Origin of the sequence: Kribbella sp. NPDC049174, assembly GCF_043197365.1 — a bacterium.
In the GTDB taxonomy this organism is placed as follows: domain Bacteria; phylum Actinomycetota; class Actinomycetes; order Propionibacteriales; family Kribbellaceae; genus Kribbella.
Window position 1 is genome coordinate 54,398 of sequence record NZ_JBICSZ010000005.1, and the last position, 56,345, is coordinate 110,742.

The window sequence follows — 56,345 nt, forward strand, 5'->3', positions numbered from 1 at the left end:
AGCGGGTCCTTGCTGGGCTTGTTGCTGTACAGGTGGAACTGCGCGCCCGGCCGCAACCAGACGGCGAGGTGCCGGCGGCCGGCCCCGGCGCCGGGATCCCACTCGTCGGCGAAGGTCGGGCTGCTGTCGTCACCGACGTAGTCCGGCTGTCCCCAGTGCCGGCTGGCTAGCGCGAGGTGCTCCGGCCAGTGCGCGTCCAGCCCGGCCTCGGCGGCGGCGATGTCGTCCGGCCCGATCTCGTACGCCGACCAGCCGCTGTCCGGGCAGTCGGAGAAGACCAGACCGTCGAACACGATCATCGTCGTACCGCGGGGAGTGGTGAATCCCCAGGAGACCATCTCGGCCGCGATCACCTCACCCGGCTCCAGCGGCCAGGGCCGCCACGGGGTCTGCGTCATCACCCGGTTGACGAGCGCACGGACGACCTGCGGACCGGAGTCGTCGTTGTCCGGACCGGCGATTGCGGTCCAGTCCCGAACCTCCGCGAGGTCGGCCATCGCCAGGTCGTCCTGGTCGAGCGGCCTGGCTTGTGTCTTCATCCGGTGCCGTCGTCCTTCCTTCTGCGATCCTGCGTTGACCAGGGCAACTACATGGCAACTACGAGGCAACTACCTGTGAACCACGCGGCAACTACTCCCCACCACCAGGCAACTACCCTGCGTCGGTGGCGGTAATCACTGACCGCAACCGTAGGTCGCGGTGTGGGTCAGATGCCAGCGGGTTCGACGCGTCTGTGGACAACCTGGATCCATCTCTTACATAGCCGGTTCATCTCACCTGTGGACGGCGCGCGTCAGGTCGATGAGACCAGGCCGTACGCTGGTCCGGTGAACAAGGAACACCACTACGGCTTCGAGACGCTCGCCATCCACGCCGGAAACGAGCCCGACCCCACCACCGGTGCGGTGGTGCCGCCGATCTACGCGACCAGCACCTACAAGCAGGACGGCGTCGGCGGGCTGCGCAACGGCTACGAGTACTCCCGGTCGGCGAACCCGACCCGGACCGCGCTGGAGGAGTGTCTCGCCGCGATCGAAGGCGGTAACCGCGGCTTTGCGTTCGCGAGTGGTCTGGCCGCCGAGGACACCCTGATCCGCTCGCTCTGCGTGCCGGGTGACCACGTGGTGTTCCCCGACGACGCGTACGGCGGCACGTTCCGGCTGTTCTCCAAGGTGCTCGGCGCCTGGGGCGTCGAGATGACGCCGGCCGCAGTCACGCACCCGGAGGCGATCCGCGCCGCGATCCGCCCGGGCAAGACCAAGGTGGTCTGGCTGGAGACGCCGACCAACCCGCTGCTCAACGTTGCCGACATCGCGATCATCGCGCAGGTCGCGCACGACGCCGGTGCGCTGCTGGTCGTCGACAACACGTTCGCGTCGCCGTACCTGCAGCAGCCGCTGGAGCTCGGTGCGGACGTGGTCGTCCACTCGACCACGAAGTACATGGGTGGCCACTCCGACGTCGTCGGCGGTGCGCTGATCGTCCGCGACACCGAGCTGGCCGACAAGATCGCCTTCCACCAGAACGCGATCGGCGCGGTGGCCGGCCCGTTCGACTCCTGGCTGGTGCTGCGCGGGATCAAGACCCTGGGCGTCCGGATGGACCGGCACAGCGACAACGCCGAGCGGATCGTCGAGTTCCTGCAGCGGCACAACTCCGTGACGCAGGTGCTCTACCCGGGCATCGACGGTCACCCCGGTCACGAGACCGCCGCCAAGCAGATGAAGCGGTACGGCGGCATCGTGTCGTTCCGGGTCACCGGCGGCGAGGCGCACGCGATCGACATCTGCAACAAGGCGGAGGTCTTCACCCTGGGCGAGTCGCTCGGCGGTGTCGAGTCGCTGATCGAGCACCCGGGCAAGATGACGCACGCCTCGGTCGCCGGTACGCCGCTGGAGGTGCCGGCCGACCTGATCCGGCTGAGTGTCGGCATCGAGACGATCGACGACCTGCTGCTGGACCTCGACCGCGCGCTGGCGTAACCCGTGGGCCTCGTGGTTGCGGTCGACTTCGGGTCGACGTTCACGAAGGCGATCGCGGTGGACTCCGGCTCGGGCGACCTCGTCGCCCGGGCCGAACACCGCACCACGATCGGCACCGATGTGATGGACGGCTGGCATGCCTGCCGGGCCGTGCTCGAGGAAGCGGATCATGGCGTCGCCAAGGCTGACGTGCTGGCCTGTTCGAGTGCGGGCGGCGGTCTCCGGATCGGTGTCGTGGGCAACGAAGAGCTCGTCACCGCCGAGGCCGGCCGCCGGGTCGCGTTGTCCAGCGGTGGCCGTGTCGTTGCCGTGGTCAACGGTGGGCTGACGCCGACTTCGCTGAAGGAACTGCGCAAGGACCGGCCGGACGTCGTGCTCCTGCTCGGCGGCACGGACGGTGGGAACTCGGCCGTCCTGCTCAAGGCCGCATCGACGCTGGCCACCTACCGCTGGCGTCGTCCGGTCGTTGTCGCGGGCAACGTCGAGGCGCAGGCAGAGATCCACGAGACGCTCGCGGCTGCCGGCGTACCGCATGTGCTGGCGGACAACGTCGTACCCGAGATCGGGGTGTTCGCGCCGGACAGTGCGCGAGCCGCGATCCGGGAGATGTTCCTCGCCCACGTGATCGGTGGGAAGAACCTGTCCAAGGACCCGTCCTTCGCGCGGATGGTCCGGGCTGCCACGCCGGACGTCGTACTGCGGGGAGTCGAAGTGCTGGCCGGGTTGCACGGCGACGTGGCGGTCGTGGACATCGGTGGGGCGACCACCGACGTGCATTCGGTGATCGAGCTCGATCCGGAGGACGCCAACCTCGGGCGTGAGGTGGTCGCGACTCATCCGGTGACGCGGACCGTCGAGGGTGACCTCGGCATGCGGTGGAGTGCGGTGCCGGTGATCGCGGCTGGTGTCGAGGCTGGGCTGATCCCCGACGACGACGCGGTTCGCCTGGCTGCGGTCCGCCGGCACGACGATCCGTCGTACCTGCCGGACAGTGCGATCGAGGCGTCGTACGACGAGATGCTGGCGAAGATCGCCGCGACGGTCGCGCTGAGACGGCACGCGGGCCGGCAGCGGATCGTGTTCGGGCCGGGCGGGCGGGTGATCGAGCGGTCCGGCAAGGATCTGCGCGAGGTGGACCTGCTGGTCGGGTCCGGGGGAGTACTGCGGCACAACGGGCCGGACGTGGCGGCGCGGATCCTCGGGTCGGTGGCGGCGAACGCGCAGGAGGAGGGCTGGCTGGTGCCGGAGCGGGCCGCGATCGGCGTCGACAAGGACTACGTGCTCGCCGGCGTCGGACTCCTCGCCGACCTCGATCCGCAGGCAGCACAGGGCCTGGCCACTCGAATTCATGGAACGGTCCGCGCCGGGCACTAGTCTCGACAGCACGGCAAGCTGCTCTCAGCAGCACGGCGAGCTGCGGAGGTGTGATGAGCGAGGGGCGGGAAGACGACGTGCCGGACGTCGGGAACGATGATCCGAGTCCGGTGGCGGACAACCACGTTCTGGCGGAAGCCAATGACACCGTCGAGGCCGATCCGCCGACCGACCGCGTGGCCGACGCGCGGGCCGCGGCGCTAAGCGACCGCGCGGCCGACGAGCGGCCCACGGCTTCGAGCGGCGGCGTGACCGAGCAGTCGGCGGCGTTGAGCGGTGACGTGGCCGAGCAGCCTGTGGCGTCGAGCGGTGACGCGGCCGAGCGGCCGGCGGCGCTGCGCCAGGGGCGGGTGAACACCGGGGTGACGCCGGGGATGGAGATCGCCAGTGCCTGGGCCTGGCGGTTCCTGGTGCTGGTGGCCGCGGTGCTCGTGATCGGGTACGGGATGCGCTACCTCTCGGAGGTGGTCGTTCCGGTGACGGTCGGCGTACTGCTCACCGCGCTGCTGGTGCCGGTGACCGACGGCCTGCAGCGGCTGCGGATCCCGCGCGGCCCGGCGGCCGGCATCACCGTGTTCACCACCGTCGTGCTGGTGGCCGGTCTGCTCACGCTGGTCGGTACGCAGATCGCCGGCCAGTTCGAGAGCCTGTCCACACAGGTCGGCGAAGGTGTGCAGAAGCTGCGTGAGCTGGCCCGGATCAACTTCGGCCTGGACGACCAGGACATCACCAACGCCTTCGACTCGCTGCGCGACACGATCATGTCCGGCGGTGCGCTCGGCCAGCGCGCGGCCGAGGTCGGGACCACTGCGACCCACGTCGTCGCCGGGTTGTTCATCGCCCTGTTCTGCCTGTTCTTCTTCCTCTACCAGGGTGCGCAGATCTGGGCCTGGCTGGTCCGGCTGTTCCCGCGGCAGGCGCGGGAGAAGGCCGACTCGTCCGGCCGGAAGGCGTGGGTCTCGCTGACCGCGTTCGTCCGGGCCACCATCGTCGTCGCGGCGGTGGACGCGATCGGCATCTCGCTGGGGGCCGCGATCCTCGGCCTGCCGCTGGTCAGTGCGATCGGGATCCTGGTCTTCGTCGGTGCGTTCATCCCCGTGGTCGGTGCGCTGATCAGCGGCTCCGTCGCCGTACTGGTCGCACTCGTCGCCAAGGGCCCGATCGTCGCGATCATCATGCTGGCGGTGGTGATCGGCGTCCAGCAGCTCGAGGCGCACGTGCTGCAGCCGTTCCTGCTCGGCCGCGCGGTCGCCGTCCACCCGCTGGCCATCATCCTGGCGATCGCCACCGGTGTGATCGTGGCCGGGATCGTCGGCGCGCTGATCGCCGTACCGACGGCCGCCGTCGTCAACACGATCGTCAACCATCTGGCCGGTAACGACGTCGATCCCGAACCACCCACGCGCCAGCTACCCCGCCGAAGACATCCGTCGCCCGAGGTCGTCGACGGTTAGACAGCGAAAGGCGCCGCCGAGAAGCTCTCGGCGGCGCCTTCTGCGTGTTCGTCGGTCAGCCCCCGAGGGACGGACCGCCCTTGGTGGGTGGGTTCTTGGTGAGGTTGACGGTGCTCTGCGCACCTTGCTCGGTGCCCTGATCCGTCCCCACGACCTGGCCCGGGCCGGTCGCGCGGGAAGCCGGTGCCACGCCGCCGAGTGCCACCGACATGTTCTGGGCGTTCTCCTTGGCGCCCACCTGAGCCTGGGTCGTCTGGAGCAGTTCCTTCACCGCGGCGAGTCGAGCCTCGGGGGTCGTCGCCGCCAGGACCTTGCTGAACTGCTGGCTCAGCTCCAGGCGTTCCTGCGGGCTCGCGACCTCCCGCGGCAGGGTCGGGTCCATCCGGAACGCGGCGAAGGACGCGCGAGCGGCCTCGCCGCGGATCTGGGCATGGGCCTTCTTGTCCTGGAACCACCGGGACACGTTGCCGGCCAGCTGCTGCCCGGCGGCCACGGCCTGCCGACCACCCTCGGCGACAGCTCGTCCGGTGGCCTGCGCGCCCCGCCCGATGGCCTGCCCAGCGACCTGCGCACCTTGCGCGATGGCTTGCCCGGTGGCCTGTGCGCCTTGTACGACGGCCTGGCCGGTGGCCTGTGCACCTCGTGCGATGGCCTGCCCAGTGACTTGTGCGCTTTGCGCGACGGCCTGGCCAGTCACCTGGGCGCCCTGTACGACGGCCTGGCCGGTGGCTTGGGCACCTTGCGCGACCGCGCGGCCGCCGGCGTTGATGCCCTCTCGGGCGCGCTGCGCGGCGAGGTCTGCGGCGACCACGCCACGGTCGACGAGGTCCGCCACCTGCCCGCTGGCCTGGTTGTAGGTGTCGACCGCTGCCTGCCGGTACTGCCTGGCCTGCGTGGCCAGCGTCTGAGCGGCCTCGCTCAGCCGTTCGGCCGTCTGGTCGTAGACCTCGTGAACCCGGGCGACGGCGTTGCCGATCGCGGTGTGGATCCGGGCCCGCAGCGGCTGCTTGTTCAGCATCCGCTCCAGCTTCTGCGCCTGCTCCTGGTTCATGTTCAGCACCAGCTGCAGGTTCTGCTGCTGCTGGGCGTTCAGGTTCGCCAGGTAGTCGGTGGCGGCGACCCAGTTACCCGGCTCCCACTGCCCCGGACCCTGATGAGGTGTGGACATTCGATCTCCTAGTCGATGTAGACCGCGTAGGTGACACCCACCGCGCTGATCAGCGGGTCCCGGGTCGGCTTGTTGCTGAACAGGTGGAACTGCGCGCCCGGGCGGACCCAGACCGCGAGGTGACGCCGGTCGGCGCCCGCACCCGGCGCCCACTCGTCGAGGAAGGTGGGGCTGCTGTCGTTGCCGACGTACGCCGGCTCGCCCAGGTGCTTCCGAGCGAGCTCGAGGTGCTCCGGCCAGTGGGCGTCGAGCCCGGCCTCGGCCGCGGGGATGTCGTCCGGCCCGATCTCGTACGCCGACCATCCGCTGTTGGGGCAGTCCGCGAAGGCAAGCCCGTCGAACATGATGATCGAGCTGCCGCGCTTGGTGGTGAATCCCCAGGAGGCCAGCACCGGGTTGATCTGCTCACCCGGCTTGAGCGGCCACGGCTCCCAGCCGGTCGCGGTCGTGACCCGCTGGACCAACGCACGAACCACGGCGGGTCCGGAGTCGTCGCTGTTCGGGCCGGCCACTGTGGTCCAGTCCGTGATCTCGGCGAGGTCGGCGATCGCCAGGTCGTCCTCGTCGAGCGGCCTGTCCTGCGTCTTCATCCGGGCTTGTTCCTTCCGTCCGTGACTCAAGCCATCGTCGGCAACCGTAGGACGCGATCAGGGTCACAGGACCGGGCTTGTCGCCGACTTGGCAGATCTCTAACGCCAGGCACTCGCACAGCCGACGAAAACGCGGAGGGCCTCACCGGTTTCCCGGTGAGGCCCTCCGTTCATATGGGCCGCCGTCAGTGCATCGCGGCGGCTGCGGAACTCTCGACCGAGTCCTCCGGCTTCTTGTCGTCGGACCGGCCGGCCAGGCGCTGCTCCGGGGTGATGACCGCGATGATGAACGCGATCGCCAGGAACGGCAGCGAGACCAGGAAGACGTCGTCCATCGCCTGGACCAGACCCTGCAGGGCCCAGCCCTTCATCGGCTGCTGCAAGGCGTGCAGCGCGTCGACGCTGTTGGCCGCCTTCGCCAGCCCGTCGACCACGGACTGGGTCGCGTTCGGGACGAGGTCGGTCAGGTGATCCTTCAGCCGGCTGGTCAGGACGGCGCCGTAGACCGCCGTGCCGATCGCGCCACCCATGGAGCGGAAGAAGGTCATCGTCGAGGTCGCGGTGCCCATGTGCTGCCGGGGCACGCTGTTCTGCGCGGCGGTGACGGTGATCTGCATCGACAGGCCCAGGCCGGCACCCATCACGAACATGTAGATCGCCAGCTGCCAGTACGGCGTGGTCAGGCTCAGCGTGGACAGCAGCACCATCGCGCCGCCGACCAGCACCGCGGAGATGATCGGGAACGCCTTGTACCGGCCGTTCTTGCTCATCAGCTGGCCGCTCGGGATCGAGGCGGAGAAGATACCGACGATCATCGGCAGCAAGGCCAGTCCGGACCGGGTCGGCGACAGGTCCTTGACCGCCTGCAGGTACAGCGGCAGGAAGATCAGCGCACCGAACATCGCGAACCCGAGCAGGAACGCGTACCCGGCGTACCCGGAGAAGATCCGGCCCTTGAACAGGTCCATCGGGATGATCGGCTCGGACACCCGCAGCTCGACGAAGACGAAGGCGACGGCGAGCACCACGGCCGCGGCCAGCAGGGCGATGGTGGTCCCGTTGCCCCAGCCGTTGCTCGGGCCGCTCCAGGAGATCGCCAGCAGCAGCGTGGTGACCGCGCCGGTGATCACCGCGGCGCCCAGGTAGTCGATCTTGTGCGACCGCTTCACGTGCGGCAGCTTCAGCACGGCGGCGACGATGCCCAGGGCAACCAGACCGATCGGCAGGTTGATCCAGAAGATCCAGCGCCAGCCGGGACCGTCGGTGAGCAGGCCGCCGAGCAGCGGACCGGCCACCGAGGACAGGCCGAAGACGGCACCGAAGTACCCCATGTACTTACCGCGCTCGCGCGGCGGGATCACGTCGCCGATGGTGGCGAAGGCCAGCGACATCAGACCGCCGGCGCCGAGACCCTGGACGGCCCGGAAGCCGATCAGCATCTCGATGTTCTGCGCCATCGCGGACAGGACCGAGCCGGCCAGGAAGGTGACGATCGCCGCGATGAACAGCGGGCGGCGGCCGTAGAGGTCGGAGATCTTGCCCCACAACGGGGTGGAGGCGGTCGAGGTCAGCAGGTACGCCGTGACCACCCAGGACAGCTTGTCGAGGCTGTTGAACTCGCTGACGATCTGCGGCAGCGCGGTCCCGACGATGCTCTGGTCGAGTGCGGCCAGGAACATGCCGGCCATCAGCCCGCCGAGGACGACCAGGATCTGCTTGTGGGACAGGTAGTTCGGAGCGTCAGACCCGGTTTCAGGCGCAGCGCCGCCGGAGGTGGCGGGCTCGGTGGTGCTCATCTGGTGCTCTCCAGGTTCTTGTCGGTGTTCTCGCGGGCGGCGGGGTCCCCGCCGGGCGCGAAGTCTTCGGTACGGCGCTCGGCCGCGGCAGTCGGCCGGATGCGTGGCGCGACGGCGGCCCAGCCCTTGTCGGCCCAGGTGCGGTTGTCGGCGCCGGTGTCGGTCTGGCTCGCGACGCCGTCGGCGAACCGGGTCATCAGCCGCTCGAACGTGCGGACGTCGTCCTCGGACCAGCCCTCCATGGCGGCGCTGAGCAGCTCCATCCGGCGGCGGGCGCCGGCCTCCCACTGCTCGATGCCCTCCTCGGTCAGCTCGACCCGGAAGGCGCGGCCGTCGTCGGGGTCGGGGGAGCGGCGGACCAGGCCGAGCTGCTCCAGTGCCCGGACGTGCCGGCTGGCGGTGGAGGCGTCGAGCTCGAGCCGGTTGGCCAGATCGGACAGCCGCAGCGCACCGCTGCAGCGCAGGACGAACAGGACCACGTGGGCGCTGTGGTCGAGGGTGTCGCCGGGCTGCTTGCCCTTCAGGCGGCGGCCGATCCGGGTGAACGCGTGCAGCACACCCTCGATCGGGGTCTGCGCGGAGTACGCGTCGTTTACTTGCATGCTGCAAGCATATACATGCTTGCGTGATACACGCAAATGAGTTTCCAAGGTTCTTGACTGAGTCGCCACTCATTTGCTCTCCGTGGCCGGGTGGTCACATCGGGTGGAGAGAGGGGTGGACCTGGCACCCCTGTGGGTGGTCGGTCTGGCTCCCTGGCCGACGCCGTTCGTCACGACAAGGCTGAGCACATTCCTGCGAAGTGATTGGGGTGCTTGGTGACGGCAATCGACGTACGGGCTGTGGACAGCAAGGTGACGACGACCCGCCGGCTGCTGGAGTTCGGTGTGGTCTGCCTGGTCTTGACCTGGTTGCCTTGGGTAGTCCTGGGCCTGCTGGGCGCGGATCTCGACGAGGGCGGCGGGACGCTCGTCTTCGCCCTGGCTGCGTCCGGCCCGTCTCTGGCGGCCTTGGCGATGTGGCTGTGGCGACGGGAGAAGCGCCTGCGGCTCGTGAAGTGGTCGTGGAGATGGCCGATCGCCGCTGTGCTACTCGGATCACTCGCGCCGCTGGGAGCGACAGTGCTCACTGGCGGACTCCCCGCATTCCCCGACCATGCCGCCGAGGTCATTGCTGGTGCCGGAGGGCTGCTCGGAGCGATGGCCTACACCTTCCTGGCTGGGCCGGTCGCCGAGGAGTTCGGCTGGCGGGGGTACGTCCAGCCGCGTCTGCGCCGGTACTCCGGGCAGTTGGCCACCACCGTCGTCCTCGGCGCGGCGTGGGGGCTGTGGCACGTGCCGCTGTACTTCTTGAACGGGACGGGACAGCACGACGACGGACTGCTCACCCAGCAGGGACTGACCTTCTTCCTAGGGCTGTTCCCGCTGACCTACTTGATGCTGTTCGTCAGCGAACGGCTCCGAGGCGGGGTGCCGGGAGCCATCCTCACGCACGCGGCGTGGAACCTCTCCGAGGAGCTGATGCCTCCGCTCGACAACGGAGTCTGGGTGGAGTTGCTCGTTCTGGCCGCGGTGGCGGGAGCCGTCGGGTGGTACTGGCGCCGCAACCCGGCAGGTCCCGTGCGGCTGTCCGTCTGAGCATCCTGCGATCCTGGACGTCGATTCGGCGAGCGGCAGGAGGGCGTGCGGATGGCGCAGGTGGCGGTGGTGACCGGAGGCGGTTCGGGGCTCGGGCGGGAGATGGCTCTGGCGCTGGCGGCGGCCGGGTTCGAGGTGATCATCACGGGCCGGACCGAGCAGAAGCTGCGTGAAACCGCTGACGCGGCTGGTAGTGGGCGGGTGGAGTGCGCAGTGCTGGATGTGGCCGACGGTGCTGCTGTGCGCGGGTTGTTCGACGGCCTGGAGCGTGTCGACCTGTTGGTGAACAACGCGGGCACCGGTGCGCCGGCCGCACCGGTCCAGGACGTGACGGAGGAGGACTGGCGGCGGGTGGTCGACACCAATCTGACCGGGTCGTTCCTGTGTGCGCAGGCCGCCTTCGCGCTGATGTTGCGGCAGGACCCGAAGGGCGGGCGGATCATCAACAACGGATCCATCTCGGCGCACGTACCGCGGCCGCACGGGATCGCCTACACCGCGAGCAAGCACGCGATCAGCGGTCTGACCAAGGGCCTTGAACTGGAGGGCCGGGCCCATGGGATCACCGCCTGCCAGATCGACATCGGCAACGCCGCCACCCAGATGACCGAGCGGATGAGCCAGGGCGTGCTGCAGGCGGACGGTTCGGTCGCGGTCGAGCCGACATTCGACCCGAGGATCGTCGCGGACTTCGTGGTGCGGATCGCCCAGTTGCCGACGTCGGTCGCCGTACCCACTCTCACGGTGATGGCGGCGGGGATGCCGTACGTCGGCCGCGGCTGACACGACCGGTCACGATCCATGCGTTGAGTTGCAGCGGGAAGCCGTCCGCGGTGCGCAGCGCGGCCATTTGTTCGTACGACGCAGTCCGCAGCGACTCGAGGGCGGCGGGATCGAACTGCTCGAGCACGCCACGCAGACTGAACGACCAGTGCCAATCCCACCAGTCCTTCTCACTCGCGAACCTGATGGTGATGGCCTCGTGGTGGACACCCACGTCGTCGAAGCCGGCGCCGGTCAGGAGGCCGACGACGTCCTCGGCGCGGTCGAACGGGCGCTGCACAGCCCGGCGAACCGGCGTACCGGCGGCTGCGATCAGGTCGTCCTCCCAGGCCCAGCGAGGGTCGTCCTCGGCCCAGGTCGAGACGGCCACGACTCCGCCGGGCCGCAGCAGCCGGCGGAACTCGGCGGCGGCGCGTTCGGGATCGGGAAGGAAGAACAGAGCGAACGCCGCCACGACGGCATCGAAGCTCGCATCCGCGAACGTCATCCGCTCGGCGTCCATGACCTGTAGGTCGACTCCGGCCAGGCCGGCCGCCCGCAGGTCCGCCGCGGCGAGCTCGATCATGCCAGGCGACACATCGACACCGGTCAGGGACCCCGCGCCCCGAGCAGCGGCCAGCAGAACCGCGCCCCGGCCGCAGGCCACATCGAGGACGTCGGACCCGGGGACGATGCCGGCCAGCTCGACCAGCCGCCGCGCGAAGTGCCGGTGGTACGCGTCCCCGATCGCGTCGTAGGTCGGCGCCGCGCGATCGAAGACGCCGGCCAGCCACTGCTTCTGGTCGTCCACACCGGCAGTATCGATCGTGAAGCTACCCAAATCGACAAGAAAAGTGTCCGGAGGTGCGTCTAGGGTCGAGCCGTGAGTGAGCAGCGGGAGTCCCTGGTCCATGTCCGCGGATTGCGGAAGGCGTACGGCGACTTCGAGGCGGTCAAGGGGATCGACCTGGACGTGTGGCGTGGGGAGGCGTTCGGGTTCCTCGGGCCGAACGGCGCGGGCAAGTCCTCGACGATGCGGATGATCGGCGCGGTCTCGCCGGCCAGCGGCGGCACGTTGCGCATCCTCGGCATGGACCCGGCGACCGAGGGGCCGTCGATCCGGGCCCGGCTGGGCGTGTGCCCGCAGGACGACACCCTCGACACCGAGCTGACGGTGCGGGAGAACCTGACCATTTACGGGCGGTACTTCGGGCTGAGCCGGGCCGAGTGCAGGTTGCGGGCCGACGAGCTGCTCGAGTTCGTCGCGCTGACCGACAAGGCGAAGGTCAAGGTCGACGAGCTGTCCGGCGGGATGAAGCGGCGGCTGACGATCGCGCGGTCGCTGGTGAGCAAACCCGACCTGCTGCTGCTCGACGAGCCGACGACCGGTCTCGACCCGCAGGCCCGGCATCTGTTGTGGGACAAGCTGTTCCGGCTGAAGCAGGCCGGCGTGACGCTGATCATCACCACGCATTACATGGACGAGGCCGAGCAGTTGTGCGACCGGCTGGTCGTGATGGACGGCGGGCGGATCGCGGCCGAGGGGTCGCCGGCCCAGCTGATCCGCGACTACTCGACCCGTGAGGTGACCGAGCTGCGGTTCGGGCCGGAGGTGATGCTGTCCGACCACGACGCGCTCGCCGAGAAGGTGGGAGACCTGGCCCAGCGCATCGAGGTGCTGCCGGACCGGCTGCTGCTCTACACCGACGACGGTGAGCACGCGGTCGCCGCCGTCCATGAGCGGGGTCTGGAGCCGGCCGCGGTACTGGTCCGGCGCTCGACGCTGGAGGACGTGTTCCTGCGCCTCACCGGCCGGACGTTGGTGGACTGATGACGGTCGCGTTGGAGAACGGTCGTCGCCAGTTCGACTACTGGCTGACGGTCTACAAGCGCACCTGGAAGGGCACGCTGATCAGCAGCTTCCTGCTGCCGCTGCTCTACCTGGCCGCGATGGGGATCGGGCTCGGGTCGTTCGTGGACAGCGCCGGCGACGATGCGCTGGGTGGGGTGAGCTACCTGCAGTACATCGCGCCCGGGTTGCTCGCCTCGACCGGACTGCAGATCGCTGTCGGCGAGGCGACGTACCCGGTGATGAGCGGGCTGAAGTGGCAGAAGTTCTACCACTCGATGATCGCTACGCCGCTGCGTCCGGCCGACGTCGTCTACGGGCAGCTGTCGTTCATCGCGTTCCGGGTGACCAGCACCTGCGCGGTGTTCCTGGTGGTGATCACCGCGTTCGGCGGATTGCGGTCGCCGCTGGGTCTGCTGGGACTGCCGGTCGCGCTGCTGGTCGGGATGGCCGTCGCCGGTCCGGTCGCGGCGTACGCGACGAAACTGGAGAACGACGCGGGCTTCGCGATGATCTTCCGGTTCGGCGTCGTCCCGGCGTTCCTGTTCTCGGGTGCGTTCTTCCCGGTGTCGCAGCTGCCGAACTGGATCGAGTGGCTCGCCTACGTCAGCCCGTTGTGGCACGGGGTCGAGCTGTCCCGCGACCTCAGCCTGGGCACGGTCGATCCGTGGATGGCGCTCCTCAACGTCGGATATCTGCTGATCTGGTTCCTGGTCGGCACCTGGCTCGCCGTCCGCGGCTTCACCAAGAAGCTGATCGGCTGATGGCGACGCTGACCGCCCGGGTCGTCCCGGTGCCGCTTCGCCTCGGTGGCGGGCGGCACATCGTGGAGCGCAACTTCCTGCTCTACCGCCGGTCCTGGATCGTGTTCCTGTCCGGGTTCTTCGAGCCGGTGTTCTACCTGCTGTCGATCGGTATCGGCGTCGCCCAGCTGGTCGGCGACTTCACCCTGTCGGACGGCACCACGATCGGGTACGCCGCCTTCGTCGCACCGGCGATGCTGGCCAGTTCGGCGATGAACGGCGCCATCTTCGACTCGACGTACAACATCTTCTTCCGGATGAAGTACGCCAAGCTCTACGACTCGATGCTGGCCACACCGCTGCGGCCGTGGGACGTCGCGACCGGCGAGGTGACTTGGGCGCTGCTGCGCGGCGCCTGCTACTCGGCGATGTTCATCCTGGTGATGCTCGGGATGGGACTCGTCGAGTCGTGGTGGGCGGTGCTCGCACTGCCGGCCTCGGTGCTGATCGGGTTCGCGTTCGCCGGGGCCGGGATGGCGCTGACCACGTTCATGCGCAGCTGGCAGGACTTCGAGTTCGTGCAACTGGCGATCATCCCGATGTTCCTGTTCTCGGCCACCTTCTACCCGGTCGAGACCTACCCGGCCGCGATCCGCTGGCTGGTCGAGATCACCCCGCTCTACCAGGGCGTCGTCCTGGAACGCGCCTTCACCACCGGCACCGTCAGCTGGTCCCTCCTGATCAACGCCCTCTACCTGGCCGTGATGGGCACCCTCGGCATGTACGTCGCATCCCGCCGCCTCGGGAAACTCCTGCTCAAGTAGTCACTGAATGTGAAGGTGCGGAACCGGAGGGTTTACGGCGCCGTCCGAAAGGCATGATTCGGCGGGTGAGGAATCCGATCGGGGTGTTGCGGCGGGAGCAGCAGGTGCGGGCGCGGTTGAAGGCGCCGCGGGAACGGTTGGCGGGTGGCCGGCGGCGGTGGATCCGGTCGTCGATGGACTGGCTGGTGAGCGAGTTCGGACGTGAGGTTCTGCTCCGGCCGATCGCGCTGCCCGGGGAGTTGATTCCGCCCGCGTACGACGGCGGGCTCGCGGCGGCCGAGGAGTTGTGTGCGCGGGTCTCGGAGCGGATGGATCTGCGGTCGGGGCAGTGCGCCCTGACCTTCGGCCTCGTTGCCGACGGCGTCCGACGACCGGCGTACCGAGGAGTGGTGAAGGAGTCGTCGGGTCGGTGGGTCCGTGGTGCCGAGCGCAACGAGATCCAGCTCGCGCCCGCGCTGGCCGCCGACCCGGTCGCGCTGGTCGCGATCTTCGCTCATGAGGCCGGTCATGAACTGTTGCTCGGCGGCGGCCGGATCTCGTTCGCGCACCGGCCCGACCACGAGTCGCTGACCGATCTGCTCACCGTGTTCTACGGACTCGGGATCTTCACCGCCAACGCGGCGTACGAGCGCCGGCCGCGACCGAACGGCCGGGGCAAGCAGCCGCTGGCCCGCGGGTACCTGCGCGAGTCGGCGCTGTCCGAGGCACTCGCGTACTACGCCCTGCTCCGCGGCGAGCGCCGGCCGGACTGGGACCGTCACCTCGACCCGCCCGTCCGCCGGGTGATGCGCAACCAGTTGGCAGTCCTCACCAAATGACCAGCGCGTAGCCGTTCGCGGTCGTAATGTGAGGGCGTGATCGATGCCAAGGACATCGCCCGCGCGGCGGATCTGCTGCATGACGTGGTGGCGCCGACGCCGCTGGAGTACTCGCGCTGGTTGAGTGAACTCGTCGGCGGCGACGTGTTCCTCAAGTGCGAGAACCTGCAGCGGACCGGCTCGTTCAAGCTGCGTGGCGCGTACGTCCGGATGGCCCGGCTGTCGAAGCGCGAGCGGGCTCGTGGTGTGGTCGCGGCGAGCGCCGGCAACCACGCGCAAGGCGTGGCGCTGGCGGCGCAATTGCTCGGGATCAAGGCGACCGTGTTCATGCCGCACGGTGCACCGATCCCGAAGGAGAAGGCGACCCGCGCGTACGGCGCCGAGATCCGCTTCGTCGGGACATCGATCGACGACTGCCTGCAGGCGGCGAGGGCGTTCGAGGCCGAGACCGGTGCGGTGCTGATCCACCCGTTCGACCACCCGGACATCGTGGCGGGGCAGGCGACGGCCGGGCTGGAGATCGTCGAGCAGTGCCCGCAGGTGCGGACGGTCGTCGTACCGACCGGGGGCGGTGGACTGGTGGCCGGGATCGCGTGCGCGATGCAGCGCGACGGGCTGCCGATCGAGGTGGTCGGCGTACAGGCTGCCGGTGCGGCGGCGTATCCGGCCTCGCTCGCGGCCGGTGAGCCGGTCCAACTGGCCGCGATGTCGACGATGGCGGACGGGATCGCGGTCGGGTTGCCGGGGAAGGTGCCGTTCGAGGCGATCCAGTCGTACGTCGGGGAGATGCGGACGGTCGGCGAGGATTCGTTGTCGAAGGCCCTCTTGCTGGTGCTGGAACGCGCGAAGCTGGTGGTCGAACCGGCCGGCGCCGCCGCGGTGGCCGCCGTACTGGACGAGCCGACGCGGTTCAAGCCGCCGGTCGTGGTGGTGCTGTCCGGTGGCAACATCGACCCGATCCTGCTGATGCGGGTGATCCAGCACGGTATGGCTGCCGCCAGCCGGTACCTGTCGTTGCGGGTGCGGATCCCGGACACACCGGGTGGTCTGGCGACGTTGCTGACCCAGCTCGCAACGCTGGACGCGAACCTCATCGAGGTGCTGCACGAACGCATCTCCGAGACGCTGAACCTGGACGAGGTCGAGGTCGCCCTGCAGCTCGAACTGCGGGGTGAGAAGCACCGTGAACGGGTATTGGCCAGTCTCACCGGCAACGGCTACACGTACACGCTGAACTGAGGAGTCCTTGTGAAGAAGACAATCATCGCCGCAGCGGCGGCTTTGTTGCTCACGGCAGCGGCTTGTACGCCGGGGTCCGACAGCCCGAGTGGTACGGCCAGCGCGCCGAGCACGGTGAAGACGGATGCTGCCGCGCTCGGCGACGTCCAGTTGACCGTCTGGGACCAGGAGGTCCGCGGCGGGCAGGCGGCCCAGATGGCCGAGCTGATCAAGCAGTTCCAGGCGAAGTACCCGAACATCAAGATCACCCGGGTCTCGCGCTCGTTCGACGACTTGAAGACGACGCTGCGGCTGGCGCTGTCGGGCAACAACGCACCGGACGTCGTACAGGCGAACAACGGCCGCTCGGACATGGGTGAGTTCGTCAAGGCCGGGCAGTTGGTGCCGCTGGACGAGTGGGCGAAGGCGTACAACTGGGGCAGCCGGTACCCGGGCTCGGTGCTGCAGTACTCGCGCTACTCGGCCGACGGCAAGACCTTCGGCGAGGGCAACCTGTACGGGCTGCCGCAGGTCGGCGAGGTGGTCGGGCTCTACTACAACAAGGAGAAGCTGACCAAGCTCGGCGTCCAGCCGCCGAAGACGTGGGCCGAGTTCGAGGACGCGCTGGCGAAGGCGAAGGCGGCCGGCGAGGTGCCGATGCAGTTCGGCAACCTGGACAAGTGGCCGGCGATCCACGTGTTCGGCACGGTGCAGGACCATTCCGTACCGGCCGACCAGATCACCACGCTCGCGTTCGGCCGGGCAGGTGCGTCCTGGAACACGCCGGAGAACACGAAGGCGGCCGAGGCGCTGGTGTCGTGGGTGGACAAGGGCTACTTCAACCAGGGCTTCAACGGGCAGGGGTACGACCCGGCCTGGCAGGACTTCGGCAAGGGCAACGGGGTGTTCCTGATCGCCGGCACCTGGCTGCAGGCCGACCTGCAGAAGGCGCTCGGCGACAAGGTCGGCTTCATGCTCCCGCCGGGGGAGTCGGCCGACGCCAAGCCGGTCGTCACCGGTGGCACCGGTCTGCCGTTCGCGATCACCAACAAGGCCAAGAACGCGGACGCGGCCGCGGCGTACATCAACTTCATCACCAGCCCGGACGCGATGAAGGTCCTCACCAGCACCGGTAACCTGCCGATCGCCGACACCTCGGCCCAGCAGGCTCCGGCGGGTCTCGCCAGTGACATCTTCAGCAGCTTCGGTACGGCGGTCAGCAAGGAGGCACTGGTGCCGTACCTCGACTACGCGACGCCGACGATGTACGACACGATCGGCGCGGCGCTGCAGGATCTGCTCGCGAAGAAGGCCACACCGCAGCAGTTCCTGGCCAAGCTCGAGGCCGACTACAGCAAGTTCGCCGGCAAGTGAGTTCACCGCCCGGGGAGCCGCGCCGGATCGGATACCTCTACCTCCTGCCGGCGCTGCTCGTGTACGGCGCGTTCCTGCTGTACCCGTTGCTCCGCGCAGTGCATCTGTCGCTGTTCGAGTGGAACGGGATCACCCTCGCCCGATTCGTTGGCCTGAGCAACTACTTGGACGTGGTCCGGGACGCCGGGCTGCGGGCCGCGTTCGGGCACGCGCTGGTGCTGATCGTCTTCTACGCGGTGTTTCCGGTGCTGATCGGGTTGGCGCTGGCCTCCGTGCTGCAGCGGGCCAGGGTTCGCGGGCTCGGGTTCTTCCGGACCGTCGTGTTCCTTCCGCAGGTGGTCGCGATGGTCGTCGTGGCCGTTGCCTGGCGCCACATCTACGCTCCCGACGGTCCGCTGAACGACGTACTGCGGGCGGTCGGGCTGGACAGCGTCGCGCGCGGCTGGCTGGGGGACTACACGTTCGCCCTGCCGGCGGTCGGGGTGATCGGGACGTGGTTCGAGACCGGGCTGGTGACCGTGTTGCTGCTGGCCGGGATGTCACGGATCCCACGGGAGCGGTACGAGGCGGCCCGGCTCGACGGAGCCGGACCGTTCGCGGAGTTCTTCGCGGTGGTGCTGCCCGCGGTCCGGGGTGAGATCGCGGTCGCGGTGACGTTGACGGTGATCGCCGCGCTGCGGACGTTCGACCTGGTCTACATCACCACGAGCGGCGGTCCGGGGACGTCGACCAGCGTTCCGTCGTACGAGGTCTACCACCGGGCGTTCGAGCTCGGCCAGGTCGGATCGGCGGCCGCCATCGGGGTCTGCCTGACGGTGCTGATCTTCGTGATCACGCTGGGAGTCAACCGGCTGGCGGATCGGGGCACCGCGTGAGGGCGTCGCTGGCCGAGCGGATCGGCAACTACACGCTGCTGATCGTCTTCGGGCTGTTCGCGCTCGGGCCGATCGTGACGATTCTGGCGGCCGCGCTCGGCCCGGACGACGCGGGCAGCGGGTCGAGCGGGTTCGGGAACTTCGGCAAGGCGTGGGAGATCGGGCACTTCGGCACCTATCTGCGGATGAGTGTGTCGGTGTCGGTGACGGTCGTGGTGGTCAGCGTGCTGCTGTCGATCCTCAGCGGGTACGCGTTCGGCACGATGCGGTTCCGCGGTGCCGGGCCGCTGTTCTACCTGTTCCTGATCGGGATCATGATGCCGACCGAGGCGATCGTCGTACCGCTGTACTTCGATCTGCGCACCCTCGGGCTGACCGACACGTTCTGGGCCGTCGCGCTACCGCAGGTCGCCCAGTCCGTTGCCTTCGGCACCTTCTGGATGCGGGCGTACTTCCGGTCCTCCAGCCGGTCGATGGTCGAGGCGGCCCGGCTCGACGGCGCCGGGCACTGGCGCACGTTGTGGCTGGTGCTGGTTCCGCCGGCCCGGCCCGCGCTGGTGACGCTGATCGTGCTGGTGTTCATGTGGACGTGGAACGAGTTCCTGATCCCGCTCGTGATGGTGACGAGCGAGTCGCTGCGGACCGCGCCGCTGGGGCTGGCCTTCTTCTCCGGTCAGTACACATCCGGCTTCACCCTGCTCGCCGCGGGTGCGGTGATCGTGGGCACGCCGGTCGTCCTCGTCTACGCGTTCCTCCAGCGCCACTTCATCGCCGGCATGCTGGAAGGCGCCGTCCGGGAGTGATCAGTCCTCGGCCGGCGGCTGCAGGGGCTGGCAGGCCTTCACGAGGGGAGCGTGCAGCCGCTCGGCGAGAACGCGGCGCTGGGTCGGCTTCGCCTCGGTCTGGCGGTGCAGGCCGGCCTCGGTGAGCCGGACGTTCACCGCGCGGCGGTCCTCGGGGCACATGTGCCGCTCGACCAGGCCGGCGGTCTCCAGTCGGCCGATGACGCGGGACAGCGCGCTCTGGCTGAGATGCACCGACTTGGCGATCGTCTGCACCTTCGCGGACTGCTCGGGCAGTTCGGCGAGGCGCTCGAGCACCTCGTACTCACTCATCCCCAGCGAGTGACCCGCCTGCAGTGCCCGGTCGAGCGCGCAGGTCAGGTCGGCGTGGCGAGCGAGCAACTCGCGCCATTCCCTGACATCAGCACTGGCATCGGCGCTGGCCTCACCAGGACCGGCGCTGACCTTCATGGCGGTCATGGAGGCGACGTTAGCATGCAGACGCATTCAATGCAACCGCATTTAATGCCTAGACATTAGATGCACGTGCATGGAATAGTCTCCCCTCGTGACACAGACAACGCACACCCCATCACCAGCCGGCTCTGCACCGGCCCGCATGACCTGGGACGCGCGCCTCTGGGGCGCTCTTCTGGTGGTCTGCGGCGTGATCTTCCTCGATGGCCTGGACGTGTCCATGGTCGGCATGTCCCTGCCGTCCATCGGCGCCGATCTGGGCGTATCCCTGTCCTCCCTGCAGTGGGTCGTGACCGGCTACGTGCTCGGGTACGGCGGCCTGCTGCTGCTCGGCGGACGTACCGCCGACCTGCTCGGCCGCCGCCGGGTGTTCCTGATCGCGCTGGCCGTGTTCGCCGTCGTCTCGATGCTGAGCTCGCTGGCCACCAGTCCCGAACTGCTCATCGCCGCGCGGTTCGTCAAGGGCATCGCCGCCGCGTTCACCGCGCCGGCCGCACTCTCCATCATCACCACGACCTTCCACGAGGGCCCGGATCGCAACCGCGCCCTCAGCATCTTCACCACCTGCGCCGCCTCCGGCTTCTCGATGGGCCTGATCCTCGGTGGCGCGCTGACCGAGGTCGGCTGGCGCTGGACCTTCCTGATGCCCGGCCCGATCGCCCTGATCGTGCTGCTGTTCGCGATCAAGCTGATCCCGAACAGCCCGCGCGACAACGCCGCCGGCGGGTACGACGTCCCCGGTGCGATCACCGTCACGGCCGGCATGCTGTCGCTGGTGTACGCCGTCGTCGGTGCCGAACACGCGGGCTGGGTCTCGGTCCAGACCATCGGGATGTTCGCGCTGGCCGTCGTCCTGCTGGCGGCGTTCATCGCGATCGAACTGCGGTCGAAGCACCCGCTGGTCCGGCTCGGCATCCTGCGCAACGCCTCGCTGCGCCGGGCGAACCTGGCCATCCTGACCGTGTTCGGTTCGTACGTCGCCTTCCAGCTGATCGGCACGCTGTACCTGCAGAACCTGCTCGGCTGGTCGTCGTTCGAGACCGCGCTGGCCTTCCTGCCCGCCGGTCTGCTGGTCGCCACCCTGTCGCCGAACGCGGGCAAGCTGGCCGACCGGATCGGCACCGCGCCGATGATCATCGGCGCGATGGCGCTGTTCGTCGCCGGGTACGCGCTGTCGCTGCGGATCGGCCCGGAGTCGGCGTACTTCGCGACCGTGTTCCCGACCATCATGCTGATCGGCCTCGGGTTCGCGATCGGGTTCCCGGCGCTGAACATCCAGGCTGTGTCCGGTGTCCCGGACAACGAGCAGGGGCTGGCGTCCGGGCTGTTCAACACGGCCAGCCAGGTGGGTGGCGCGGTGGTCCTCGCGATCGTGACCGCGGTGATCACCAGTCAGTCGGTCGGCGTCACCACACCGGCCGGGATGCTGTCGGCGTACAAGCCGGGGCTGGCTGTGGTGACCGGGATCTCCGCGCTCGGTCTGGTGATCGCGCTGACTGGCCTGCGTGGTCTGCGGGCCCAGCGGGCGGCTGAGGCTGCCGAGGCGGCCGAGCTGGCCGCCGTACAGGACGAACTGGCCGAGGAGGAGATGTCCCCGGCCGCGTGACAACAACCAGCTCCTCTGTCTGGAGCTGTGGAGATATGGAGCAGTGCGGGTCACGGATGTGGCCCGCACTGCTGTGTGTTCAGAGCGGTCTGGCCAGGACTGTCGCGATCGCGATGGTCACTGCCATCACCGTGAGTTCGACAGTGGCCAGGGTGGCGAGTGCGACGGTCTCCTTGCGGCGGACTGCCGGTAGGAGGATCTGTCTGATGAAGCCACCCGTCGCAGCCAGCAGCGTCAGGCCTGCGAGCTTGCCGAGGACCAGCCAGCCCGCAGGGGTCTCGAACAAGGCGTGAAGCAGCACGGAAACGTGTGGCGTAATGTCCTTCGTCAGACGCGGTCCGGCGAGCAGTACGCCGGTGACAGCGACTGTGGCGATCGCACCGCCTGCAACGGTCGAGAACCGTGGCAGCACCAGCGCGAGAGCGGAGCGGTTGCCGGCGACCAGCACGGTGACCAGTGCGAGCCCACCGACCCACAGGCTGACCGCACACATGTGCAGGGTGATTGCGGGTGTTGTCAGCCAGGGTGCGTTGCCCTGCGACGCATGACCGGTGACAGGTACGGCGACCAGTCCGACCAGGCCGAGTCCGAAGCACACGACCGGCGTACGCCTGAACATGCCCACCGTGTACGCCACGGCAGCAACCACCGTCAGCGCAAGTGCAGTGCCCGAGGTGACCTCCACGGCGTACGACGCCATGCCGGCGAACGGCATCTTCGAGCCGGACTGCGAGATCGCCGCGGCCTGGAGCCACCACGTCGTCGTGGTGGCGGTGACCCAGGCGATGCCGGCCGCGATGCCGATGACTCGGGCCCGTTGGCTGACCGTCTCGTACTCCCTGCGTCCTGCCGCCCCGAGCAGCAGCAGGAAGAGGGTGACGCCGACCGCGATGATGGCGGCGCTGTTGGTGACGAACCGGGCCAGGGGAGTGGTGTAGAGGATGCCGGGGCTGGTGATGTTCATGGCCGGCTCGGGCGCCGGCCGGGTGACGACGATGGCCCAGACCAGGGCGGCCACGCTGAGCGTGGTGATGGCCGAGAGGGCCGCGGCCGAGCGTCGTACCTTGAGGAGTGGGGCGGCGAGGTCCATCGTCTAGTCCCGGGTCGCGGAGTCGAGGCGGGTGTGCAGGACCGGCGCCGACGTCGCCGGACTGCTCTGGTCGGACCGCCAGCGGACGAAGCCGTGCAGCAGGAAGAGCGCGGTGGCGAACTCGAGGATCCAGACCCAGGCGGGGACGCCGCCGGTGGGCAGGGTCATCGCGGCCAGCATCGGGGAGCCGGTGTCGGCGCTGGCGAGGGTGACGGTGATGTGACCCGTGATCGGGTGGCCGTCGCCGGAGATGACCCGGTAGCTGACCGTGTACGTGCCGGCCTTGCCGAGCCGGTCGCAGCTGGCGTGGACCGTGTTGCCGTCGACCCGCACCGACTGGGCGGCGTGCCGGAACCCGTCCGGGCCGGAGACCAGGACGGCGTCCCAGCCCTGCACCGGTTGCAGGCTCTGGTCGAAGGTGAAGCTCACCGCCGACGGGCTGGAGGAGAGCCGGGCACCGTTGGCCGGCGTACTGGCAGTGAGTTTGGTGTGCGCGCTTGCGGCCCCGGCCGGTGCGACGGTCAAGGCGGCGGTGATGGCGAGGACGGCCAGGATCGGTGGACAACTCCGCCGCAGCGAGCGGAGCCAGGACGTCGGGGGCATTGACATCCGGATCCTCCTGTCAGGAATATCGGGAATGAATGTATTCGGCGGGTGCGGTGCTATTTGGTTATTGGCTCGTAACACATTCCGGCGCCGGAGAAATATGCCGGAAACCTCACAAAGGTAAATTGCTGGTGTGAGGATTTGGGCCCGGATGCAGATCACCCGTGGTCGCGGATCGGTCTCCGCGGCCACGGGTGATCGTGGTGACGTGACGCCGGTCAGGACGACCGGCGCGTCGGTCGGTGCTGCCTCAGTGGTCGTGCCCGTGACCGGTGCCGTCGTCGGCGATGGCGTGACCGGTGAGGGTGTACGACAGCACGTTCACGCCGACCGGGAAGACGTGCGATCCGGTGTATCCGACCGGGTTGTCGATGGCCGGGTTGAGGCCCAGCATCTCGTCGTCCAGGTGCAGTTGCACCTGTGTGGTGGCGTAGTCGACCGCGTCGCCGACGTTGGCGACCGGGGTCGGGCTCTCGTGCGCCGACGCCGTGGAAGCGGCCAGGGCGGCGCCGCCGATCGCCAGCGTGATGCTCGCCAGCGGGACGGTGATCAGGCGGGTCCTGAGGTTGGGCATGTCGCTCTCCTTGCAGGAGTCAGTGGTCCGTTCCGGGAGGGTGGGACGGACGACGTGTGGGAGGGAGTCCCGGTCGCCGTTGACCGGGCATAAATGTGAAACCGCGGGGCATGATGGCCAGTCAATACCTCGCTTGAAATGAATGTATTCAGATGCTGTGGGCAACCACAAGCAATTGTAGTTATTTGACCACGGAATGATACGGATGTTGCCGTGTCAAGCTCACAGTCCGGTGCGTCTTCCGGGTATTAGGTGAGAGAATTCCGGGCGTTGGAACGGTCCGACGGGGGTGGGTGCGCGGCCGGGGTCAGGGTGTGTCGGGCTGTGGTTGGGGGCGATCCCGGATTGGTTTCGACCTCGCTGGGTGCTGGACTGGGGGCATGAGCAACCAGAGCGACTACGACCGGCGGGTCAAGGACATCCTGGACCGGGTCGCCAAGGGCCACCTGTCCACTGCGGAAGGCGCCACGCTGATCGCCGCCATCCAGCCCGCGTCACCCGCGGCTGCAGGCGACGCCAACGCGGCTTCTGGAGCCGGTACGGCGGCTGAGGCGGGCGCGGCGGATGGACCGGTCGCACAGGAGCCGGTTGCCGACGGTGGTGCCCCGGGCGCGGGTAAGACCGGTTGGCCCTCGGCCGACGAACTGCCGTCCCCGTCGGTCTGGGCGGACGTGGTCGACTCCCCGGACGCCGCCGACAACACACCCTCGGGCAAGCACGCCGCCCCGAACGGCACCGAGACCACCCCCGCGCCGAACGGTGCCGAGGCCGAGGCAGCATCTAGCGGCGCTGAGGCCACCACCGCGCCAACCGGCACCGAGGCCGCCGCAGCCACTAACGGCAGCGAGGCCACCGCTGCACCGGACAGCGCCGGCGCGGACGCCACGGCTGCTCCGGCTGCTGCCGAGCGCAATGGGGTGCAGGACAGTGTGGTCGACGACGCTCCTGTCGGTGCAGCCGCCGATGCGGCTCCTGCCGACGAGGCTGAGGCTGAGGTCGAGGACGTTCAGGAGGAGCACAGCAACGTGCCGATGCCGGCTGGGGTGCAGCGGGTGACGGTGCGGGCGATCGGGCGCCGGGTGCGGCTGATCGGTGAGCCGGCGATCAACGGTGTCGCGGTGGACGGGCCGCATGTGATCAAGCGGGACGGCGACACCCTCGCGATCAGCAGCGAGGGCGACATGGGCGTCTCGATCGACGGGTTCAGCATGTTGCGCAACCCGACCAACCTGAAGTCGCACGTGAACGGCCTGGCCAAGGAGCTGTCCATCCGGGTCAACCCCGCCCTCCAGGTCGAGGTCGAGGTCACCGGCGGCAGTGTGCACGCCGAGCGCCTGCCCGGCCTGACCCGGGTCCGCGTCACCGCCGGTACGGCGAAGGTCACCGACGTGAGCGGCCCGATCGACCTGCTGGTCCAGGCGGGCTCGGCCAATCTGGACGCCCAGATCACCAAGGGCCGGTCCCGGGTCAGGGTCGAGTCCGGTGCCGCCAACGTGAACCTGCGCCGCGGTTCCGACGTCCGCGTCCACACCGAGTCCCAGCTCGGCCGAGTCTCCTGGGTCGGTGCCGTCACCGGCCAGTCCAAGGACGTGGAGATCGGCCGGGGCCGCGCCGCGCTCGACGTCGAGGTCCTGGTCGGCACCGCCCAGATCATCTCCGACTAGTCACTTCGGGTGCCAGGCAGATCCTGAGGGTCTGCCTGGTGCTCTGGTACGCCGGGGACCGTGCGCAGAGTGCGGAACGGCGAGAAGTACAGGAACGCCGTGCCAGCAAGAGACGCCACGCCTGCAATCCACAGGGTCGCGTGCAGTCCGAAGACAGTGCCAAGCGCACCACCTAGAAGACTGCCGAGGGGAGCCGCGCCCCAGCCGACGAAGCTCATCGTGGCGCTGACCCGGCCCTGCAGCTCTGGTGGGCACACGCGCTGCCGCGTGCTCACCTGCAGGATGTAGCTGACGATGATGCAGAACCCGGCCAGCAGAGTCGCCACCACAAACCAGCTCACCTGCCAGCCCGGTCCGGTCAGCGCTTGCAGAGTGAAGGCCACGCCGATACCTGTCGATGACACGAGCAGTGTGCGCGCATCGCCGTACCGGTTGCTGATCTTCTCTGTCACCGCGGACGCGACGATGGCGCCGGCGAGGCCGATCATGCTCAGTACGCCGATGGTGCTCGGCTGCAGGTGGATCTCGCGGACCAGGAACACGATCATCACCGCCCCGGCCGCGGCCTGGAACAGCATCGTCGTCGCAGTGTTCAGCGCGATCGGTCGCAGGAGGGGATGCCGGAACACGTAGCGCAGGCCCTCCGTGATCTCCCGCCGCAGATTCGGCGTCTCCGGTCTGGCCGGAGGTGGCTCCGGCGTACGGATCGAGCGGAGCCAGATGGCCGACCACAGGAAGCTCAAGGCGTCCACGCCGATCGTCACGGCGGCACTGAGCCACTGGACCAGTACGCCGCCCGCGCCCGCACCGAGCACTGCGGCGACAGAGTGGTTGGCAGCCAGCTTGGCGTTGCCCGGCAGAAGCTGGTCCGGCTGCAGCAGTCGCGGCGGGTAGGAGCTGTGTGCCACGTCGAAGAGCACGGTCAGGACCCCGGCCAGCACCAGTACGACGTACAGCTGCGTGAGACTCAGTACGCCGAACAGGGCGGCGACTGGGATCGAGCCGAAGAGCACTGCCCGGCCCAGGTCGGCGAACACGAGTACCGGCAGGCCTCTGACCCTGTCGACCCACGCGCCGGCGAACAGGCCCAGCAGTAGCCAGGCGGCCGTCTCGCACGTGCGGAGGAGCGAGACCTCGAAGGTGGTCGCGTCCAGAGTCAGCACGGCGAGCAGTGGGATCGCGATCATGCTCAGGCGGGTGCCGAGCTGGCTGAGCAGGTCCGCGATCCAGAGGCGGCGGAAATCGGGGTGGCTGAGGATGCTCCGGCTGGACGTCATACCGGGACCGTAGAGGCAGAGTTGAGCGGTGTCGACTCAACTATCAACAAAGTTGAGTCGGTAAGACTCAAGTCTCGCCTCAGGGTTCGCTCAGGGTTAAAAGCCTCGAAACTGTCGGCGGCCTCGGTAAGGATGGTGGCCTGCGTCACATCCAGAAGGGGGACGTGCAGGCAATGGCTGCTATCGAGGCGACTGGCCTCGTGAAGACGTTCAGGTCCAGGAAGAACACGGTGAAGGCACTCGACGGGATCGATCTCGACGTGCCGGAGGGGAGCGTGCTCGGCCTGCTCGGGCCGAACGGTGCGGGCAAGACCACGACGGTCCGGATCCTCACCACGCTGATGGCGCCGGACGAGGGCTCGGCCCGGGTGCTCGGGCACGACGTGGTGAAGGAAGCCGATCTGGTCCGCTCACTGATCGGCTTGTCCGGTCAGAACACGGCGGTCGACGAACTGCTCACCGGCCGGGAGAACCTGTGGATGTTCGGCCGGCTGTATCGGTTGAGCACTCAGCAGGCGCAGCAGCGGGCCGAGGAGTTGCTGGAGACCTTCGACCTGACCGAGGCCGCGGACCGGATCCTGAAGACGTACTCCGGTGGCATGCGGCGCCGGCTGGACCTGGCTGGATCACTGATCGCCCACCCCAAGGTGCTGTTCCTGGACGAGCCGACCACCGGCCTCGATCCGCGCAGCCGGCTCGACCTGTGGCAGATCATCCGCGACCGGGTCAGCGAGGGCGTCACGATCCTGCTCACGACGCAGTACCTGGAGGAGGCCGACGAGCTGGCCGACAGCATCGCGGTGGTCGACCACGGCTCGGTCATCGCCCGCGGTACGGCGGACGAGCTCAAGGCGAAGGTGGGCGGTGAGCGGATCGAGGTCGTCGTCCACGAGCCGGAGGAGACCTACCGGGCGCTCGAGTTGCTCACCAGCGCCCTCGGTATCACCGATCCGGACGCCACCACGATGGACAAGCACAGCCGGCGGGTCACCGTGCCGGCGCCGGGCGGATCGAGTGAGCTGGTCGACGTGATCCGCACCCTCGACGGGGCCGGTATCCGGATCGCCGACATCGGGTTGCGGCGGCCGACGTTGGACGACGTGTTCCTCACCCTGACCGGGCACGAGGCCGAGCAGAAGGAGAAGGTGTGAGTACGACGCCGGTCGACCGTACGGCGGTTGACGAGCCGGCGCGGGTGAACTCGCTCGGCCGGGCCGTGACAGACGCGGGCGTGCTGGCCTGGCGGAGCCTGAAGCGGATCCCGCGGACGCCGGACATGCTGGTCTACGCGACCATCCAGCCGATCATGTTCGTGCTGCTGTTCGCCTATGTATTCGGCAACGCGATCCCGATCCCCGGATTCCCCGGCGCGCAGGCGTACCGGGAGTTCCTGATGTCCGGGATCTTCGCCCAGACGATGGCGTTCGCGGTCGCCTCGGCGAGTGTCGGGATGGCCGACGACATGTCGAAAGGCCTGATCGACCGCTTCCGGTCGCTGCCGATGGCGCGGTCCGGCGTGATCGCCGGGCGGGTGATCGGCGACCTGGTGTTCAACGCGTTCGTGATGCTGGTGATGGTGATCTGCGGGTTCATCGTCGGCTGGCGCTGGCACAACGGGTTCGCGCAGGCGCTGGCCGCGTTCGGGATCCTGCTGCTGTTCGCCTTCGCGATGTTGTGGGTCGGCGCACTGATCGGTCTGTCCGTCGGCAGTCCCGAGGTGGCGGCGTCGGCCGGCCTGATCTGGCTCTTCCCGCTGACGTTCCTGTCCAACGCCTTCGTCCCCACGCCTAACCTGCCCGGCGGGCTCCAGCCGGTGGCGGAGTGGAACCCGATCTCGTCGATCGTCGCGGCCTGCCGCCATCTGTTCGGGAATCCGTCACCGTTCGCCAGTCCGGACAGCTTTCCCGCGCGGCACCCGGTCTGGCTCGCCCTGATCTGGTGCGCGGTCATCATCGCCGTCTTCGCCCCACTGGCGGTCCGCAAGTATCGGAGCGCCACCACGCACTGAGTCAGTCACCCCGGCGGCCGGACACCTGTGTGTCCGGCCACCGTTTCATGCCCGAGCCGTTGACAAGATTTATACGGTGTGCAAATACTTCGAACTGTGTTAAAGAAACCGGCGGCGAACTGGCGAGAGGCGCGGCGGGAGAGTGCCCGGGCCGCGGTGCTGACCGCTGCCTGGGAGCTGGTGCGTGAGGACGGGTTGGCCGCCCTGTCGTTGCGCGAGCTGGCCCGGCGGGCCGGTATCACCACGCCGACCGTGTACGCGTACTTCGAGTCCAAGAACGCGATCCTGGACGCGATGTTCGCCCAGGCGGCGCAGACGTTCGTCGACCTCAAGGCGTCGCTGCCGGCGACCGACGATCCCCAGCAGGACCTGCTCACCGAGGCACGGGCGTTCGTCACGTTCTGCGTGTCCGACGTGCCCCGGTATCAGCTGCTGTTCCAGTACTCGGTGCCCGGCTTCACGCCGTCGGCCGAGTCCTACGAGTTGGCGGTCAGGGCGCTCGACGTCACCCGCGAACTCCTCGCACGCAACGGCGTGCACGATCCACGGCACCTCGACATCTGGACCGCGATCACCGCCGGTCTGGTCGACCAGCAGGTCTCCAACGACCCTGGCGGCGACCGGTGGAGCGGGCTCGTCGAGGACGTCACCAGGATGTTCCTCGCTCAGTTCGCGAGCGAGAAGAACCAGTAACACAAGGGGGAACCATGACCAGCGTGACCCAGCCCAGACTGCACCACCTTGCCCTGACCGTGACCGACCTGGACTCGAGCGTCCAGTGGTACGGCGAAGTGTTCGGTGTGCAACCCGTGCTCGACGTACCCCATCAGGGCGGCGTCGGCCGCATCCTCGCCGACGCCGACCGGCAGCTGATGATCGCCCTGCATCACCACGACACCAACGACGGCGCCCTGTGCAAGGAGACCGTCACCGGACTCGACCACGCCGGGTTCGCGGTCGGTTCGCGGGCCGACCTCGAACAATGGCAGGACCACCTGGAGGCACACGGCGTGATCCGCGCCGACACCGCCGACAAGCCCCTGACCCAGTCCCCGATCGCCGACGAGCCCTACGCCTCCGTCCTCGTCTTCCGCGACCAGGACAACATCCAGCTGGAGCTCTTCGCCCCGACCCAGCACTGATTACTCGGCGTACAACCGTGGGTCTCCCCACGCCGCGGCGCCGGAGGCGGAGCAGCTGCCCTTGCTGGTGACCAGGACAGCTTCCAGCTCGAGGGCGTCGGCGTGGTTGAGGTCGACTTGAAGGGGATGCGCCTGATACTTGCCGAGCACAACCGGTTTGGTCGCGGTCCGGCTCGTCCCGTCGGTGATGTAGGCGGTGAACTTGACCTTCAGGGTGGGGTCCGGGCCCTTGTCGGTCAGGCCGATCACGGCGTTGAAGCGGGTGTACTTGCGGCCGAGGTTCCAGGTTGTCGAGAGCGTCCGGTTACAGTTGTTGATGGTGCGATAGAGGCTGTCGCCGAACGGTTGCGCGTGGATCGCGAACGAGCCTTTGACGAAGCCGCCGTCGATCGGCTGAAGGTCGGTGAGGCTGTCGCCGGCGGTGTCCGTCCCGGTGTTCGTCCCGGTGGTCGTCGTACCGTTACCGGTGATCGAGCTCGGCGGCGTCACCGTGACGGTTGTGGTGGTCGCCGGGCCGGGCGCGGTGCTGGTGACCGTCGTGGTCGGCGGCGACGCGATCGCGTCGAGCTTGCCCTCGCGGGCGGCCCAGATCGTCGCCACCGCTCCGATCAGCGCACTCACCAGCGCGGCGACGATCGCGGCCAGCAACGGATGCTCCAGCGGGCGACGACGTTTCCCAGTACTGCTGTCGGACATGATCCAGCACTTCCCCCCAGCGGCCTGGCGCCGCTCTCCCCCTGCTTGATCGTCACCTGCCGCGCCGCCGTTACAGAACGCCACGACGCGGTCCGCCGGCGTGCGGTGGGGCCGGCCGGCGGACGGGGGAAGGAGAAGCGCCCCGGTGGTTGTCCACCGGGGCGCTCGAGCTGTGGTGGGTCAGCCGGTGAAGGGTTCGGCGGCGACGATCTCAACGGTCACATCCTTGCCGTTGGGAGCCTCGTAGGTCGCCTTGTCGCCCTTCTTCTTGCCCAGGATCGCGGATCCCAGCGGGGACTGCGGCGAGTACACGTCGATGTCGACCGACGCGTCCAGGGCGAGCAGTTCGCGGGAGCCGAGCAGGAACGTCTCGACGTCGTCGTCACCGGCGAACTTGATCGACACCTTCATCCCCGGCCCGATCTTCGCGCCGGCCTTCGGGGTCTCGCCGACCCGGGCCCGGCGCAGCATGTCCTCCAGCTGCCGGATCCGTGCCTCGATCTTGCCCTGCTCGTCCTTGGCGGCGTGGTACCCGCCGTTCTCCTTGAGGTCGCCCTCGTCCCTGGCCTCGCTGATCCGCTGCGTGATCTCGGCACGGGCGGGGCCCTTGAGGTGCTCGAGCTCGGACTTCAGCTGGTCAAAACCGTCCTGCGTCAGCCAGACAACGCTGTCCTCTTCGATCCGCTGCGTCACGGGCTGCTCCTTGTGTCGGTGGGATGGGCAGAAAATGCTTCTGGCCGCCGTCGTCGACGGCGACCAATCCACTGAGCGTAGCAAGTTACGGCTCGGAACCCCACAGTTCTTTGCCGCCGCAACCACGGGGAAACCGTTTGCCCGGTGGTTTTTCCCACATCGTGAACGATTAAACGGCAATCGGTTGCCAATTCGCCCCCAGATCGGCCCTGACCTGGGCGTTTCCCCGGGCTGGCGTAGTCTTTGCCGGCCTGACTGCGTCCGGCAGACAGGTGGGTGGGGGGATGGAGATGGATATGGAGCCGGTCGGCGTCGAGTCGGTGAACCGGAGGCGGGGCCCGGTGCCGTGGATCGCGGCCGTTGTCATCCTTGCGGTCGTGGCGGCCGCGGTGATCTGGGCTGTGGTGGGCCGGCAGAACACCGGCGGTGAGGCCAGCGCGGCGGCAGGTACGCCGACGGCGACGGTGTCAGAGCCCTCGGCCGAGGAACAGATGCTGGCCGGGATCGACGTGATCCTGAAGGCACGGGCGTCAGCGGTGCTGTCCGGCCGGCTTCCGCAGTACCTCCAGGCCGTGGACCCGAAGAACCGGAAGCTGCGGCAACGCGATCAGTTGGTGTTCGCCAACCTGCGCAAGCTCGGCCCGAGCCGGTTGACCTACCAGGTGGACGCCAACTGGGCCCCGGAGGTGCAGCCGCAGCACGGGCCCAGTGGACGGGCGGTCCGCGTTCTGATGCTGATGCAGATCGCCGGCATCGACACCACGCCGCGCGCCACCCCGCTCGGCTACACGTTCGCCGAACGCGATGGGCGCTGGCTGCTGGTCGACGATGACGACCTCGCGGCCGAGACGGACCTCAGCGCGTACCGCGAGCCCTGGGAACTCGGCGCGATCGAGGTGGCGCGGAAGCCCGGCGTACTCGTTGTCGTCCCGGCCGGTGAACGCGCCAACGGTCAGCGCCTCGCGCAGGAGTCGCTGGCGGCTCTTCCGGCGGTGCGGACCGCGACGCGGCGGGCCCAGGCGGGGATCCTCGTCATCGCGATGGCCGACGGCAAGTCGATGGATCCGCAGTGGCGGAGCGGTGGTCATCCGGCAGCCGCCGTCGCCGCGCTGAACTACGCGCCGGCGAATCCGGAGGCGACCGAGTTCAAGGTCGTCGGGAGCCGGGTGGTGATCAACCCGGACCAGCGGGCCAAGGCGGATCGGTTGCTGCTCGCGCACGAGTTCACGCACGCCGCGATGTCGACGCTGGGGAACCGGGCGCCGACCTGGCTGGTGGAAGGATGGGCCGAGTACGTCGAGCTTCGGCTCGCGGAGCGGAGCGGTCAGCGGGAGTGGGTCGCCGATCACCGCGACGAACTGCTGCAGGAGGCGATACCGCCGCTGGTGGTGCTCCCGATCGACGGCGTTTTCCACGGCGAGTACGACGAGGACAGCTACGGGATCAGCTGGGTCCTCGTGGAGTACCTGGTGGACAGGTACGGCCTGAAGACCGTGAACGCCCTGTACGCCGACCTGGCCAAGGGGCCTGACGACCCGGCCGTCCGCGAGCAGGTACTGAGCAAGCACCTGAAGCTCGGCGAGACCGCGCTGATCGCGGCGATCAAGAAGTACGACGGCCCGGCCTGAGGTCAGTGCGGCCGGGGATTGTCCGGGGTCGTGCAGCCGATCAGCACCACCGAGGTGGCCGCACGCTGGGTGGTGAGAGTGGCGGGCACGGTTTGATGCCGCGGGGAGTCGGCCGCCACCGTGATGGTCAGTTCGCCGACGATGGAGAAGTCGGCGGCCTTGGCCTGCAGGCGGCAGCTGGCCTCGGTCGACTTCGACCGATCGACCTGGATCGTCGCCTTCGCCGAGGTCGCCGAGGTGATCTCGAAGCCGAGCAGGCGCGACGTCACCGGCGGGTTCGACTGGATGAACGCGGCCCACAGCAACCAGGCCAGCCCGATCGCGACGACGACGGCCACCACCCCGATGATCAACGGTCGGCGCGACCGCCCGCCCCGCCCGTACCGGGCGTCGAGGTCTGCTGTCGGACTGGTGGGTGATGACTCGCTCAACGGAGGTCCAGGGGGTCGGTCGTGGGGATGGGCCGGGCTTGGAGGACCATTGTGTCTTGTGAGTGGAGATCTTCGGTTGTTGCATGTGCATGCCCACCCTGATGACGAGTCGAGCAAGGGGGCCGCGTCGACGGCCCGGTACGTCGCCGAAGGCGTCGAGGTCCTGGTGGCCACCTGTACCGGCGGGGAACGCGGATCGATCCTGAATCCGAAGATGGACCGGCCGGAGGTGCTGGCGAACATCTCCGAGATCCGCCGCCGGGAGATGGACGCGGCCCGCGAGATCCTCGGCATCCGGCAGGAGTGGCTGGGCTGGGTCGACTCCGGCTTTCCCGAGGGCGACCCGCTGCCGCCGCTGCCGGAGGGCTGCTTCGCCGCGCTGAAGGTCGAGGACGCCGCCGCGCCCTTGGTGAAGCTGATCCGCGAGTTCCGTCCGCAGGTCGTCACGACGTACGACGAGAACGGCGGCTACCCGCACCCGGACCACGTGATGTGCCACCAGATCACTGTCGCCGCGTTCGAGGCGGCCGGTGACAAGGACGCCTACCCGGAGCTCGGCGAGCCGTGGCAGCCGCTGAAGCTGTACTACCACCACACCTTCCACTACGAGCGGATGAAGGCACTGCACGACGGGATGGTCGCGCGCGGCCTGGAGTCGCCGTACGCCGATCGCCTGAAGGACTGGAAGCCGGACCCGGAGAACGAGCGCCGGATCACCACCCGGGTCGAGTGCGCGCAGTACTTCGGCACCCGGGACAAGGCCCTGCTCGCGCACGCCACCCAGATCGATCCGGACGGCGCGTGGTTCGCCGTACCGCTGGAGGTGCACCAGGAGGCGTGGCCGACCGAGGACTACGAGCTGGCCCGGAGTCTGGTCGAGTCCGAACAGCCCGAGGACGACCTGTTCGCGGGGCTGCGCTGACGGCGGGCGTAGACAGTGAGAGACTGGTGGCGTGACAGCGATGACCTTCCTTGCGACGGCCGAGATCGACCCGAACTCGGTGCGCCCCGGCTGGGTCGCGCTGCTGATCGTGCTCGCACTCGGTGCCGCCACGGTGCTGCTGATGCGCAACATGGGCAAGCAGTTGAAGAAGATCCACTTCGACGACGGTTCTGCGCCCGGCCCAGCACCGTCCGACGGCCCAGCGAGCGCGGACAGCTCAGCGGCCCCGGCTGGCGATGCCGAGCCGTCGGCGACGGACGCCCCGAAGACGACTGAGGCGCCGACAGAGAGTGACCCGAAGGCGCACTCTCAGCACTGATTCTGTCGATCACCCGGCACACCCTCATCACGAGATGGTGTCGGACTGGGCAGCCCACCTCCGGCTGACCCTATAGTGAGCGCGTGTTCAATCGTGCCGAGGGCGGGACCGCTCTGTGTCAACTCTGACCCCGCCCCACCGCCCCGGTCAGGGGACCGCGACCCGCGCCGCCCGGCACCGCATGCCCGGACGGCTGGTCGCGGGTGGCGCGGGTGCGGTCGTCATCGCCTCGGTGGCGCTGGCGGCGGCCCTGTTCGCGGCCGGCAGTGAGCCCCGGGACATCGGTGGGATCGGCGGCCCCAGTCTGTTCGTCGGCTGGCTGCTCCCGGTCTTCCGGCTGATCTCGATGGTCGCGACCGTCGGGTGTGCGGGCGCGCTGCTGGCGGCCGTCGTACTGCTCCGGATCGAGGGCGGATCGCTCGGTGTGCAGGGCCGGCGGGCGGTGCGGGACGCGAGCAACTCGGCGATCATCTGGGCCGCCTGTGCGTTCGCCGGTGCGGTCGTCACCGCCTCGATCCTGCTCGATACTCCCGTCACTCTGCTCCGGCTCCGATTGGACGACGCCCTCGGCGTACCGGAGGTCAAGGCGCTGCTGATCACCGGCATCCTGGTCGTTGCCCTGGCCATCGGCATCCGCCGGGTCCAGACCTCGTCCGCGGCCGGGCTCGGCGTGATCGTCGCCATCACCGCACTCATCCCGACCGCGGTCACGGCGTATCCGCGCAACGAGCCGTACGTCGTCCTCGCCGGCACGGCCCTGGTCTTCCATGTCGTCGCGGCGACGAGTTGGATCGGCGGCCTCGCGGGCCTGGTCCGGTACGGGCGGGCCAGCCGGGGTGGACTCACGATCGTGCTCGAGCGGTTCAACCAGGTCGCGCTCATCTCGTCGATCGTGGTCCTGCTGAGCGGCCTGATCAGTGCGGCCGGCCGGCTCGCGGCGAAGGGCGGCGGCTGGGACTCGGTGCCCGACGCCCTCACCAAGGACTCGTACGGCGCGCTGCTGGTGGCCAAGGTGGCCGCCTTCGTGATCCTGATCATCGCCAGCTGGATGCACCGGCGCCGGGCCACCGGCGACCTGCTCGAGCGCGGCCGGGGCTTCTGGCAGGTCGTCGGCTTCGAGCTCTTCGTCATGGCCCTCACCCTGGGCCTGTCGGTCGCCCTCTCGCAGACCGCCTAACGTGGGGGTATGGCGCCCGTCAACGAGCTAGGCCGAAGCACGAGTCCGTATCTGCGGCAGCATGCGGACAACCCGGTGGCCTGGCGGGAGTGGTCGGACCGGGCGTTCCAGGAGGCGCGGGAGCGGGACGTGCCGGTGTTCCTGTCGGTCGGGTACTCGGCGTGTCACTGGTGTCATGTGATGGCGCACGAGTCGTTCGAGGACGAGGCGACGGCGGCGTACCTGAACGAGCAGTTCGTCAGTATCAAGGTGGATCGCGAGGAGCGTCCGGACGTGGACGCGATCTACATGGCGGCGACGGTGGCGATGACCGGCCACGGCGGCTGGCCGATGTCGGTGTTCCTGACCCCGGACGCCGAGCCGTTCTTCTGCGGCACGTACTTCCCGGCCGAACCGCGGGCCGGAATGGCGTCCTTCCGGCAGCTGCTCGAGTCGTTGGTCGACGCGTGGCGGACCAAGCGCGACCAGATCGACGGCATCGGCCGCCGGGTTGTCGAGCAGTTGGGCGCTCAGCAGAGCCAGCAGGGTGACGTGGTGGACCTCGACCGGGCGGCCGCGCTGCTGAAGGTCGACTTCGATCCGGTGGACGCCGGCTTCGGTTCCGCGCCGAAGTTCCCGCCGTCGATGGTCCTCGACTTCCTGCTGCGCCACCATCGCCGGACCGGCTCCGAGGATGCGCTCGCCATGGTGGCGGCGACCTGCGACCGGATGGCCCGCGGTGGCATGTACGACCAGCTGGCGGGGGGCTTCGCGCGGTACTCGGTCGACGGGCAGTGGGTCGTGCCGCACTTCGAGAAGATGCTGTACGACAACGCCCTCCTGCTCGACGTCTACACGCACTGGTGGACCGTCAGCGCGAATCCGCTGGCCCGCCGGATCGCCGAGGAGACCGCCGACTTCCTGCTCACCGAGCTCCGCACCGACGAAGGCGGCTTCGCCTCCGCCCTCGACGCGGACACCGAGGGGGAGGAAGGCAAGTACTACGTCTGGACGACGGAGCAGCTCCACGAGGCGCTGAGCGATGACGACGCCAAGTGGGTCATCGACCTCTGCGACGTCACCGGCACCTTCGAGCACGGCTCCTCGGTCCTGCAGCTCCGCCAGGATCCCGACGACGCCGATCGCTGGCAGCGAATCCGCGCAAGCCTCCTCGCGGTCCGCAGCCGCCGTACCTACCCCGGCCGCGACGACAAGGTAGTTGCCGCCTGGAACGGTCTCGCCATCACCGCACTGGCCCGCGCGGGAGTGATCCTCGACAGACCCGAGTACGTCGAAGCCGCGGAGCAGGCGGCCAGATTGGTCCGGGACGTCCACATCGACGACACCGGACGACTGCACCGCACGTCCCGTGACGGCGCGGTCGGCACGGCCCACGGTGTGCTCGAGGACTACGCGGCGTACGCCCAGGGCTGTCTCACACTGTTAGGTGTCACCGGCAACATCGAGTGGTTCGAAACCGCGCAAAGACTGCTGGATCGGACCCTCGAGCAGTTCGTTGCCGACGGCTCCTACTTCGACACGGCGGCCGACGCCGAGGCGCTGGTCTGGCGTCCGCAGGACCCGACCGACAACGCCAGCCCGTCCGGAGTGAGCCTCGCGGCCGAGGCCTTCACCACGCTCGCCAGCCTGACCGGATCAGTCCGGTATGAAACCGCTGCAGAGCAAGCCCTGCAGGCATCCGCGACGATCGCCGCCCGTGCGCCCCGGTTCGCCGGCCGGGCCCTCGCCGTCGCCGAGACGGTTGCCTCCGGCCCGCTCGAGATCGCGATCGTCGGCGCGTCCCCGGAGTTGACCAGGACCGCGCTGGCCGCCGCACCGTGGGGTACGGCGATCGTCCACGGTGCGCCCGGTCTTGCCGTACCGCTGATGGAAGGCCGGGGCCTGGTCGACGACCGGCCGGCCGCGTACGTCTGTCAGAAGTTCACCTGCCGGCTGCCGGTCGTGTTGCCGGAAGACCTTCGTCGTGCGTTGACGCCGTCGAACTGACAACGACGGCGGTGCGGGTTTTCCCTGCGGTTTCGCCGGAATCCCTTGACTCGGGGCCCGGCGAGGACGAGAGTCCTCCCTCAGTCGGATGTAACAGATCTCGCATGTCCTGACACGCAGTGTCACAACTGAGGCAGTGGCACTGATGGGTCAGACATCCGGCGTCCCCAAATTGAATTGGTCGCTGCGCCCAAACAGCGACCACACCGTGAGGAGATGTTGTCTTGAAACGACTGACATCAGCAGGGGCGGTGGCCATCGTCGCGGCAGCAGGACTTGCCGGGGCGTCGTTCATCGGCTCACCAGCGGGAGCCGCTGATCGTGCGGCTCCGCTCCCGGCGTCCGGCTTCAACCAGCCGGCCGCTGTCCAGGCCGAACAGGCGCTGACCGCGCAGACGGCCGCAGCTCTCGGGCTCGCCAGTGGTGAGGTACTCAAGGTCCGTGACGTCGCGAAGGATGCCGACGGCACCGAGTACGTTCGCTACGACCGGACCTACAACGGCCTGCCGGTCGTCGGCGGCGACCTGATCGTCAAGCGCAAGGGCGCGACGGTCGGTCAGGTGACCTACAACCGCGGCGCCAAGTCCGTGGGTGTCGCGACCAAGCCGACTCTGTCCCAGTCGGCCGCGTTGGCCACCGCCGCGAAGACCGCCAAGTTCAAGGCCACCGGCAACAAAGGCTCGCTGGTCGTGTTCGTCACCGAGACCAGGCCCGTCCTCGCGTACGACGTCGTCACCACCGGGGTGAAGGCGGACCAGACTCCGTCCGTCCTGCACTCCTACATCGACGCCAAGACCGGCGCGGTGCTGGCCCAGTCGGACGAGATCAAGACCGGTACCGGGAACTCGATGTACTCCGGCACCGTCAGCATCGGCACCTCGGGTAGTTACTCGATGAGCGACCCGAGCCGCGGTGGCAACTACACCACCGACCTCAACGGAGCCACCTCCGGCGCCGGTACGACGTTCACCGACCCCGACGACACCTGGGGCAACGGCGCCACCTCGAACCGCCAGACCGCCGGTGTCGACGCGCACTTCGGTTCCCAGCTGACCTGGGACTACTACAAGAACGTCCACGGCCGCAACGGCATCTTCAACAACGGCCAGGGCGCGCGCTCCCGGGTGCACTACGGCAACGCGTACGTGAACGCGTTCTGGGACGGCACCCAGATGACGTACGGCGACGGCGCCGGCAACGCCCGTCCGCTGACGAGCATCGACGTGGCCGGTCACGAGATGAGCCACGGTGTCACCGAGGCGACCGCCAACCTGAACTACTTCGGTGACGCGGGCGGCCTGAACGAGTCCACCTCGGACATCTTCGGCACCGCGGTGGAGTTCTCCGCCAACAACTCGTCCGACCCGGGTGACTACCTGATCGGCGAGAAGATCAACATCAACGGCAACGGCACCCCGCTGCGCTACATGGACAAGCCGTCGAAGGACGGCCGCAGCTACGACTGCTGGAGCAGCGCGGTCGGCGGCGCCGACCCGCACTACTCGTCCGGCCCGCTGAACCACTGGTTCTACCTGGCCTCCGAGGGCACCGGCAGCAAGGTGATCGGGGGAGTGACGCACAGCAGCACCGCCTGCAACGGCGCCACCATCGCCGGTGTCGGCCGCGACGTGGCCGCCAAGGTCTGGTACCGCACTCTGAGCACCAAGCTCAGCTCGGGCAGCACTTACAAGGACGCCCGCGAAGGCGCGATCAACTCGGCCAAGGAGCTGTACGGCGCCGACTCGACCCAGTGCAAGGGCATCGAGGCCGCGTTCAACGGCATCTCCGTCCCGGCCGGCGCGGCGACCTGCGGTGGCGGCACCGAGCCGCCGCCCACCGGTGGCAACCTGTTGCTGAACCCGGGCTTCGAGTCCGGTGCGGTGAACTGGACCGGCACCTCCGGCCCGATCACCAACAACAGCGGGCGTCCGGCCCGGACCGGCACCTGGAAGCTGTGGCTCGGCGGGAACGGCATCACCTCGACCGAGACCATCTCCCAGCAGGTCACCATCCCCGCGAGCGCGACCAGCGCGACGCTGTCGTTCTGGATCCGCATCGACACCGCCGAGACGACCACCTCGACCGTGTACGACCGGACCAGGATCCAGATCGTCGACGGTGCGACCACGACGACGCTGGCGACGTACTCGAACCTCAACAAGAACACCACCTACACGCAGAAGACCTTCAATGTCACGGCCTACAAGGGCAAGACGGTCTCGGTGAAGTTCCTGATGAACGAGGACTCGTCGCTGCAGACCAGCTTCGTCATCGACGACACCTCGCTGACCGCGGGCTGATCCAGCACCCTCGGTAGAACCGTCCGGGGCGCGCGGCCTCCGCCCAGGCCCGCGCCCCGGATTTCTTCTTTGTTTGAGGCCAAAGGAGATCCGCCCATGCGCAAGTCCCTCTACTCCGGTCTCGGCATCGTCCTCGTGGCCGGCGCATTGCTTGCCCCAAGCAACGTCGCCGGCGCGGTCGAGTCACCGGACATCTCCGTCACCAACACCAAGGCGCACCTCGACCAGTTCCAGTCGATCGCCACCAGCAACGGCGGCAACCGCTACACCGGCCGCCCCGGGTACAAGGCGTCCGCGGACTGGGTGAAGGCCAAGCTCGACGCGGCCGGCTACACCACCACCCTGCAATCCTTCTCCACGTCGGCCGGTACGTCGTACAACGTCATCGCCGAATGGCCGCACGGCGACGCGAACCATGTCGTGATGGCCGGCTCACACCTCGACTCGGTCAGCTCCGGGCCGGGGATCAACGACAACGGCTCAGGTAGCGCCGGCGTACTCGAAGCCGCCCTCGCCTACGCTGCCAGCGGCCAGACCCCCAGGAACCGGTTGAGGTTCGGCTTCTGGGGCGCCGAGGAGCTCGGTCTGCTCGGCTCGAAGTACTACGTGAACAACCTGCCCGCGGCCGAACGCGACAAGATCGAGCTGTACCTGAACTTCGACATGATCGCGTCGCCGAACCCGGGCTACTTCGTGTACGACGACAATCCCGCGGGCAACGGCGCCCGTGACGACCTGGTCGCGTACTTCACCGGCAAGAGCGTGCAGACCGAGTTCATCGATGTCCAGGGCCGGTCCGACCACGCCGCGTTCCGGTCGCTCGGGATCGCGACCGCGGGCACATTCTCCGGCGCCGAGGGGACGAAGACGTCCGCCCAGGCGGCCAAGTGGGGCGGTACGGCGGGTCAGGCCTTCGACTCGTGTTACCACCGCTCCTGCGACAACATCAACAACCTCAACCTGACCTCGCTGGACCGCCAGATCGACGCCATCGGTCACATGGTCTGGAACTACACCCAGAAGGACTACAGCGAGGGCCCGCCGCCGACCGGGGACAACCTGCTCCAGAACCCGGGCTTCGAGTCGGGTGCGGTGAACTGGACCGGCACCACCGGGGCGATCACCCACAGCACCTCACGACCGGCCCACGGCGGCAGCTACAAGGCGTGGCTGCAGGGCAACGGCCGGACCACCACCGAGAACATCGGCCAGTCGGTGGCGATCCCGTCCGCCGCGACCGCCGCGTCGCTGTCGTTGTGGATCCGGATCGACACCGCGGAGACGACCGGCTCGACGGTCTACGACACCGTCAAGGTCCAGATCGTCGACGGCTCCACGACCACCACGCTGGCGACGTACTCGAATCTGAACAAGAACACGTCGTACGTGCAGAAAACCTTGAACGTCCTTGCCTACAAGGGAAAGACGGTCACGGTTCGGTTCCTCGGACAGGAGGACTCGTCGTTGCAGACCAGCTTCGTGATCGACGACGTGGCGGTGACCACGAGCTGACTCAGATTGGCTTGCACAGCTTGCCCGGTGGGATGGCGGCTTCGGTGAGGAGAGTGCTCACCGGGGCCGTCATCGCCTTCACCTTCGGCTCCTCCAGCCGGGCGGTCTTACCGTTCGCGGTCACCGCGACGATCATGTCGTCGGGGTGCCGGACGGTCGGCTTGACCACCGGGAGGCTGGCCCAGTCGACCTGCTGCGCGGCCGCGGTGATGGTCGCCAGCAGAGACTGATCCAGCTTGCAGCGGACCGTCTCCTTGCCACGTGAGCTCACCGTGGCGACACCGTCGGTGTCGATCACCACCTTGTCGTCGAAGCCGGCGAAGCCGCCGGTCCTGGTGACGACGAGTGGCAAGCCGGTACCGACGGGAGTCGACTGGGTCACAGTCGGCGTCGTCGGTGTGGGCGTGCGGCTGACCGGCGTACCGCTCGAGCCGCCTTCGCTGCCGCAGCCGGTCAGGACGAGTCCCGCGACGGCGGCCACCACTGCGTATCTGCTGAGGTTCCTCACGCACCATGGATACACGGAGGCAGAGCGTTCGTTGCAGCTGTGACACGACTGTCATCTGGTCGTTAGACGACCGTGGAGACCAGATCCACCAGCGCCCGCGTGAGCATCACCCGCTCCTCGAACATCGCCAGAGTGGCCGCGTCACCGGGTTGGGAGATCTGTTCCAGCGGCAGCGCGGTGAAGGTCGCCCGGGCGAGCAGAGAGCCGAGGTAGCCGTACAGCACCTGGTCCTCGGTCGCGTCCATCCCCTCCTCGGCCAGGCCGGTCAGGAACGCCTTGAAGATCGTCTTGTGGACAACCGGCAGTGCCTCGGGCGACAGCTCGCCGGCGTGCGCGAGCCCGACCAGCAGCTGACCGAGGTCGAACCCGACCGCCTGCGGACAGTCGAACCCCCAGTCGATCACCACGAACTCGTCCGGTTTCCCCTTCGGAACCAGCAGGTTCTGCGGACTCGCATCCCCGTGCTGGTAGCACTGCGGCAAGGCGTCGAGGGCATCCAGTACGACGGGCAGCCGCTCAGCCAGGTCGAGCAGGTCGTCCCGCAGTCGGTGGTCGCCGGCGTGACACACAGCCGCGGCGAGCAACGGGTGGCGCCAGGTCTCCGGATCGGCGAGGGCCGGCACCGCGGACATCATCACGCGCCCGTTGGTGTAGTAGCGCAACGCGTACCCGGGCCGGTTGAAGTCACCGCCGCGCGGCAGCAGCGGCTGGACGAGATGCGGCTGACGGCGGGCGGACAGCCGGCCGAGCAGGTACGCCGCGCGCTCGAACCGCTCCAGTGGCCACGGCCCCGGCTCCTGGGTGACGTTCTCCATCCAGAGCGTGCCGCGGTCGTCGTCGTACAGGTCGATCCGGTAGGCCTCGGGCAGCCGCATGCCCTCGGGAAGCAGGTCGGCGACCCCGCTGCGGTGGACGGCGATCTCGAGCTGCCAGGGCAGGTTCTGGACGAAGATCTCCCGGAACTGCTCGGGCACCATGTCGAGGAACGGCCAGTGCCGGACCGACTGCAGTTTCTTGACGAAGCAGGACCAGTCGACCGTTTCGGTCTCCGGTGCGCCGGTCGGCAGCGTCGCCGTACCGAAGACGCGCAGCAGCGCCTCGGTGCTCGGCGTACCGATCGGATAGTCGACCGGCTCGACCCGGACGTCGCCGGGATCTGCCTCCGGATGGCCGGTGATGGTCCGGACCAACGCGGTGAAGTCGTCCTCGGCCAGCGCGTCGCGGCCCAGCGGTTCCAGTGCGGTGATCATCCCTGTGTCCCCCCAAACGATGTCTACTGCCCATCGTGCGGGAGGATCTTCAGCCAGTCTTCAGGGCTGGCACGGATGTGCCGGACAGTCAGCCCGCTCGGTACGTCGCGATGCTGACGGCGATGTAGTGGCAGACGAACGCGGCCACGGTGAACGCGTGGAAGATCTCGTGGAAGCCGAACCACCGCGGTGAGGGGTTGGGCCGCTTGGTGCCGTAGACGACCGCACCGATCGAATACAGCCCGCCACCGACCGCGATCAGCGTGACTACCGCGGCGCCGCCCTGCTGGTAGAAGTCGCCCATCCAGAAGATCGCCACCCAGCCCAGCGCCAGGTAGATCGGGGTGTAGAGCCAGCGCGGCGCGTGCACCCAGAAGATCCGGAACAGGATGCCCAGCAGCGCGCCGCCCCAGACCATGCTGAGCAGCAGGACCCGGTCGTTGCCGTGCAGCAGAACCATACCGAGCGGCGTGTAGGTGCCGGCGATCAGCAGGAAGATGTTGCTGTGGTCGAGCCGGCGCAGCACGGCCTCGCCGGCCGGGCCCCAGTAGAACCGGTGGTACAGCGCGGAGATGCCGAACAGCAGCATCGCGCCCAGCGTGTAGACCGCCGCCGCCCAGCGCGCGCTCGCGCCCGGGGCCAGGCAGATCAGCACGATGCCGGCGGCGGTGGCGAACGGGAAGGTGCCGGCGTGCAGCCAGCCGCGAAGCTTGGGTTTGAGCGGCCCGAGCCGCCCGGACAGCCGGTGACCGAGTTCCTGGGGCTGGGTGCTGGAAGCGGTCATCGCCGTCCTTTCAAAGTGCCGGGCGGTGGTCACCTACGCCACCGTAACCTACGGAACCGTAGGTCCAAATGGTCCAGAAGGATGAAATGTAGGCGAGATCACCCGTACGCACACCTCACCTCGCGTGTCCGACGCACGAACTGCGGTGAAAGTTCGGCGTGTCTGCGAGTTGGCAGTGAGCTGGCTGCAGGCCTCACCAGGGCGGTGAATCTCGGCTAGCCTCGTGACTGAGAGTCTTCGAGGAGAGCAACCTGCCCATGCGGACACCTGGCAAGCAAAAGCTGCGCGACGCGGTGTACGGCCTGTACGAACGTCGAGTGCGCCGATCCCTGTCGCCGGAGCGGATCCCGCGGCACATCGGCGTCATCATCGACGGCAACCGGCGCTGGGCCCGGGCGGCCGGAGACCCGGTGTCGCGCGGTCACGAGGCCGGGGCGAACAAGATCACCGAGTTCCTCGGCTGGTGCGACGACGTCGGCGTCAAGGTCGTCACCGTCTGGATGCTCTCCACCGACAACCTGAGCCGCCCGGCCGACGAGTTGGAGCCGTTGCTGCGGATCATCGAGCAGACGGTCGAGGAGCTCACCGCGATCGGCCACTACCGGATCCACCCGGTCGGCGCGCTCGACCTGCTGCCCGGAGCCACCGCCGAGACGCTGAAGGCGGCCGAGACGGCCACCCACGGCGTCGACGGGATGCTGGTCAACGTCGCGGTCGGGTACGGCGGCCGACGCGAGCTGGCCGACGCGGTCCGTTCGCTGCTGCTCGAGGAGGCGGCGAAGGGCATCTCGATCGAGGAGCTGGCCGAGCGCGTCGACGTCGAGCACATCGCCCGGCACCTCTACACGAAAGGCCAGCCGGACCCGGACCTGGTCATTCGGACGTCGGGTGAGCAGCGACTGGGCGGGTTCCTGCTGTGGCAGAGCGCGCTGAGCGAGTTCTACTTCTGCGAGGCACTCTGGCCGGACTTCCGGCACGTCGACTTCCTGCGGGCGATCCGGAGCTACGCACAGCGGGAGCGCCGCTTCGGGACGTGACACCGCGTCCACACCGCCGGCACGTGGTCCGACGCCGTAGGTAGTAGGCGTACGTCGCCGTACCGAGGCCTGCTCCCCAGAGCACCCACAGGATCCCCGGGAGGTTCACCGCCCAGCTGTCGGCGTAGGCCGGGAGCTGGGCGTTCATCAGACCCGCGGGGATCAGTACGACGGCCACCACGGACGCGGGGATGATCGCCAGCAGCGGTGGGACCCGCTTGCCGGCCTTGAACCAGATCCAGCGTGGATAGACCTCACCCCAGCGATGCACCAGTCCGTGGGTCAGGACGCCGCCGCCGATACCCATCAGGGCCATGGCGAGGCCGATCTCCAGCATTCCGGGGGTGTCGACCATCATCTGGTGGAACTCGTCGGTGATGCCCAGCGGCCAGCCGAAGTACCAGGCCACCCGGGTGAACTCGTAGGGCAGGTTCGCCACGACCGAGATGGCCACCGCCCAGCGTCCCCAGCGCAGCGCCGACTCCGGTGTCGTCCAGGTCCTCTCCGATCCCTCGCCGCGGCCACAGGAGACGCAGGCGTCGCGGCTGCGGCGGTGGTAGGCGATCGCGGTCGCGGCCCAGAGCAGGCCGCCGATGAACAGGATGACCAGGTTCACCCGATGCCAGTACAGGATGTCGCCGACGCCGCCTTGCTCGCCCGGGATGCCGGTGAACGCGAAGACGATGATCGCGGGGGAGAGCGCGACGAGCGCGACCAGCGTGTAGTCGGGGATCACCAGCGCGAGGCCGACCGCGAGGACCGCGGCGATCGCCTGCAGCACCCAGCCGCGGGCGCGACGCCTGGTCATCACGATCGCGAGCACCGCGCCACCGAGTCCGACCGCGGCCATGATCGGCGCCACGACGTCTGCCGACGACCCCTCCAGGATCGAGCCGGTCGCCCGATCGTCGGCCACCTTCGCGAACGGGAACCCGGCTCCGCCGAGTGACCAGTAGACGCCCAGTACGCCGTACGCGAAGGACCAGACGGCTGTCGCATATCCGGTGAGTTCCGGCCAGTGTTTTCGCATGACGCCAGCGTTCCGCGCACGGGCGCCGGACCGGATCACTCCGGAGGGTGAGCGTCCTCCCCCGTGCGGTGGACAAGGTGTAACAAGCCGTTAACCCCGAGGACGGGCGTGTCGGGCTGCGCGGTTTGGGCCGCAGATCTACCCTCGTGGTGACGGTCGGAGGGGAAGCCGGCTGTCCGGGAGGCCCGATCAGCTTGAGAATCGTTCGCCAGCCGGTTGCCCCATGAGGGGCAGAACGGAGTGCCCGAGACCCCAGGTCTCGATCTCACTGGTTCCCGGAACCGCTCGTGCGGCGGTCCGGAGGGGATCTGCACCAGATCCCCGGGCCAGCTCCCGGTCCAACACCTAACCACTGGTGGGCCGGGCGTGGTGCACGTCGCGGCCCGAGAGGACGTGCGACATGGCTGCCACCCACGCCAAGGCGTCAAGTACCTCATCCACACCGGCCCAGCGCACCTTCGTGCTGGACACCTCGGTGCTCCTGTCCGACCCGCACGCGATGATGCGGTTCGACGAGCACGAGGTGGTCGTCCCGGTGGTCGTCGTCACCGAATTGGAGGGCAAACGGCATCACCCGGAACTCGGCTACTTCGCTCGTACCGCGCTGCGACTGCTCGACGAGCTCCGGATCCTGCACGGACGTCTTGACGCGCCCCTGCCAGTGGGGGAGAAGGGTGGAACTCTTCGGGTCGAACTGAACCATACGGACCCGGAGACGTTGCCGGCCGGCTTCCGGCTCGGCGACAACGACAGCCGCATCCTCGCGGTGGCCTGCAACTTCAAGGCCGAGGGCCGCGATGTCACGCTGGTCTCGAAGGACCTGCCGATGCGGGTCAAGGCGTCGGCCTGCGGCCTGATGGCCGAGGAGTACCGCGCCGAGCTGACCCTGGAGTCCGGCTGGACCGGGATGAGCGAGCTCGAGGTCGCGACCCACGACGTAGACGACCTGTACGAGAACGGCGTCCTGGAGCTTCCGGAGGCCGGTGAGTTCCCGACCCACACCGGGCTGGTGCTGCTGTCCGAGCGGGGCAGTGCGCTCGGCCGGGTGATGCCGGACAAGCGGATCCGGTTGGTCCGGGGTGACCGGGAGGCGTTCGGGATCCGCGGGCGGTCGGCGGAGCAGCGGGTCGCGCTCGACCTGTTGCTGGACCCGGACGTCGGGATCATCTCGCTCGGCGGCCGCGCCGGGACCGGGAAGTCGGCGCTCGCGCTGTGCGCCGGGCTCGAGGCGGTGATGGAACGGCGGCAGCACAAGAAGGTGGTGGTGTTCCGGCCCCTGTTCGCGGTCGGCGGCCAGGAGCTCGGGTACCTGCCCGGCTCGGAGTCGGAGAAGATGCAGCCGTGGGCCCAGGCTGTCTACGACACCCTCGGTGCGCTCACCAGCGCTGACGTGATCGACGAGGTGATGGACCGCGGCATGCTCGAGGTGTTGCCGCTGACCCACATCCGCGGCCGGTCGCTGCACGACGCGTTCGTGATCGTGGACGAGGCCCAGTCGCTGGAGCGCAACGTGCTGCTCACCGTGCTGTCCCGGGTCGGCGCCAACTCGCGGGTGGTGCTCACCCACGACGTCGCGCAGCGGGACAACCTGCGGGTCGGCCGGCACGACGGCGTGGTCGCGGTGGTCGAGCAGCTGAAGGGCCACCCGCTGTTCGCGCACGTGACCCTGACCCGGTCGGAGCGCTCCCCGATCGCCGCCCTGGTGACCGAGATGCTCGACGACCTGCAGCTGTGACCGGGGTGGAGGTGTCTGTAAGGAGTGTTTCTACTGTTAGGTAATAAGAGTCTGTAAAGCTCAGGTAAGACTTCCGCCGTACCCGGTGCGGCCGCCACTCAGGCGGCCGCACCGTTCTTTGTGACCTGCTTGTGATCACGGTCTGTTTAGGCCAGAGTATGTTCCTGTTGCCAGCCGACGGGGGTCGGGTTTTCTCGGAAGGACAGATGAAAGCGAAGCGCTCCGTCGCGGCTCTCTCAGTGACTGGGATCGCCGTCGTCTCCGTTGTCGCGGGTATCGACCTCTTCAGCTCCCCCGGGAGCAGCCACGCCTCAGAGCAGGTGTCCGGCCGGGCCGAGATGGCTGTGCTGAACAGCGAGAAGGCGCGCGCCGTCAAGACGCCCTCGGAAAAGCCCCTGACCGCCGAGGAGCAGGCCAAGGAGGTTGCCCGGCTGCGCAACCAGCTCGAGGCGGTCGAGCAGGCCCGGAAGGCGGCGCAGGACCAGGCCCAGGTGAAGCGGGCGGCCAAGAACGCCGCGCTCCGGCGGTACGAGGCGTTGCGGAAGACGAACGAGAGCTCCAGTGACGAGCGCGCCAGCCGCGACGCCGAGCGGAAGAAGCTCGAAGGCACCCCCAAGGAGGTCGCGCGGAACCTCCTGCCCGACCACGGCTGGGGCGACGCGCAGTTCACCTGCCTGGAGAAGCTCTGGAACAAGGAGTCCCGCTGGCAGGTCGATGCCGACAACCCGAGCTCCTCGGCGTACGGCATCCCGCAGGCCCTCCCCGGCAACCGGATGGCGGCCTACGGCTCCGACTGGCGGACCAATCCGGTCACCCAGATCAAGTGGGGCCTCGACTACATCGAAGACCGCTACAACTCCCCCTGCTCGGCGTGGGCCCACTCCCAGGCCAAGGGCTGGTACTGAGCCCTACCAAGGGATCGGGCCGTTCTCGTCGAAGAAGCCGCCAGTGGGTCCGGCAGCAGGGATGACCGCGTACCGGACCACGACGGCAGCCCCCTGTGCCACCGGCCGGTCGGCGCCGGGTGACATGTCGGTTCTGGTGTAGCCAGGGTTGACCGCGTTGACCTTGATCGGCGTCTCTCGCAGTTCGCTCGCGAAAGCGACGGTCACCGCGTTCACCGCCGACTTCGACGTGTTGTACGCCAGGCCGTTCCACTCCGGGCGCCAATCCGGCCGGCTGACGACGGTCAGCGACCCAGCTCCGGACGACAGGTTCACGATCCGTCCGGCCTCGGCTCTGCGCAGCAATGGAAGCGCAGCCTGCGTCACGGCGACCAGACCGAACACATTGGTCTCATAGGTTCGTTTGAGCACGTCCAGTGCGACCTCACTCGGCGGACCCTCGGGCTGGGCGGTGCCGGCGTTGTTGACGAGCACATCGAGCCATCTGTGCTGCTGGTCGATCAGCTGGATCGCGGTCGCGACGCTCTCCGGGTTGCTGACATCCAAGACGACGTACGACACCTCTGCTCCCTCGGAGCGGAGCTTCTCCGCCGCTGTCCGGCCGCGGTCCTCGTCACGCGACCCGATCACCACCCGGTGATTCAGCTGGGCGAGCTGCCGGGCCACCTCGAAGCCGATGCCCTTGTTGCCGCCGGTCACCAGCGCGACCTTCCCACTGACTGTCATTCGTCGTCCTCGGCGTAGAGTCTTGGTCCGCGTCCGGAGGCCGGCGCGAAGGAGGACACCATTCTCACTATTGAGTGCGGCGGCGTTTGACATGGCGGAGATCGCGCGGGGTCGCAGCGAGCGGGGCGAGCTCGTTCTGCGGCGGCGGGAGGACGACGGGGCCCTGGAGCTCCGGGTGAACGGCGTCTTCGTGATGGACGACGTGGAGACCTCCAGCGAGGAGCTGCTGGCGTCGGCCGCGCTCTCGTCGATACGACGTCCTGACCGGGTGCTCGTGGGCGGTCTGGGGCTCGGCTACACCGTGCGTGCGCTGCTGGCCGACCCGCGGCTCGGTGAGGTGGTCGTCGCGGAGATCGAGCCAGATGTGGTCGCGTGGATGCGTGCCGGGCTGGTCCCGTCCGTGCTGGACGATCCGCGGGTGTCTGTGGTGGTGGGCGACGTCCGAACTGTGGTCACAGCCTCCCCGGACGCCTCCCTCGACGCCATCCTGCTGGACGTCGACAACGGCCCGGACTTCCTTGTATACAACGAGAACTCGCCTGTCTACGCCTCCCCGTTCGTCACCACGTGCCGGTCCAAACTGCGAACAGGCGGCGTACTGACGGTCTGGTCGTCCTCCGCGTCATCGGACCTGGAGGCGATCGTCACCTCCGTCTTCGGCGCGTGCGTGATCAAGCCCGTCTCCGTCAACCTCCAGGGCCGCGCCGAGACGTACTACGTCTACCAGGGCAGCTCGTAGCTCGGCGGTTGGGTGAACGCATCTATCCTCCTGTGTCGTTGTCCACAGCTTGTTTTTCAGCGGGGCCGACAGCGCTGAGCGACGTACTCTGCAGGTATGGGTGACAACGTGGAATTCAGGATCGAGCACGACACGATGGGAGAGGTCAAGGTGCCTCGGGACGCGTTGTGGCGGGCGCAGACCCAGCGTGCGGTGGAGAACTTCCCGATCTCCGGCCGGCCGCTGGCGCCGGAGCTCGTGCACGCGCTCGCACAGATCAAGGCGTCGGCGGCCGTGGTGAACGCGGAGCTCGGCGTTCTCGACCGGGCGCAGGCCGACGCGATCGTCGCCGCCGCGGACAAGGTGGCCGCGGGGGAGTACGACGCCGAGTTCCCGATCGACGTGTTCCAGACCGGCTCGGGGACGTCGACGAACATGAACACCAACGAGGTGCTCGCCACCCTCGCGAGCCGCGAGCTGGGCACCGAGGTGCACCCGAACGACCACGTCAACGCATCCCAGTCGAGTAACGACACCTTCCCGTCGGCGATCCACGTCGCCGCCACCGCGGGCGTCGTCCAGGATCTGCTGCCGGCGCTCGAGCAGTTGGCGCAATCCCTGTCCGACAAGGGATCCGAGTTCGCCGAGGTGGTGAAGTCCGGGCGGACCCACCTGATGGACGCGACGCCGGTGACGCTCGGGCAGGAGTTCGATGGGTACGCGATGCAGATCCGTCGCGGTGCGGACCGGGTTCGCGCAACGCTGCCGCGGGTGTCCGAGCTGCCCCTGGGAGGGACGGCGGTCGGGACGGGGATCAACACACCACCCGGCTTCGCCGCCAAGGTGATCGACGAGCTGAACCGCCGGACCGGCCTGGAGCTGAGCGAGGCTGCGGATCACTTCGAGGCGCAGGGAGCGCGGGACGGGCTGGTGGAGCTCTCGGGTCAGCTCAAGACGATCGCGGTCAGCCTGACCAAGATCTGCAACGACCTGCGCTGGATGGGGTCCGGGCCGCGGGCCGGGCTGGGCGAGATCCAGTTACCCGACCTGCAACCGGGGTCGAGCATCATGCCGGGCAAGGTGAACCCGGTGATCTGCGAGGCGACGCTGATGGTCGCCGCCCAGGTGATGGGCAACGACACCACGGTCACGGTGGCCGGTGCCGGCGGCAACTTCGAGCTGAACGTGATGCTCCCGGTGATCGCGCGCAACCTGCTCGAGTCGATCACCCTGCTGGCGAACAGTTCCCGCCTGCTGGCCGAGCGCTGTGTCGACGGCATCACCGCGAATGTCGAGCACGCCCGTGCGCTGGCCGAGTCGTCGCCGTCGATCGTGACTCCGCTGAACCGCTACATCGGCTACGAGAACGCGGCCGCGGTGGCGAAGAGCGCGCTCAAACAGGGCAAGACGATCCGTGAGGTCGTGATCGAGAACGGTCATGTGGAGAAGGGCGATCTGACCGAGGAGCAGTTGGATGCGGCCCTCGACGTACTGTCGATGACTCGGCCGGCCCAGCCATGACGGCCGCGGCGGCGCCTGAGCCGGGGCGCTTCTGGGAGCCGGGCACGGTGATCGAGTGGGTGTACCAGGGGACCGGTCGGCACGAGGACAAACCGAACGTCCGGCCGATGACCGTGGTGCGCGATGACGAGGACGGGCTGGTCGCCTGGCTCGCGCCCGGTACGCCGCTGATCAAGCCGGTGCTCACCGACGGCCGCGAGACCAGGTACGCCGGTCCGGTCGCGATGTTCACCGAGGAGCGGGTGCTGAAGCTCGACGTCTGGCGCGGCACCGGGATCCTGAAGGTGTTGCCGCCGGGCAAGCCGTGGTCGGTGTGGCTGTTCTGGGCGGACGACGGCACGTTCCGCGGGTGGTACGTGAACCTCGAGGCGCCGCATGTCCGGGATGTCGCAGGTCGTCGTACCAGCACCGTCGATCATGTCCTCGATCTCTGGATCCACCCGGATCGATCGATCGAGTGGAAGGATGAGGACGAGCTGGAAGGTGCGGTCACAGCGGGTCGCTTCAGCTCCGCCGAGGCCGCCGGGATCATCGCCGACGCGCACGTCGCTGTTCGCGAGATCGAGGCCTGGGGCCCACCGTTCTCGGACGGCTGGGAGTCCTGGACCCCGCCCGCTCACTGGCGCTTGCCGACGGCCCCGACCACGCACCAACCGACCCTGATCGCCGAGGAGCTGTACAGCTGACATGCCCAATGCTCTTCTGCTCAGCGGTGGCGGCGGGGTCGGCAAGACCACCCTCGGCCAGGCCATCGGTCGGCTGCTGACCTCCCGCCGCCACCCGACCGCGGTGCTCGACCTCGACGCCGTGGCCCAGTTCGGCCCGGCGGGTCCACCGGGCCCGGCCGTCGCCGGTCGCGCTCTTCCGGCCGGCCTGCGGTTCCACGACCAGTTGCGGGTGCACAACCTCGCCGCGGTGTGGACCACCTACCGTGACGCCGGTGCCCGCTTCATGGTCGTCAGCGGTCCCGTGGACACGGCCGACCATCGCGCGGCGTACACGTCGGCGTTGGTGGACTGCGACGTACAGGTGGTCAGGGTGGTCACTCCGCCCGACCTGATCGCGGAGCGTACCCGGACCACCCGCGGCCCCGAGTGGGACCTCCAGACCGCGCTCGACCAGGCCGCGACCCACGAGCCGATCCAGGACCACACCGTGACCAACGACCGGCCACCGGCGGAGGTCGCCGCGGAAATCCTGGCGAGGGTTGCCTGGAGCTCGTGAGCAACGGGTGGGTCACGAGGGGTTCTCAATTCCAGGTTCGGACTTACCGTGGAAACATGTACACGATCGAGCTGCAACCTGAGGAGCTGCGACTACTGCGATCCGCGCTTGGGTCGTACCTCCAGGCCTTCGGCCACAACGAAGCCGATGTCGTCCAGGCCGCGAAGACGCTCCTCCTCAAGCTGCCGGAGCCAGTCGAGGTGAAGGCGAGTTAGTTCTGCACGGGTTCCAGTAGGGCGACCGGGATCGGGCGCTTGGCCTTGGTCGCGTAGCGCCCGATGCGCGGGTCCTCGGCCAGGATGACGTCGGTCCAGACGGTCTGACGTTCCTGGCCGGTCAGCTCACGCGGATGCATGGTGACATGCTTCGCGCCGAGCTGGACGTCCGTGGTCTCGACCGCGCGCAGGTTGCGGAACCAGTCCGGGTCGGTCCTCGAACCTGAGCCGGTTCCCCAGACCAGCAGTCCGTCGGGCCGTTCCAGGTACCGCACACAGGTCGAGTGCGGTTCGCCGGTCCGGCGGCCGGGCGTGGTCAGCATCAGCACGTGCACGTCCTTGCTGCCACTGGCCAGCCGCCCGTCGAGGGTGCGATACATCCACACCCCGATCCGGTTCCCCACCCGCGCCATCCGTCGGCTCATCCCCACCACCCCCGCTTCCGAGGGTCCTGCGATCACCGAGCGTCGTCAAGCCTCAACTGCGGGGGCGGACCGTGAGCGGGACGGGCTTCCGCGTGTCGGTGAAGAAGTCGTTGCCCTTGTCATCCACCACGACGAAGGCCGGGAAGTCCTCGACCTCGATCTTCCAGACCGCTTCCATCCCGAGCTCGGCGTACTCCACCACGTCGACAGACTTGATGCAGTCCTGCGCCAGCCGGGCCGCCGGGCCGCCGATCGAGCCCAGGTAGAAACCGCCGTGCTCCTTGCACGCCTGCGTCACCTTCGCCGACCGATTGCCCTTGGCAAGCATGACGAACGATCCACCGGCCGCCTGGAACTGGTCGACGTACGCGTCCATCCGTCCGGCCGTGGTCGGCCCGAAGGAGCCGGACGCGTACCCCTCGGGCGTCTTGGCCGGGCCGGCGTAGTACACCGCGTGGTCGCGCAGGTACTGCGGCATCGGCTCGCCGGCGTCGAGGCGCTCCTTGATCTTGGCGTGCGCGATGTCCCGGGCGACGACGAGCGGGCCGCTCAGCGAGAGCCGGGTCTTCACCGGCAGCTTGGTCAGCTCGGCGCGGATCTCGCTCATCGGCCGGTTCAGGTCGATCCGGACCACGTCGGTGTCGTCGTCGAGGTGCTCGTCGGTGGTGTCCGGCAGGAACCGCGCCGGGTCGCGCTCGAGCTGCTCCAGGAACACACCCTCCGGCGTGATCTTCGCCAGCGCCTGCCGGTCGGCCGAGCAGGACACCGCGATCGCGACCGGGCAGGACGCGCCGTGCCGCGGCAGCCGGATCACCCGGACGTCGTGGCAGAAGTACTTGCCGCCGAACTGCGCGCCGATCCCGAACTCCTGGGTCAGCTCGAAGACTTTCTCCTCCAGCCCCAGGTCGCGGAACCCGTGCCCGAGCGGCGAACCCGAGGTCGGCAGCGAGTCGAGGTAGTGCGCGGACGCGTACTTCGCGGTCTTCAGCGCGTACTCCGCGGAGGTGCCGCCGACGACGACCGCGAGGTGGTACGGCGGGCAGGCCGCCGTACCGAGGGAGCGGATCTTCTCGTCCAGGAACTTCATCATCCCGTCCGGGTTGAGCACCGCCTTGGTCTCCTGGTACAGGAACGACTTGTTCGCCGAGCCGCCGCCCTTGGCCATGAAGAGGAACTTGTACGCAGGAGCAGAGCCCTTGGCCGGACCTGGTGGCACTGCGTAGAGCTCGATCTGGGCCGGCAGGTTGGAGCCGGTGTTCTTCTCGTCCCACATGGTCAGCGGGGCCATCTGGGAGTAGCGCAGGTTCAGCTTGGTGTAGGCGTCGTACACACCGCGGCTGATCCACTCCTCGTCGACCGCGCCGGTGAGTACACCCTCGGACTTCTTGCCCATCACGATCGCCGTACCGGTGTCCTGGCACATCGGCAGGACGCCGCCGGCCGAGATGTTCGCGTTCTTCAGCAGGTCGAGCGCGACGAACCGGTCGTTCCCGGACGCCGCCGGGTCGTCGATGATGCGGCGCAGCTGCGCGAGATGCGCGGTCCGCAGGTAGTGCGAGATGTCGTGCATCGCCTCGGCGGTCAGTGCCTGCAGCACCTCCGGCTGCACCTGCAGGAAGGTCCGGTCGCCGGCCGTGAACGTGCTCACGCCCTCGGTCGTCAGCAGGCGGTACTCCGTGTCGTCGGAACCGAGCGGCAACAGGTCGGAGTAACTGAAGTCGGCGGACACCGGCATACCTCCATCACACGTGGTCTGAGCCCTCCAAGCCTAGATCGCCCGGTTCCGGCCGCTGAGGTTAGGCCAGGCTCAGGGATCGGATCAGGGTTGAACCGGGGAGGAAACCTGGCTGCCGTGCGCCGTGCCCGCGCGTAAGGTTTTGTCGTGGCTCAGGATGAGGTTCCCCAGGACGACCGACCGCAGGATTCCGTGCCCGCGCAGCCGCCGGCACCGCTGACCGGTGACGAGCTGGCGATGCGGCGCCGGGTGTCGGACCTGGAGCGCGAGGAGGTCGCCGACGTCCTGCGGGAGGCCGCGGGCGAGGGCCGGCTGTCATACGCCGAGCTCGAGGAGCGGCTCGAGACCCTGTACGCGTCGAAGACGTACGGCGAACTGGTTGAGATCACCGCCGACCTCCCGAACGGCCCGACCGTACCGGGGGTGCCGGCCGTCAGCCCGCAGCAGTACGCCGGCGTCACGGTCCAGACCGGGCCGGTGATCAACGCGTTCATGTCGGAGACCAAGCGCACCGGGAACTGGCTCCCACCCCAGCACCAGGAGGTCAACGCCGTCCTCGGCGACATCACCCTGGACTACACCGAGGCCCAGCTCCCGTACGACGAGGTGTTCGTCGAGGTGAAGTCGATCCTGGCCGACGTGAAGATCCGCGTCCCGCAGAACGCGATCGTCCACCTCGACAGCAACCCCATCCTCGGCTCCGTCTCCGAACAACAGTCCGGCCCCGCCGACCCCAACACCACCCCCGGCACCCCGAAAACCTTCCACATCCGCGGCACCGCCATCCTCGGCGAAATCAAAATCAAACGAGGCCCCCGCCTCACCAAACGCCTCGGCCTCGCCTGACCACACTGCTCAGCCCGGCCGGCCCGGAGGCAACCGGAAGGCGCCGGCCAGGCGGCGTTGCTCGTTCAGCACGTCCTCCAGCCAGCGAGCGAACGCCAGGACGTCCCGAACGTTCTCCTGGCTGAGGGTGAGATCCTTGGCCCAGACATCGGCCGGGATGATCGGCAGGGTCTGGGCGAATCCGAGGCCGTGCGGAATGCCGATCGAGCCGACGTCGGTCCAGGCCATGAACTTCCGGCCGGAGCGAATGCCTTGGCGATCGACGGTCACCATTGGCCGCCGGGTGATTGCCTGCCAGCCGATGAAGCCGA

The 56,345-nt window shown here is 68.5% G+C and carries 56 protein-coding genes (2 of these 56 running past the window's edge); 35 read left to right on the plus strand and 21 right to left on the minus strand.

Annotation, left to right across the window (positions count from 1 at the left end; genetic code table 11):
• Positions 1-539: the 5' portion of a hypothetical protein gene (locus ACGFIF_RS25225; RefSeq protein WP_393157754.1), read on the minus strand. Its footprint begins 43 nt before the window's first position; 539 of the gene's 582 nt are visible here — the first part of the coding sequence; the start codon lies at positions 537-539; the stop codon falls past the left edge of the window.
• A 288-nt stretch (positions 540-827) separates the two neighbouring features.
• Between ACGFIF_RS25225 and ACGFIF_RS25230 the strand changes: the two genes are divergently transcribed.
• Genes ACGFIF_RS25230 through ACGFIF_RS25240 form a run of 3 tightly spaced genes read left to right on the plus strand, consistent with a single transcriptional unit; the run spans position 828 to position 4,810 of the window.
• Positions 828-1,982, plus strand: a complete 1,155-nt coding sequence (locus ACGFIF_RS25230; protein ID WP_393157755.1) for a cystathionine gamma-synthase — start codon at positions 828-830, stop codon at positions 1,980-1,982.
• Positions 1,983-1,985: 3 nt separating this feature from the next.
• Positions 1,986-3,356 carry a glutamate mutase L gene (locus ACGFIF_RS25235; protein WP_393157757.1) on the plus strand — a complete coding sequence of 457 codons (1,371 nt, stop codon included), beginning with the start codon at positions 1,986-1,988 and terminating at the stop codon, positions 3,354-3,356.
• Positions 3,357-3,409: 53 nt separating this feature from the next.
• Positions 3,410-4,810, plus strand: coding sequence for an AI-2E family transporter (locus ACGFIF_RS25240; protein WP_393157758.1), 1,401 nt, complete (start codon positions 3,410-3,412; stop codon positions 4,808-4,810).
• 55 nt (positions 4,811-4,865) lie between these two features.
• Here the strand turns inward: ACGFIF_RS25240 and ACGFIF_RS25245 are convergent, their stop codons facing one another.
• The 4 genes from ACGFIF_RS25245 to ACGFIF_RS25260 form a co-directional block, all read right to left on the minus strand.
• Positions 4,866-5,978, minus strand: coding sequence for a hypothetical protein (locus ACGFIF_RS25245; RefSeq protein ID WP_393157759.1), 1,113 nt, complete (start codon positions 5,976-5,978; stop codon positions 4,866-4,868).
• Between the two features lie 8 nt (positions 5,979-5,986).
• Positions 5,987-6,568: a hypothetical protein gene (locus tag ACGFIF_RS25250; RefSeq protein ID WP_393157760.1), complete on the minus strand. Its 582-nt coding sequence runs from the start codon at positions 6,566-6,568 to the stop codon at positions 5,987-5,989.
• Between the two features lie 185 nt (positions 6,569-6,753).
• Positions 6,754-8,364, minus strand: a complete 1,611-nt coding sequence (locus ACGFIF_RS25255) for an MDR family MFS transporter (protein ID WP_393157762.1) — start codon at positions 8,362-8,364, stop codon at positions 6,754-6,756.
• On the minus strand, positions 8,361-8,966 hold the full coding sequence (locus ACGFIF_RS25260; protein ID WP_393157764.1) for a MarR family winged helix-turn-helix transcriptional regulator: 606 nt from the start codon (positions 8,964-8,966) through the stop codon (positions 8,361-8,363). The genes ACGFIF_RS25255 and ACGFIF_RS25260 overlap by 4 nt, the downstream gene beginning before the upstream one ends.
• Before the next feature lie 216 nt (positions 8,967-9,182).
• On the opposite strand from ACGFIF_RS25260, the gene ACGFIF_RS25265 reads away from it, so the two are divergent.
• Together ACGFIF_RS25265 and ACGFIF_RS25270 are read left to right on the plus strand one after the other, a co-directional pair.
• Positions 9,183-10,001, plus strand: coding sequence for a type II CAAX prenyl endopeptidase Rce1 family protein (locus ACGFIF_RS25265; RefSeq protein WP_393157765.1), 819 nt, complete (start codon positions 9,183-9,185; stop codon positions 9,999-10,001).
• 51 nt (positions 10,002-10,052) lie between these two features.
• Entirely contained in the window at positions 10,053-10,784 is a 732-nt protein-coding gene (locus ACGFIF_RS25270; protein ID WP_393157766.1) for an SDR family oxidoreductase, read from the plus strand.
• Here ACGFIF_RS25270 and ACGFIF_RS25275 read toward each other — a convergent pair.
• A complete protein-coding gene (locus tag ACGFIF_RS25275) occupies positions 10,741-11,574 on the minus strand; it encodes a class I SAM-dependent methyltransferase (RefSeq protein ID WP_393157767.1) in 834 nt (277 codons plus the stop codon). The genes ACGFIF_RS25270 and ACGFIF_RS25275 overlap by 44 nt on opposite strands.
• A 72-nt stretch (positions 11,575-11,646) precedes the next feature.
• Here ACGFIF_RS25275 and ACGFIF_RS25280 point away from each other — a divergent pair, with 72 nt between their 5' ends.
• The 8 genes from ACGFIF_RS25280 (at position 11,647) to ACGFIF_RS25315 (ending at position 19,267) form a co-directional block, all read left to right on the plus strand.
• Complete coding sequence (locus tag ACGFIF_RS25280) at positions 11,647-12,594, plus strand: ABC transporter ATP-binding protein (RefSeq protein WP_393157768.1); 948 nt, start codon at positions 11,647-11,649, stop codon at positions 12,592-12,594.
• On the plus strand, positions 12,594-13,376 hold the full coding sequence (locus tag ACGFIF_RS25285) for an ABC transporter permease (RefSeq protein ID WP_393157769.1): 783 nt from the start codon (positions 12,594-12,596) through the stop codon (positions 13,374-13,376). The genes ACGFIF_RS25280 and ACGFIF_RS25285 overlap by 1 nt, the downstream gene beginning before the upstream one ends.
• Positions 13,376-14,179, plus strand: coding sequence for an ABC transporter permease (locus ACGFIF_RS25290; RefSeq protein WP_393157771.1), 804 nt, complete (start codon positions 13,376-13,378; stop codon positions 14,177-14,179). Before ACGFIF_RS25285 ends, ACGFIF_RS25290 begins: the two co-directional genes overlap by 1 nt.
• A 65-nt stretch (positions 14,180-14,244) precedes the next feature.
• Complete coding sequence (locus tag ACGFIF_RS25295; RefSeq protein ID WP_393157772.1) at positions 14,245-14,997, plus strand: hypothetical protein; 753 nt, start codon at positions 14,245-14,247, stop codon at positions 14,995-14,997.
• A 36-nt stretch (positions 14,998-15,033) separates the two neighbouring features.
• Positions 15,034-16,236 carry a threonine ammonia-lyase gene (ilvA, locus tag ACGFIF_RS25300; protein ID WP_393157773.1) on the plus strand — a complete coding sequence of 401 codons (1,203 nt, stop codon included), beginning with the start codon at positions 15,034-15,036 and terminating at the stop codon, positions 16,234-16,236.
• Positions 16,237-16,245: 9 nt separating this feature from the next.
• The gene (locus tag ACGFIF_RS25305) at positions 16,246-17,589 is read left to right on the plus strand and encodes an extracellular solute-binding protein (protein ID WP_393157775.1); all 1,344 of its coding nucleotides are present in this window, start codon (positions 16,246-16,248) and stop codon (positions 17,587-17,589) included.
• On the plus strand, positions 17,586-18,464 hold the full coding sequence (locus tag ACGFIF_RS25310) for a carbohydrate ABC transporter permease (protein ID WP_393157776.1): 879 nt from the start codon (positions 17,586-17,588) through the stop codon (positions 18,462-18,464). Before ACGFIF_RS25305 ends, ACGFIF_RS25310 begins: the two co-directional genes overlap by 4 nt.
• Positions 18,461-19,267 (plus strand): carbohydrate ABC transporter permease, encoded by an 807-nt coding sequence (locus ACGFIF_RS25315; RefSeq protein ID WP_393157778.1) that lies wholly within the window; start codon positions 18,461-18,463, stop codon positions 19,265-19,267. The genes ACGFIF_RS25310 and ACGFIF_RS25315 overlap by 4 nt, the downstream gene beginning before the upstream one ends.
• On the opposite strand, the gene ACGFIF_RS25320 is transcribed toward ACGFIF_RS25315, so the two are convergent.
• Positions 19,268-19,726, minus strand: coding sequence for a MarR family winged helix-turn-helix transcriptional regulator (locus ACGFIF_RS25320; protein ID WP_393157780.1), 459 nt, complete (start codon positions 19,724-19,726; stop codon positions 19,268-19,270).
• Positions 19,727-19,814: 88 nt separating this feature from the next.
• Here ACGFIF_RS25320 and ACGFIF_RS25325 point away from each other — a divergent pair, with 88 nt between their 5' ends.
• Positions 19,815-21,329 (plus strand): MFS transporter, encoded by a 1,515-nt coding sequence (locus ACGFIF_RS25325; RefSeq protein WP_393157782.1) that lies wholly within the window; start codon positions 19,815-19,817, stop codon positions 21,327-21,329.
• Between the two features lie 79 nt (positions 21,330-21,408).
• On the opposite strand, the gene ACGFIF_RS25330 is transcribed toward ACGFIF_RS25325, so the two are convergent.
• From ACGFIF_RS25330 to ACGFIF_RS25340, 3 genes are all read right to left on the minus strand, one after another.
• On the minus strand, positions 21,409-22,419 hold the full coding sequence (locus tag ACGFIF_RS25330) for a copper resistance D family protein (RefSeq protein WP_393157784.1): 1,011 nt from the start codon (positions 22,417-22,419) through the stop codon (positions 21,409-21,411).
• Between the two features lie 3 nt (positions 22,420-22,422).
• Complete coding sequence (locus ACGFIF_RS25335; RefSeq protein ID WP_393157786.1) at positions 22,423-23,028, minus strand: copper resistance protein CopC; 606 nt, start codon at positions 23,026-23,028, stop codon at positions 22,423-22,425.
• A gap of 247 nt (positions 23,029-23,275) precedes the next feature.
• Positions 23,276-23,599: a hypothetical protein gene (locus ACGFIF_RS25340; protein ID WP_393157788.1), complete on the minus strand. Its 324-nt coding sequence runs from the start codon at positions 23,597-23,599 to the stop codon at positions 23,276-23,278.
• A 380-nt stretch (positions 23,600-23,979) separates the two neighbouring features.
• Here ACGFIF_RS25340 and ACGFIF_RS25345 point away from each other — a divergent pair, with 380 nt between their 5' ends.
• Entirely contained in the window at positions 23,980-25,263 is a 1,284-nt protein-coding gene (locus ACGFIF_RS25345) for a hypothetical protein (protein ID WP_393157789.1), read from the plus strand.
• Here the strand turns inward: ACGFIF_RS25345 and ACGFIF_RS25350 are convergent.
• Positions 25,260-26,540, minus strand: coding sequence for an MFS transporter (locus ACGFIF_RS25350; protein WP_393157791.1), 1,281 nt, complete (start codon positions 26,538-26,540; stop codon positions 25,260-25,262). The genes ACGFIF_RS25345 and ACGFIF_RS25350 overlap by 4 nt on opposite strands.
• 173 nt (positions 26,541-26,713) lie before the next feature.
• On the opposite strand from ACGFIF_RS25350, the gene ACGFIF_RS25355 reads away from it, so the two are divergent.
• The 4 genes from ACGFIF_RS25355 to ACGFIF_RS25370 all read left to right on the plus strand — a co-directional run bounded on the left by ACGFIF_RS25355 (position 26,714) and on the right by ACGFIF_RS25370 (position 29,690).
• Positions 26,714-27,691: an ATP-binding cassette domain-containing protein gene (locus ACGFIF_RS25355; RefSeq protein WP_393157792.1), complete on the plus strand. Its 978-nt coding sequence runs from the start codon at positions 26,714-26,716 to the stop codon at positions 27,689-27,691.
• Positions 27,688-28,548, plus strand: coding sequence for an ABC transporter permease (locus tag ACGFIF_RS25360; RefSeq protein WP_393157793.1), 861 nt, complete (start codon positions 27,688-27,690; stop codon positions 28,546-28,548). The genes ACGFIF_RS25355 and ACGFIF_RS25360 overlap by 4 nt, the downstream gene beginning before the upstream one ends.
• Positions 28,549-28,644: 96 nt before the next feature.
• On the plus strand, positions 28,645-29,241 hold the full coding sequence (locus ACGFIF_RS25365; protein WP_393157794.1) for a TetR/AcrR family transcriptional regulator: 597 nt from the start codon (positions 28,645-28,647) through the stop codon (positions 29,239-29,241).
• 14 nt (positions 29,242-29,255) lie between these two features.
• Complete coding sequence (locus ACGFIF_RS25370; protein WP_393157795.1) at positions 29,256-29,690, plus strand: VOC family protein; 435 nt, start codon at positions 29,256-29,258, stop codon at positions 29,688-29,690.
• Here the strand turns inward: ACGFIF_RS25370 and ACGFIF_RS25375 are convergent, their stop codons facing one another.
• Both ACGFIF_RS25375 and greA read right to left on the minus strand, forming a co-directional pair.
• A complete protein-coding gene (locus ACGFIF_RS25375) occupies positions 29,691-30,386 on the minus strand; it encodes an NPCBM/NEW2 domain-containing protein (protein WP_393157796.1) in 696 nt (231 codons plus the stop codon).
• A gap of 180 nt (positions 30,387-30,566) precedes the next feature.
• Positions 30,567-31,079 (minus strand): transcription elongation factor GreA, encoded by a 513-nt coding sequence (gene greA / locus ACGFIF_RS25380; RefSeq protein ID WP_393157797.1) that lies wholly within the window; start codon positions 31,077-31,079, stop codon positions 30,567-30,569.
• 284 nt (positions 31,080-31,363) lie between these two features.
• On the opposite strand from greA, the gene ACGFIF_RS25385 reads away from it, so the two are divergent.
• Positions 31,364-32,707: a hypothetical protein gene (locus ACGFIF_RS25385; RefSeq protein ID WP_393157799.1), complete on the plus strand. Its 1,344-nt coding sequence runs from the start codon at positions 31,364-31,366 to the stop codon at positions 32,705-32,707.
• Between the two features lie 2 nt (positions 32,708-32,709).
• Here ACGFIF_RS25385 and ACGFIF_RS25390 read toward each other — a convergent pair whose 3' ends face one another.
• A complete protein-coding gene (locus ACGFIF_RS25390) occupies positions 32,710-33,138 on the minus strand; it encodes a DUF4307 domain-containing protein (protein WP_393157801.1) in 429 nt (142 codons plus the stop codon).
• Positions 33,139-33,196: 58 nt separating this feature from the next.
• Here ACGFIF_RS25390 and mca point away from each other — a divergent pair, with 58 nt between their 5' ends.
• From mca to ACGFIF_RS25420, 6 genes are all read left to right on the plus strand, one after another.
• Positions 33,197-34,060, plus strand: coding sequence for a mycothiol conjugate amidase Mca (gene mca, locus ACGFIF_RS25395; protein ID WP_393157802.1), 864 nt, complete (start codon positions 33,197-33,199; stop codon positions 34,058-34,060).
• A 31-nt stretch (positions 34,061-34,091) separates the two neighbouring features.
• Positions 34,092-34,400, plus strand: coding sequence for a hypothetical protein (locus ACGFIF_RS25400; protein WP_393157803.1), 309 nt, complete (start codon positions 34,092-34,094; stop codon positions 34,398-34,400).
• Between the two features lie 115 nt (positions 34,401-34,515).
• Complete coding sequence (locus ACGFIF_RS25405; RefSeq protein ID WP_393157804.1) at positions 34,516-35,577, plus strand: copper resistance D family protein; 1,062 nt, start codon at positions 34,516-34,518, stop codon at positions 35,575-35,577.
• A gap of 9 nt (positions 35,578-35,586) precedes the next feature.
• Positions 35,587-37,563, plus strand: coding sequence for a thioredoxin domain-containing protein (locus ACGFIF_RS25410; RefSeq protein ID WP_393157805.1), 1,977 nt, complete (start codon positions 35,587-35,589; stop codon positions 37,561-37,563).
• Between the two features lie 224 nt (positions 37,564-37,787).
• Positions 37,788-39,863 carry a M4 family metallopeptidase gene (locus tag ACGFIF_RS25415; protein ID WP_393157806.1) on the plus strand — a complete coding sequence of 692 codons (2,076 nt, stop codon included), beginning with the start codon at positions 37,788-37,790 and terminating at the stop codon, positions 39,861-39,863.
• 96 nt (positions 39,864-39,959) lie between these two features.
• Positions 39,960-41,375, plus strand: coding sequence for a M20/M25/M40 family metallo-hydrolase (locus tag ACGFIF_RS25420; protein ID WP_393157807.1), 1,416 nt, complete (start codon positions 39,960-39,962; stop codon positions 41,373-41,375).
• A 1-nt stretch (position 41,376) separates the two neighbouring features.
• Here ACGFIF_RS25420 and ACGFIF_RS25425 read toward each other — a convergent pair whose 3' ends face one another.
• From ACGFIF_RS25425 to ACGFIF_RS25435, 3 genes are all read right to left on the minus strand, one after another.
• The gene (locus ACGFIF_RS25425; RefSeq protein ID WP_393157809.1) at positions 41,377-41,883 is read right to left on the minus strand and encodes a hypothetical protein; all 507 of its coding nucleotides are present in this window, start codon (positions 41,881-41,883) and stop codon (positions 41,377-41,379) included.
• A gap of 62 nt (positions 41,884-41,945) precedes the next feature.
• Positions 41,946-43,133 carry a phosphotransferase gene (locus ACGFIF_RS25430; protein ID WP_393157811.1) on the minus strand — a complete coding sequence of 396 codons (1,188 nt, stop codon included), beginning with the start codon at positions 43,131-43,133 and terminating at the stop codon, positions 41,946-41,948.
• An 88-nt stretch (positions 43,134-43,221) separates the two neighbouring features.
• Positions 43,222-43,917, minus strand: a complete 696-nt coding sequence (locus tag ACGFIF_RS25435) for a hemolysin III family protein (RefSeq protein ID WP_393157812.1) — start codon at positions 43,915-43,917, stop codon at positions 43,222-43,224.
• Positions 43,918-44,174: 257 nt separating this feature from the next.
• On the opposite strand from ACGFIF_RS25435, the gene ACGFIF_RS25440 reads away from it, so the two are divergent.
• The 3 genes from ACGFIF_RS25440 (at position 44,175) to ACGFIF_RS25450 (ending at position 48,624) form a co-directional block, all read left to right on the plus strand.
• Complete coding sequence (locus tag ACGFIF_RS25440; protein WP_393157814.1) at positions 44,175-44,954, plus strand: isoprenyl transferase; 780 nt, start codon at positions 44,175-44,177, stop codon at positions 44,952-44,954.
• A 1,430-nt stretch (positions 44,955-46,384) separates the two neighbouring features.
• Positions 46,385-47,719 (plus strand): PhoH family protein, encoded by a 1,335-nt coding sequence (locus ACGFIF_RS25445; RefSeq protein ID WP_393157816.1) that lies wholly within the window; start codon positions 46,385-46,387, stop codon positions 47,717-47,719.
• 206 nt (positions 47,720-47,925) lie between these two features.
• The gene (locus ACGFIF_RS25450; RefSeq protein ID WP_393157817.1) at positions 47,926-48,624 is read left to right on the plus strand and encodes a hypothetical protein; all 699 of its coding nucleotides are present in this window, start codon (positions 47,926-47,928) and stop codon (positions 48,622-48,624) included.
• Between the two features lie 3 nt (positions 48,625-48,627).
• Here ACGFIF_RS25450 and ACGFIF_RS25455 read toward each other — a convergent pair whose 3' ends face one another.
• On the minus strand, positions 48,628-49,350 hold the full coding sequence (locus ACGFIF_RS25455) for an SDR family oxidoreductase (RefSeq protein WP_393157818.1): 723 nt from the start codon (positions 49,348-49,350) through the stop codon (positions 48,628-48,630).
• A gap of 91 nt (positions 49,351-49,441) precedes the next feature.
• Between ACGFIF_RS25455 and ACGFIF_RS25460 the strand changes: the two genes are divergently transcribed.
• From ACGFIF_RS25460 to ACGFIF_RS25480, 5 genes are all read left to right on the plus strand, one after another.
• Positions 49,442-50,089: a hypothetical protein gene (locus tag ACGFIF_RS25460; RefSeq protein ID WP_393157819.1), complete on the plus strand. Its 648-nt coding sequence runs from the start codon at positions 49,442-49,444 to the stop codon at positions 50,087-50,089.
• Positions 50,090-50,185: 96 nt separating this feature from the next.
• Entirely contained in the window at positions 50,186-51,589 is a 1,404-nt protein-coding gene (locus ACGFIF_RS25465) for a class II fumarate hydratase (RefSeq protein ID WP_393157820.1), read from the plus strand.
• A gap of 47 nt (positions 51,590-51,636) precedes the next feature.
• Complete coding sequence (locus ACGFIF_RS25470) at positions 51,637-52,275, plus strand: DUF402 domain-containing protein (RefSeq protein ID WP_393157821.1); 639 nt, start codon at positions 51,637-51,639, stop codon at positions 52,273-52,275.
• Position 52,276: 1 nt separating this feature from the next.
• A complete protein-coding gene (locus ACGFIF_RS25475; RefSeq protein ID WP_393157823.1) occupies positions 52,277-52,813 on the plus strand; it encodes a hypothetical protein in 537 nt (178 codons plus the stop codon).
• A 56-nt stretch (positions 52,814-52,869) separates the two neighbouring features.
• Entirely contained in the window at positions 52,870-53,028 is a 159-nt protein-coding gene (locus ACGFIF_RS25480; RefSeq protein ID WP_393157824.1) for a hypothetical protein, read from the plus strand.
• Here the strand turns inward: ACGFIF_RS25480 and ACGFIF_RS25485 are convergent.
• Together ACGFIF_RS25485 and ACGFIF_RS25490 are read right to left on the minus strand one after the other, a co-directional pair.
• Positions 53,025-53,453 carry a nitroreductase/quinone reductase family protein gene (locus tag ACGFIF_RS25485; protein WP_393157825.1) on the minus strand — a complete coding sequence of 143 codons (429 nt, stop codon included), beginning with the start codon at positions 53,451-53,453 and terminating at the stop codon, positions 53,025-53,027. The genes ACGFIF_RS25480 and ACGFIF_RS25485 overlap by 4 nt on opposite strands.
• Before the next feature lie 52 nt (positions 53,454-53,505).
• Positions 53,506-55,188, minus strand: a complete 1,683-nt coding sequence (locus ACGFIF_RS25490) for a fumarate hydratase (RefSeq protein ID WP_393157827.1) — start codon at positions 55,186-55,188, stop codon at positions 53,506-53,508.
• 147 nt (positions 55,189-55,335) lie between these two features.
• Here ACGFIF_RS25490 and ACGFIF_RS25495 point away from each other — a divergent pair, with 147 nt between their 5' ends.
• On the plus strand, positions 55,336-56,034 hold the full coding sequence (locus tag ACGFIF_RS25495) for a DUF1707 domain-containing protein (protein ID WP_393157828.1): 699 nt from the start codon (positions 55,336-55,338) through the stop codon (positions 56,032-56,034).
• Between the two features lie 9 nt (positions 56,035-56,043).
• Here ACGFIF_RS25495 and ACGFIF_RS25500 read toward each other — a convergent pair whose 3' ends face one another.
• Positions 56,044-56,345, minus strand: partial view of a hypothetical protein gene (locus ACGFIF_RS25500; RefSeq protein ID WP_393157829.1) — the 3' portion only. Its footprint extends 211 nt past the window's final position; only the last 302 of its 513 coding nucleotides appear in the window; its start codon lies off the right edge, out of view; the stop codon is at positions 56,044-56,046.

Coding starts and splice junctions, on each gene's coding strand:
- ACGFIF_RS25450 (WP_393157817.1), top strand. CDS start 47,926: ATGAAAGCGAAGCGCTCCGTCGCGGCTCTCTCAGTGACTGGGATCGCC.
- ACGFIF_RS25385 (WP_393157799.1), top strand. CDS start 31,364: ATGGAGATGGATATGGAGCCGGTCGGCGTCGAGTCGGTGAACCGGAGG.
- ACGFIF_RS25370 (WP_393157795.1), top strand. CDS start 29,256: ATGACCAGCGTGACCCAGCCCAGACTGCACCACCTTGCCCTGACCGTG.
- ACGFIF_RS25475 (WP_393157823.1), top strand. CDS start 52,277: ATGCCCAATGCTCTTCTGCTCAGCGGTGGCGGCGGGGTCGGCAAGACC.
- ACGFIF_RS25255 (WP_393157762.1), bottom strand. CDS start 8,364: ATGAGCACCACCGAGCCCGCCACCTCCGGCGGCGCTGCGCCTGAAACC.
- ACGFIF_RS25375 (WP_393157796.1), bottom strand. CDS start 30,386: ATGTCCGACAGCAGTACTGGGAAACGTCGTCGCCCGCTGGAGCATCCG.
- ACGFIF_RS25245 (WP_393157759.1), bottom strand. CDS start 5,978: ATGTCCACACCTCATCAGGGTCCGGGGCAGTGGGAGCCGGGTAACTGG.
- ACGFIF_RS25435 (WP_393157812.1), bottom strand. CDS start 43,917: ATGACCGCTTCCAGCACCCAGCCCCAGGAACTCGGTCACCGGCTGTCC.
- ACGFIF_RS25350 (WP_393157791.1), bottom strand. CDS start 26,540: ATGACGTCCAGCCGGAGCATCCTCAGCCACCCCGATTTCCGCCGCCTC.
- ACGFIF_RS25340 (WP_393157788.1), bottom strand. CDS start 23,599: ATGCCCAACCTCAGGACCCGCCTGATCACCGTCCCGCTGGCGAGCATC.
- ACGFIF_RS25465 (WP_393157820.1), top strand. CDS start 50,186: ATGGGTGACAACGTGGAATTCAGGATCGAGCACGACACGATGGGAGAG.
- ACGFIF_RS25430 (WP_393157811.1), bottom strand. CDS start 43,133: ATGATCACCGCACTGGAACCGCTGGGCCGCGACGCGCTGGCCGAGGAC.
- ACGFIF_RS25445 (WP_393157816.1), top strand. CDS start 46,385: ATGGCTGCCACCCACGCCAAGGCGTCAAGTACCTCATCCACACCGGCC.
- ACGFIF_RS25420 (WP_393157807.1), top strand. CDS start 39,960: ATGCGCAAGTCCCTCTACTCCGGTCTCGGCATCGTCCTCGTGGCCGGC.
- ACGFIF_RS25240 (WP_393157758.1), top strand. CDS start 3,410: ATGAGCGAGGGGCGGGAAGACGACGTGCCGGACGTCGGGAACGATGAT.
- ACGFIF_RS25270 (WP_393157766.1), top strand. CDS start 10,053: ATGGCGCAGGTGGCGGTGGTGACCGGAGGCGGTTCGGGGCTCGGGCGG.
- ACGFIF_RS25440 (WP_393157814.1), top strand. CDS start 44,175: ATGCGGACACCTGGCAAGCAAAAGCTGCGCGACGCGGTGTACGGCCTG.
- ACGFIF_RS25330 (WP_393157784.1), bottom strand. CDS start 22,419: ATGGACCTCGCCGCCCCACTCCTCAAGGTACGACGCTCGGCCGCGGCC.
- ACGFIF_RS25355 (WP_393157792.1), top strand. CDS start 26,714: ATGGCTGCTATCGAGGCGACTGGCCTCGTGAAGACGTTCAGGTCCAGG.
- ACGFIF_RS25260 (WP_393157764.1), bottom strand. CDS start 8,966: ATGCAAGTAAACGACGCGTACTCCGCGCAGACCCCGATCGAGGGTGTG.
- ACGFIF_RS25455 (WP_393157818.1), bottom strand. CDS start 49,350: ATGACAGTCAGTGGGAAGGTCGCGCTGGTGACCGGCGGCAACAAGGGC.
- ACGFIF_RS25345 (WP_393157789.1), top strand. CDS start 23,980: ATGAGCAACCAGAGCGACTACGACCGGCGGGTCAAGGACATCCTGGAC.
- ACGFIF_RS25480 (WP_393157824.1), top strand. CDS start 52,870: ATGTACACGATCGAGCTGCAACCTGAGGAGCTGCGACTACTGCGATCC.
- ACGFIF_RS25490 (WP_393157827.1), bottom strand. CDS start 55,188: ATGCCGGTGTCCGCCGACTTCAGTTACTCCGACCTGTTGCCGCTCGGT.
- ACGFIF_RS25320 (WP_393157780.1), bottom strand. CDS start 19,726: ATGACCGCCATGAAGGTCAGCGCCGGTCCTGGTGAGGCCAGCGCCGAT.
- ACGFIF_RS25290 (WP_393157771.1), top strand. CDS start 13,376: ATGGCGACGCTGACCGCCCGGGTCGTCCCGGTGCCGCTTCGCCTCGGT.
- ACGFIF_RS25460 (WP_393157819.1), top strand. CDS start 49,442: ATGGCGGAGATCGCGCGGGGTCGCAGCGAGCGGGGCGAGCTCGTTCTG.
- ACGFIF_RS25335 (WP_393157786.1), bottom strand. CDS start 23,028: ATGTCAATGCCCCCGACGTCCTGGCTCCGCTCGCTGCGGCGGAGTTGT.
- ACGFIF_RS25250 (WP_393157760.1), bottom strand. CDS start 6,568: ATGAAGACGCAGGACAGGCCGCTCGACGAGGACGACCTGGCGATCGCC.
- ACGFIF_RS25410 (WP_393157805.1), top strand. CDS start 35,587: ATGGCGCCCGTCAACGAGCTAGGCCGAAGCACGAGTCCGTATCTGCGG.
- ACGFIF_RS25285 (WP_393157769.1), top strand. CDS start 12,594: ATGACGGTCGCGTTGGAGAACGGTCGTCGCCAGTTCGACTACTGGCTG.
- ACGFIF_RS25485 (WP_393157825.1), bottom strand. CDS start 53,453: ATGAGCCGACGGATGGCGCGGGTGGGGAACCGGATCGGGGTGTGGATG.